Below are 49,306 nucleotides of genomic sequence, written 5' to 3'. Positions count from 1 at the left end.
AACGATTCATTGATTCGCGAGCATTATTTCTTATTTTTTCTTGAATTTCTGCAGTTTGTACTTCTTTAGTTAAATAATCAGATAATAATATAAGAAAGTCTTTCTGTGTTTCAGTTTCAAGAAGTTTTTGAGCATCACCAACATTTAAATTGAGGTGAGAAAGTATAAAATCACCGATTTTTCCTGCATCATTCATTTTTGACAAAATAATATGAAAATCAGGACTAAATGTGTAGCCTGATGTCGCCATTTGATCTGCAATTTTTTTAATTTTTTGTACACAAGCAATTAACTCTATATTATTGCTATCCTCGGCTTCAATTTTTTGTACTTTTGCTTGTAAAATATTTTCATTTGTCATGATATCAAGTACACGAGCCTTACATAATCCTTGAACAAGAATTTTAATACCACCTTCAGGTAGTTTAATAAGACGCATCACCGTTGCGATTGTTCCAACAGTATAGAGGTCATCGGTACTAATTGCTCCTTGTGGATCTACCCCATTTTTTGCTGCAAGTAGAAATACCATTTTTTTTTCTTCTATTGATTGATTAATTCCGTTAATAATTTTTTCATCAAGAACAAGTAATGGTACAATAATTTGCGGAAAGACAACAACATCCATTGTTGGTATAACTGGCAATATTTCTGAAGAAATATTGATTTTTTTTTGATTGACAACACTTCTCATTATCACTCCCCCTACTTTTTATTGGTGTCGCTCTTTACAATTATAGTTTATGCAATGCAACCAAAACAACTCAATAATTGTTACGCGGGAGACCAAAAAATTCTTAACAAATAGCCTTTATCTAAAATGCTATCATTCATATAAAGTTTTTTGCTATGAAAAGCCTATTTATAACTTATACTAAAAGAAAAATAATTAATTTTAATGATCAGGGCATCGCTATGGAGCAGGCAATACTTAGTGCGCACAATATTTGTAAAAAATTTAAGCAAGGCATTGAGGACATTATTGTTCTTAATAACATAACAAGTATTTTTAGGCAAGAAGAAACGTATGCAATTACCGGAATATCAGGATCAGGAAAATCAACGTTTATACATTTACTTGCGGGCCTTGATATTCCTACAAGTGGCACAATATTATTCAATAATATTTCATTACAAAAATTATCTGCTACCAAACGTGAACGCTTCTTAAATAAATCGATTGGTCTGGTATTTCAATCACCTTACTTGCTATATGAATTATCTATAATAGAAAACATTATGCTTCCTGGTCTTATTAATGGCCGTACAAAAGATAATTGTATAAAGAAGGCTCTAGAATTATTACAAAAAGTAGAGCTATCACACAAAGAGAATAGTTCGATTAGAGAGCTTTCTGGAGGCCAACAGCAACGTGTTGCTATTGCGCGTGCACTTTTTAATGAACCATCATTTTTAATTGCTGATGAGCCAACGGGAAACTTAGATGTGACCACCGGTAAAAAAATTGTGGATTTATTACTGGAATGTCGACAAGAATGGGGAATGGGTATTATTATCAGCAGTCATGATGATTACGTTACAAAAAAAATGCATGAAGTTTACCAATTATCCAAAGGTTCATTAACAAAAATGTAGAAGGCTTACATGCGATCTCAGAAAAAAATTCTCAATAAAACAATCAAGGTTGGTTTATCAACGCTATTAAGTAGGTTTTTTGGCATAGTCCGTGAAGTGCTTATGGTCAAATATTTAGGAGTAAGTGGATTATCTGATGCATTTTTAACTGCATATAAAATACCAAATTCTTTACGTAAAGTTTTTGCTGAAGGCGCACTTTCTGCTGCATTTATTCCAACGATTGTTACGACAGTGCATCATGACAACAAAAATAATATTGCAGGACTAATGTCACTCGCTTTTTTAGTCTTTGAGGGAATTGTAGTAATTATTTGTATTTTTATCATGAATTATGCAGCATATATAATTCACTTCATTGCTCCTGGTTTTTCTGATAATCAAGTAAATGCCACTATTCCAATGCTCTATATACTCATGCCGTTTATTTTATTCATATCAAGTAGTGCATTGTTGGCGGGAGCACTTAATGCAATTGATCATTTCTTAATTCCTGCTATAGCTCCAATTGTTATCAATTTTATTTTTATTATCGGTATATGTGTTTGTCTATTTTTTCACCTTCCTGTTACTACGCTGTGCTATTTTGTTGTTTTTGCTGGATTTATTCACTTTATCATGCATCTTATTATGTACATTAAATTTAAGTTTTTTTTTGGAAAAATAACGAAAGAAGATTTTTTTATATTTATACGTATTGTAGGAAAATTTTTGCTTTGTATTCCCAGTATAAGCTTAATGGAGATTGCTCTATTTATTGACACAAGTTTTGCATCATTTTTAGCTCCTGGATCAATATCATTACTTTTTTATGCTAATCGTTTTGTTGGTATACCTCTTGGTGTTTTTGCTGTTGCATTTTCTACTATTCTGCTTCCTCATTTCTCGCGCATACATACATATTCTCCTAAGCGACTTCATTTTTATTTGCTTGAATCAGCTAAATTTATTCTGTGGGTTACAGCGCCAGTAGCACTATTAATGGGATTTTTTTCACAAGAAATATTTTCAACTATATTTCTTTCAAAAAATTTCACTGTAATGCAAGTGCAGCAAGCAGGTAATATTTTGCTTGTTCTCTTGCTTGGTTTATTCTTTTTTTCACTTAATAAAATTCTACTTAATATATTTTATGCAATGCATGCAGCCTGGGTACCGGCAGTTATCGCTTTATGTGCAACAACCATTAATATTATTCTTAACATGCTTTTTATAGAAAAATTGCAAACGGTTGGCTTAGCTCTTGCAACAACATTATCAAGCAGCATACAAACGGTTTTATTTTTATTTATTTTATATAGAAAGTATAAATTTCGTATATATATATTATCATTTTTATCTTTTGCTATGCGTTATGTCATACAGCTTAGTATCGTGAGCAGCGTTTTTTTGTTCTGTTATTATAATTTTATGGCGGCGATTGTACAATGGCTACCATCTGCAATTGCATCTTTTTTTACCGTTGACATTGGCCTATGGTTATGGGTAGGTCCACTTTCTTTATTATTTATTATTATGTTATACTTTTCACGCACATTATTTAAAATTAATCTTCATTTTTTGAAATAAAATAATTATGAAAAATATAGAATCGGCTGGTATCATTACGTATGCAATAGACAATGACACAGTTTTTTATTTATTGCTTCAGTATTCTGCAGGTCATTGGGAATTTCCCAAAGGTAAAATAGAAGAAAATGAAACTAAACGGCAAGCCGCACTACGAGAATTGTTTGAAGAAACAGGATTGCATGTTGATCTTGAGGATAATTTTGAAGAAAAAATACACTATATTTTTTTAGATTATGATAAGCAATTAACAAAAAAAATGGTTTATTTTTTTATTGGTAAAGCAACAGATAAAAAAGTTACCCTTTCTTATGAACATACTGATTATGTGTGGTTACCATATAAAGAAGCATATGATCAATTAACGTACAAAAATGCAAAAATAGTTTTAAAAAAAGCTAACGAATATATTCAATCTATTGAGAATGAAGTGAAAAATTCATGATTTCATTCTCAATGCGATTTTTCCTCTGTAATAACACATTTTTGTACTCTTCATCAATCATTGCTGATACTAGACATACCCCTCCAACTGAAAAGATACCCCCGCTTGTCATTATTGCACCACTAAGACTTTTATATTGGTTATTAACAAGGTAACCAACAATTATACCAGTCGGTATTGCAGCAAAAAATGCTAAAAATTTATAATGAAACGAATCACTATTTATTTTTTCTATTTCTTTATTTACTTCTTGCAAGTTATCAGTAAAGAGTTTCAATTGAAATTCTTTTATTGTATCTTTATCAAAAGACGTTTTTTCAACTTTACTGCTAGTTTCGCACGAAATATTGCTGCAAACAATGATTAGAAAAAAGACTGTTTTTTTATACATAAAAGTTATTTTAAAATATTTTTTGTAGACAGGTTATTTTAATAGGTAATTTGGTTGCGGGGGCTGGATTCGAACCAGCGACCTTTGGGTTATGAGCCCAACGAGCTACCAGGCTGCTCTACCCCGCGGTATATTTGTATATCTATATTTTATCAGAAAAGAAATATTACTATAACTATACGAGCTGTTAGGGTATTTGTCAAACAAAATTATTTATCTTTTAAATCTTTTTAATCATTGATTTACTAAAGCATCGTAATAATTTTATAATAGTATTGATTTTTTAAACTGTTAGTCATTATATTTAAAATAAAAATAAAATAGTCTTGCAGGGAATAAATATGAAAAATAATATGAAAATAATATCGATAATTATAGTAGTTTTATCAGTTATGTCTTTAGCCGCTTATGAGAATAGTTTTTTTAATAATACAAATGAACCAATTGGTATTGCTATACAATATACGAGTAACGATGGCAATGAACCTCTTTATAAACAAATTATTAAGCCGAAAACAACTAATACTTTCACACCGGGTAAAGGTGATATTCCCGCTATAAAATGGGGTTTTTGTTTGGATAACCTTTATTATGCCAAAAATCCAACTTCAGAACAGAAAGCTAATAATTTTGAGAAAACATTATGGAAAAAAGTTCCTATTACCTGGACTGATATTAAAAGTACAACAAAATTACCGCAATCAAAGCAAATTAAAAAAGAATCTTTGCAGAAGCAGCCAGCAACGGCATTAGAACGTAAATCTCTATGTAGGGATCGACATTTTGATATTACTTATGATCAATATGGTGCGGTTAGTGTAACATCATCATTACAAGACTAGTTATTTAGGTCATGATGATATTTATCAATTAATTTCTTTTATATTACCATATCTATCAATAAACACTGATTGTTGATAAGAGACGTAAACAATGTCACGCTTCCATACAATGGCTTTATATCGTGCCAGTAGTAATAAGAGTTTACCGATATATAATGTCCAAAAATTATCTGTAAAGAGTATATCATTAATGATTGCAATGATAGGAATGGGTCCATAGGTATCGTCAGGAAATTCATTAAAGAAAAGCTCTGAACAAATATATGGAATAAAAGTAATGATTTCAGAAAGTATCAGTTTTGTGCGTACATCAGAAGATATGGTGACTAATGGACTTGAATTAAAGTAAGTTTGCCGCATAATATTATTATCCATCCAAGAAACCAATCTCTCTGAAATGAGCATCGCATGTCTTTTATCAAAACAGTTTTGTAAAACACCATTATAGACCCAATGTAATGAATTGTAATAATGAGTATTGTGCCATCGAGAGGCGCCAAAAATAAAATGTATTGATTTTCCTAAGCAATTTTTATTCCATAATTGTATCATTTCAGGAATATCTGCAAAATTACTTATATTAAAAGCTGATTCTGGCATAATTACTATTTCAGTTGCAGGAGATTTCGCAATAATATTTTTTAATTGATTAGCGACGGTACGTATCATAATTATTGGATTTTGTGCAGTAGTATGTACCATGTACGGTAAGGTTTTTATCTGTCGTTGCCAGTCATGTTCATATGTTGCTGTTTTATTAATTCCCCAAGGAAAGAACCAGGCAATAGTTACTATGCACACAAAAAATAATGCATTACAATTTTTGTACCACAATAACAAAACATAACTAATTGAAAATAACATAAAAAACAGCAAACATAAAAATTTACCGATTGCTGTTACTAAGTATAGTAAGTATGGTTTATGAGCTAATAAAATAAGTGGCTGCATGAGTGGATAGCCTTCAAGTCTACCAAAAAGGTACAAACTGTAGCAATCGGTCCACATGATAAACAAAAGTAAAGCGATTGCCCACATGCATAAGCGAACAACTGGAAGCTGAATTGAAAAAATACGTACGACATATGTCACACACCAGAATAATATAGCGGGAAATAATGCTTGATACATTATCATAGCAATGCCAATTAATATACCAATCATCCATGCTTCATGCGCCATACAAGTAATCACATATATTCCTCCACTCAAGTGTAATGAAAATGTGATGCAACCCCATATATAACCATGAACAAATGAAAGATTTATGGTGCGCGTCAGATATAATAAAGGAATAGGAAAGAAAAAAACTAGCCACCAAAGCTGCGTGCTAAACAAAAATGGAAGAGCATATAAAACTGAAGAAATAATGAGCAAAAACCAATACAATTTTATCATATAATTGGTTAGCTAGATATCCTTAACATTTTCATAGTTCTCATGTTTTTGACAATAATTTATGAGCTCTGTATTGCTTGTAATCTCTGATAAATTATTTTTAAAATTTGGAGTGTTGGCATAAAGTTTCTTCGCTGATTCTATCAACTGATATGTTGTTTTGTCACCTGGCAATGCTCTTATAAAATCTATATTGTGCCTTGTTTGTCTGTTGTTATAAACAGCATATCGTCCTGCATTATCAAATAAGCATTTAATATCCGCTGGAGTCATTTTATCTGTGATTTGTGCTAAGCTGTCAGTAACAACACAATCATTAGTCGGCTTTTGCGATTTAAATTTTTCGATTAGTTTTTTACGTCCATCAAAATCTATTGGGGGACTTGTTATTTTTATATCAAAACGACCGGACCTACAGATAGCTTTATCTATCCAGCTGGGGTTATTAGTTCCTCCTATAACAATAACATGATATTCTTTATTTTTATTAAACCCATCCATTTCAGTTAAAAAAGTATTTATTATGTTATTAGTTGCATCAATTTTTCCAGGGACGCTAGCGTCTACTCTTTTACCTATTCCATCAAACTCATCTATGAATATAATTGCTAGTTTATACTTTGATTTTTGTGCTGCTTCGCGTGCGGCAGCAAAAATAGCCTTAACAATGTTACCACTTTGTCCGATATATGGTTGTAAAAGATTTGCTGAAGTATATTGAAAAATAGGACATTTAAGTGTGCCTGACATTGCACGCACAAGATGTGTTTTTCCTACACCAGAATCTCCACATAAGAGAATTCCCGATGGAAAAGGAGCATTCATAGAGATATATTTTGCAGGTTTTTCTATCTGATTTACGAGCATTAATATGGACTCTGGAATATTTACATAATCATTCAATGTTTCTGTTATGCCTGTTACTGGTGACATGTTAACTATTGATGTGCTAACAGGGGGTTGAAACGTATTCTTAAAAATATAAACAGTAATATAAAGTGTTATAAGAAAAGTAGCGATATTTATTATAGTATTGGGTGCCTCATCCATGATGCGATTAAATAACTTATCAGTAAAATTAGTAAAAGAAGAACAATGTATTGATGGCTGAATTCCAATTAAACAGGCAAGTGATAATGCGATTATTTTTTTTCTAGCTATTTTTTTCATTGTGATCTTTTGTATTATTATTTTTTAATATTAAGTAAAAATTTTAACCATTTTAAAATTACATGATCTTGTTGAGCGTTGGCAGCTTGTTGTTGCGCATAGGCCATTTGTTGCTGTGCTATGGTTTGTTGTTCTTGTATAATATTTTCTCTGTGGATATTTAACTGAGAGAGATAATCTTTATGGTTTCTAATGCGTTTAATTGCATTAGATATATTGTGAAATAATGTAATAGCATGTGATAGTGAAATATCACATTTTTTTTGTAAAAATTCATCTTCATCGCTATCTGCTGATGCCTTATTAATCAAGTCAATTGCATAATGTACTATTGGAACCAAATCAACAAGGTCGTTATGTGCGCTGATGATCGGTAAATTAAAGGTAAGATACAGATCCTGGATCTTATCAAAAAAGATAATATCATCATCAAAATGAGTTGTAGCTAATGTATAATGAGTAATTTCTTTAAGTAAGTTATTAGCTCTTTTAATACGTCCCACTGGTGTTGCTTGATATAAAATATAATACATCAATGTTGTTACTAAACAACTCATACTACCAAAAATTGCTGGATGGACTTCTGTAGGTATTTTAGATTTTAGTATATAGCTACCACTAACACACAATGCAAAAGTTATCGCAGTGCTTATTTTAGCTGTTGAGGGTTGGATAGCGTGTAAGTGAAAGGAAGATAATAATAACGTAGACAGAAAAAAGAATAATGTTATGTTTTTGGTCATTAAAAAAGCTTTCATATTTATTTATATTTTATGTAACTGAATATATATTATTTAGTGTTTTTTTTATAAAACCTTCAAAAACTAATGTATCTATTATTTTTTTAACTCGATCAGCATCTTTATCAATAAAACATATGATGTTTTGATATGCCACTGTTTCTTTTTCTATAATCAACTTTAGTATTCGTGCACGTATTTGCCTATCAGAACCATTAAATACTGACTGTTTAGTATAATGAGCACTTTTACGACTAGGATTGACATGTTGAGCTTTACACCAAACACCGTAATCCATTAATGCATAATACCATTCTCGAGGATTATTATGATCGATAGTTGCCGTAATCAAAGGAATTAATTCTTTATCAGTAACGCTACTTTTACCTTTAAAAAAATAATCAATGAAAACTGTACGAATGTTTGTTTCAATAAATATGGTTGGCTTATTAAATGCGAAAGCACCGATTGATCCCGCTGTACCTGGGCCAATTCCTGGTAATGTTTGTAATATATTTTGTTCTTGAGGTAATATTCCATCATATTGATTTACAATGATATTTGCTAATTGGTGTAGATATCGTGCACGACGATAATAACCTAAGCCTTGCCATACACTTAAAACATCTCGTAATGTACTTTCGGCTAATATTTGAAACGTAGGAAACGTAACAATAAATTCCTCATATTTTGGTATAACTCGATGAGTTTGAGTTTGTTGTAACATCATTTCTGACACTACTACATAATAAGGATTGTCAACATGTCTCCATGCAAATTCTCGCTTATTGCATGTGTAAAAATGCCAAATAAAATCTTTAAATTCTTTTAATATATTCATGGTGATAATTTTATCATAAATAACAAAAATACATACATCAATATATTTAATTATAATAGTCTTGGATATATCCTAATTGTAGGACAGTTTATTTACAGCGCAACAAATAATTTTACATAAAAAAGTATAAATATATACTGTTCATCATATAACTTTTTTTTTTATTATTTACAGATTATAGGATTTTTTATGAATAAATTTTTTACCTTTTCTTTTTTTTTCATTACGATTAATTCAAATTTTATTTTAAGCAATGATCAACCAAAAACTTATTCACAAATTTTACAAGAGAAATATGGTATTTCAGCACAGGTAGCAGATGCAATTTTTAATACAATAAAACAAGAACGCAACGCATTGTCCTATGAACAACAAAAAGACCCGCAGTATACATATGAGAGATCTAAATCAATTATTTATGCTGCAGCCATAGCTAATATAGACAGAGAAATAGATAGGCTTAAAGGTCTTGGTTATGAAATCACTAAAAAAACCGAAATCTTTATGCATGAAAACTTACATGATTGTCTTTTAAATGCTATCACCAATGAAACTTCATTAAATCCATTTTTTGACAATATTAATAACACTATTCATCAGAGTTTGCAGCTATCGTCAAGCTTATCAATAGATCACCCAGTACCGCCAGCGCCATCTATTTCTAAAAATTTAGTACCTCATTATAGTAACAAAAGTGAAATAAAAAAAGATCTACACAAATTACTTAATAAGATTAAAAATCAACAGTTTGAACAAATCGAAAATAACGTTGATTTACTATTTCATGATATAATGGATAATATTCCTTCTAATCTTGAGCACCCCAATGCACAAAGGAGTGTTCAAAAGATGCTAAACGAACAAAATCTTCAACAAGAATTATATAAAAAACAACAGAAATAAAACCTTTTATTCCGTAAATAATCCTTTATGTTAAGTAAATGCCTCATGTTGTTGTAATATTATATTCAATTATAATAAAATATTATTAATGTATAGAGTATATAGCAGCATAAAGGATAGAAATGAGAAGTAAGTATATTATGCCATCTTTTATAGCAATTTCTTTATTAATATTACATGTTACATTTTTTTACCCACTTTCACTGAAAGATTTAAAAGAAAAAGCATCAACGCTTATCAATGATGACTCTGTGCAAAAATTTATGCCTGGAGTAGTGGTGGCACTTGGTCTTGCTGGTGGTTTGTATTATTATTTAATGAACAAAAAGAACGAAGAAAATATAGATATTAAGAATGAAGAAGAAAAAAATATAGATATTGATCAAATAATTAAACAATTTCAAGTATATTCTCAATTTAATACTGATGGTGGTGGCGCTGCTAGTTGTGGTTACCACACATTATTGCGATCTATGCAACTTGTTAGATCAAAGTATAATAAAGAAGATGAAGATGAATTAAAAAAAGATTTAATGAATTCTAGTCCTATTAAGGTATATTTTGGTGCAAATGGTGAATGGCGTAAGCAAATAATTCAACTCCGCAAAGATGAAAAATTAAAAGAATTGTTACATGAAAAATTTATGTCACTTTTCACAAAAAATTGCGATGAAAAAAGCAAAACATTATATTCATCAGCATTAAAAGCTTTGGAGAATGTTGTAGTGGGTATATTTAAAAAACCTGCATTGAATACAGAAGTATATGAATTCGATGATCAAGCAATACAGGTTTACTTGAAAAAACCTTTGAAGGCATTAACAACGCAAGAGAATAAAGATTTAATTGAAAAACTACAAAAAATAGAAACAATACAAAGTTGTTTTAATCTAGAAGAAATGAGAAAAAATATTTTATCAAAGGAAGCCCTGTTAGATTTGCCAACGTTAATTAAGCAAGTAGAAAATGATCCTAATTTACAACATGATTTTAAGGGAGAATGGCTAGATGATGACGAAATTAAATATTTATGGCAAGAAAATAAAGATGAAATTGTACCGATAAAAGCGTCATGCATTCTAACGACAATAGGAGATTTTGATTTAGTTGATCATCCAAAGAGTAATCCAAATATCCCGCAAGAAGAGGACTATTTTTCTAATGTTGATCCTGTAAAAAATTTTATAAAAGATAATCAAAATCAATTGTTAAACAAAAAAGAGCAATTTTTCGCAATTTTTGCTTTAGGAAACATGAAACAACTAGGCGACAAAGATCGCACATCAGGCCATTGGTATCCACTTGTTATGCATCAAAATAACGGTGAACGAAAATATTATATAATGGATTCTAATAAGAATCAGGACCGAACTCGTGATAGAAATGCGCATAAAGTCATTAAGTTAATTGAAAATAACAAAGAGCAAGACCTAAACTTAGATCAATGACAGGATCTGTATTTTTAATAGTATTTTTATAAATAATAACAATCGACTATAGAAATTTTATTTCTATAGTCGATTGTTATTATAATATTAATATATTATATATTAGTTGCTAAACTTATCTTACTGGCTCAAACTCGATTTGAATTCTTCTGCCTTTAAGCATTGTTTCTTTTAACGTTCTCACGATTGCTTGAGCTTTTTTATTATCATCAACGGTGAAAAATGAACGTGTATTTTGCATTGAAACACGACTAACACAGTTTCCATCAACTGATGATGTTGTTGTAATAAACTTAATCAAACTTTCTTTATTCATTTGATCAATTTTGCCCACATTGATAAAAAGCCGAGCTTCATCTCTATTGGAACCGTTATAACGACTTGTAGGTAATCCAGTATTATCAGAATTGCTTCTTCTTCCAGTACCACTTCTGCTGCTTCTCGTATCTCTTTCTCTATAAGAATCATAACCAGTAGATGTAGAATTTAAGTTTGGCGATTTTTGATAATGAGTTAACATTTCACTACAATTAAGTGAAAATATACGTTCAATGATTTCTTCTTTTGATAATAAATTTAATGATTCTTGAATGCCTTGCAAGTAAGGCTTGATGATGTCATTTACTGGAGTATCAATTAACTTTTGTGAAAAATGATGCAACTGTTTTTGGCATAATTGGTCACCAGTTGGAACCTGAATCGATTTAATCGTAATGCCTAACTGTTGCTCTATCATTTTAATTTTTCGGGACGATGTAGTAATAATAATAGAAACTCCCGATTTGCCGGCACGAGCTGTACGTCCACTTCGATGGGTATAATTTTCAATGTCATCTGGTAAGTTACAATGTAAAACATGGGTAACGCCATCAACATCAATACCACGAGCAGCCACGTCAGTTGCTATCAAAACTTGAATTTTTTTATCTCTAAACTTCTTCATGACCGCGTCACGTTGTGGTTGAGATAAATCACCATGTAATGCATCAGAACTATATCCAGCACTAATAAGTTGTGAACTCATTTCTTGTGTATCACGCTTTGTGCGACAAAATACAATTCCAAACATATCAGGATACAAATCTATAAATCGTCTGACTGCACTATAAACATCAGCACCTCTAACTATGCAATATTGATGTTCAATATTAGTTGCACCACTATTACGAGAGCCTACGGTAATTTGCAGTGGATTATGCATGTAAGTATGAGCTATTTTTTCAATTTTAGGCTGCATTGTTGCAGAAAATAACCAGACTTTTTTATCTTTTGGTGTAAATTTTAAAATTTCATCAATGTCTTCTTGGAATCCCATATCCAACATTTGATCAGCTTCATCAAGAACAACTCGTCCGATTTTTTCTAAAGGTATAGTTTTACGATTAATATGATCAATTAATCTACCCGGTGTTCCTACGATTATATGCGCACCACGCTTTAATGCAGAAACTTGAGTTCTGATATCTGCGCCGCCATAAACAGCAACAACATTCACACCGTTAAGATATTTTGCATAGGATGTTAGCTCTTTAGTAATTTGCAAACAAAGCTCACGCGTTGGGCAGATCACAAGTCCTTGAGTTTTACCATCCATAACAGCTGAAATTAATGGCAATCCAAACGCTGCCGTTTTACCGGTTCCTGTTTGTGCCAAACCTATAAGATCTCTATCCCCTTGCAAAAGAAGAGGTATAGCTTTTTCCTGAATTGCTGTTGGTTGGGTAAAACCTAATTCAGAAACTGCTTGTACTAAACGCGAATCAACACCCAATGCTTTTATACTCACATACGTCTCACAAAATAAAAAATGTATAAACTGATACAAAACTTCAGCATGTAAAAAAACTTTTCTCATGCCTCATTCTTCAACCTACTACTTTTTTTACAAACTGTCAAATAGAATTAATTGTTTAGTAACATGCTATCTACATTACTTTGCTGGACATTTTCTACATTACCTTGTGGCATATTTTCTAATAAATTCAAATTTGTTGGCTCAGAATTTTGCATTAAAGACATTTTCAGCTCTTGTAATTCTTCTAAAATTTCCTTATCCAATGCTAATGCTTCACGTAAAGATTCTCTTGTTTTCCATGCATTGTGTATATTCAAACTAACAAGAATTTCTCCTATAGACGCTAATCCATATACTCCACGTAAAAACAATAATGAAGCTATATTTTTTGTTAAACCTAAATAATTATAAGTGTAATCCACCATTACTTCGTTTGCCACAGCTCCGACAAATAAAGCTCCATTTTTCCATAAAGCTGTTTTAAATTTCTGGTTGGCAGATGCTAATTTCTGTTCAGTCATTTGAGTACTCATACCCATGATTCCAATAAACATATCAATATTTTCAGCAATCATTGGGACAGAAGCAAAGGGTTGTTTAAAGTTATGTAACGCATAAAGAATTTCTTTTTGTTCATTTCCCATAGAAAATGCACTATTTACGGTACTGAGAATCAATCCAGCCAAAGCTAACGCATTCAATTTATTCATAAGCGATCCTTATAAAATTTTAATAATTATTCTATGTACATTAATAAGTATATACTTTTGTTACAGTTTGTCGATAGGCGCCTAATTAATAATGAATGTATATATTTTTGCATAAAAAAGTCATTTTTTATACAATAGAACGTAATAATCGCAGATATTTCACGGTCTATATATCTATTTATTTTTTTTAACACTACATTCTGTTTGGATCCATTGTTCTTTTTCATTATATCTTTTTTATTTATTGCCTATACCTCTTTACTATAAACAAAAAAGGCCTTTTTTTGATACTTTTTGACCTGATCAAAAAAAAGAATTACTATTTACATTAGCCACAATTTAAGCTCGCAAAGGAAAGATTTTTATGAAAAAAACATCATTATTGATTATCGTTACACTCATTATAATAACAACAGTAACAATTTGGTATAAGGCCTCAAAAAACATTATTACTACAACAGCATTGGATACCGTTATTGTTGGAACAAATGCTGAATTTCAACCATTTTCATTCAGGGATAATGATAATACAATTACTGGTTTTGACATCGAGGTTATTACCGAAGTACTAAAACGACTTAATAAAGAAATGATTCTTAAAGATATGCCTTTTGACGCATTAATTCCAGAAATCCAACTTGGCAATATTCATGTTATTGCTGCAGGCATAACACCAACGGCAGAACGTGCAGAACGCGCACTATTTACTCATCCTCACTTGGCAACAGGAAATCCATTGGTTATTGTCAGCTTAAAAACCAAAAATTTTGCTGTTACTCTTGATGATTTACTTGGAAAAACCGTTGTTGTAAATGAAGGATATGTAGCAGATTCCTATATGTCTGAACAACCAAAAATTAATGTTCTACGATTATCATCTGCTGCAGTAAGTGATGGTATATTAGCATTAGAAAGCGGCAGAGCTGATGCATTTGTTACTGCATTATACCCAATGCAACCCTATTTTGATAAATATGGAATTAACAATTTTTTTGTGACGCCTATTCCAAATACCGAAGAAAGTAGTGCATTTGCAATTTCAAAACATTATCCAGAATTACGTGATTACATTCAAATTACCCTTGACCGTATGCAAGAAGATGGCACTCTTGCAGCTTTAAAAACAAAATGGAATCTTTCATGATTATTGATTTTAATCTTATCATTGAATATTTACCCTTATTACTTCAAGGTCTTATTGTTACTCTTCAAATAGCGGGAATTAGTTGTTGTATTGGCCTTATATTAGGGACTATACTAGCATTAATGCAAACAAGCAAAAATACTATTATGATTTTTATTACTACTTGTTATGTGATTATTATTCGTGGAACTCCTATGCTCATTCAAATATTATGTGCCTATTTTTTACTTCCCCATATTGGCATACATATTTCTGCATTATGGACAGCGATAATTGCTATAGGACTTAATAGCGCTGCATATATCAGCCAAATAATTAAATCTGGAATATTATCTATTGGAATAGGACAACTTGAAGCAGCAAAAGTTCTTGGTTTTTCTATGAGCGACACTATTTACTATATTATATTACCACAAGCACTACGCACAACGTTGCCTGCTCTTGGTAATGAATTCGTTACATTAATCAAAGACTCAGCGCTTGCATCGTTAATTGGTGTTGCAGAATTAACCAAACAGGCAAATTTTGTCAAAAGTAAAACATTTGATGCAGTTACTGTCTATTTTGCCGTTGCTATACTTTATCTTATTATAACATCAACAATCTCTTGTGGTGTTACATTTCTAGAAAAAAGGATGAATCATCATGCTAAAGATTGATAGAATCACTAAATTATTTGCTAAAAAAAAAATTCTTAATAATATTTCATTCACCGTACAAAAAGGCGAAGTCGCACTTTTTTTAGGATCATCGGGCGTTGGAAAATCAACGTTATTACGAATTTTAAATAATCTTGAAACGGTCAATAGCGGAACTATATCATTAAATGGTACAACTCTTAATGCTTCAACTATAAATACAGCTCATGTTATTGGTATGGTGTTTCAGCAATTCAATCTTTTTGACCATCTAACCGTTGAACGAAATATAACTTTACCGCTTGAACGAATACTTAAAAAAAACCCTTCTGATGCTCAAAAAATTGCACATAAATTATTAGAACATTATGGCTTACTTGATAAAAAAAATAAATATGCCGCACAACTTTCGGGTGGACAAAAACAACGACTTGCAATTGCACGTACATTAGCTTTAGAACCAGAAGTTATATGCTTAGATGAACCAACATCAGCGTTAGACCCTATACTGACGTCGTATGTTGCGAATAATATTCAACAGCTAGCTACAGATGGATATATAATTCTGGTCGCTACGCATGATATTGATTTATTAAAAAAATTAAATTGTACTATTTATTTAATGAGTGAGGGATCTATTATTGAAACAGCTCAGTCAGAAACGTTTCATAGTAATCCAAATTCTTTTCCTTACATTAAAAAATTTATTGCTGGACATGAGTAAAAATTAAAGCTTTGACTTTCTTGACAAAGCACCAGACGCTTGTTAGCATTAGGCAAATATTTAAAAAAGATATAAAAATGTCCCTAATTGAACAATACGTATAGGTATTGTTCACCCCCCTAACCCTTCAGCTATTCAAAGTTGAAGGGATTTTTATTTTTTAATCATGATCAATTCAGCATCAAGATTCATTTTAAATTGATTATCAGGCAGTCTGCTAATGTTGATTTGGGGAATTACAATCATTTTATGGGAATTTTTTATTGTTTCTAAAAAAATCATTAAATTCTGAAAAGAACCATTAGTTTCAAAATGTACTATATCTTTTGTATACCAATCCTTAACTATTTCTTGACAGGACCCATAACCATTGAGCATGATGTTAAGTTCATTGAGAAGGTTCAATATAAATAACATTTGTTTGTGACAATATTCTGTATACATTTCAGGTAAAATTATATGCTGATTAATATTTTTTTTTCCTAATTCTATAAGTTTATGTAATTCTAAATTGCCTTTATCTACATGAATTAATTCAGTATGTTTTTTTTGCAATACTATGTATTCCAATTTTAACAATGCAATATGGTTCGTTAATGAGTAATAGAGTATGTATATTCCAATAATAAAAAACATACTTATTGCTATTAATGTTACTCCATAACGACGTTGTGAACTTGTATGTGCAATATAACTATAGATTTTATTATTGCGAGGAATAAAATACATTATTTTTGCTTCCTTTTTTTATGATCTATAAAAACATTTTAGTCCATTGTAATGGGTCAACGGGAATATTGTTTATGCGCATTTCCCAGTGAAGGTGATAACCTGTAGCAAATCCAGTTTTACCGATAGTGCCAATTGGATTTCCTTGAGTAATTTTTTGTCCAACTTCAATGTCGGCAAAATCTTCTAAATGATAAAATAGTGACAAAATACCAAGACCATGATCAATAATAATAGTATTTCCACTTGGTGCAAATCTATCCTTCATTACGACAATACCATCTTGTGGAGCCCAGACGACACTGCGCGGCATATTAATTACATCAATTGCTTTATGTGCATAACGCCCTTTGTGTTGTGTCGTACGAATTGTTCCGTAATCGCAGGTAATGCGCTGAATATCAATTGGCGTACAAAATGTACCTCGCCATAACTTTACTTTTGGTGATTGTAGTGATAATTGATTGATTTCATCTTCTAAATTTTTGCCATCTTTTCCCAAAGATTTTTCTTCTCTGACTTTATTAGCAGTTACTGTGATAACTTCCTTTTTAAAAGGATAGACAACAACCTGAAATTTGCTATCAAGATGAAGCTTATTGCCAATTTTATCTTCTATAACAACAGAAAAGAGGTATTCATTAGGTTGTTCTTCGCATTCAATTGGGATAAAGCATTCATATATTTTTGAATGTTTAGCTTCAGGAAAGCATTCAAAAGTTCGCGAAAGAGTATTGATAAATACTTGTTTTACATCTTTATTAACTTGTAATTGAATATGTAATGTTCTTCCTTGAAATACCTTATAAGGAGAGCCTGTTTTAATTAACACTGCTTGTAATGGTGAATTATCAATATAAAAATTTCGTTGTAAAGTGACCTTATTTTGCTTGAAAGTTGTATCAGTAAACTCAGCATTTAAAATATGTTGACCATTATTTACTGTTTTTGAAGAAATAATAAAAGAATGTCCTTGTTGTCCCGCTTTAATTCTTGTATTAGAAACTAAAACATGATTGTTGAGTGATAATGAAAGATCACCAGTTTTATCAGATTGAACTATGCATCGAATATCGCCTGAGTAATAACAATCTTCATTAATGCCATTAATTATAACTGATGGATAGGTAGCATCTAAGAAATAGCCATATAACTGCCAACCAATCCATACGGTAATAATAAGTAAAAAAACTTTAGGGATATGTCGTAAAGAAATCATAAATACCTCAAATATCAAAATAAATTAATGTGATAGTTGTATGTTAGTATAATTATTTTTACGATTAAGGTAAAAACTAAAACGGTTTATAGGTAATTATTATAGAAAATCTTCTAAAAAAATAGTAATTTATAGTTTAAAATTTCTACTTGTCAATGTTGGAATGGTTTGGTATACTCATAATATGAATAAGAAAATAAAGCAATCCGAAATAATTATTCCAAAATTAACTGGTGTTTATCTATTTAAAGACACTCAGGGAAATATTATTTATATTGGTAAAGCAAAAAATTTACACAACAGAGTTAACTCTTACTTTCAAAAATATACTAGTAACTGGAAAATCAAACAGTTAATTGATGAGCATCATAATGTTGATTATATTCTTACTCCAACAGAAACTGAAAGTTTGTTGTTGGAGGCTGAGTTGGTACAGAAATATAAACCAAAATTCAATGTATTACTTAAAGAGGGACAACCATTTTTGTATATCTTATTTACTACAAATGCTATACCAACCATTGAATTAGTTCGCAATAAAAAGAAAAAAGGAATATATTTTGGTCCATTTGTACAAAAAGGTCCTGCGCGTAAAACATATCACTTTTTAATGCAGACTTTTAATTTGAATGTATGTAATAAAAATATTGAACTTGGTTGTCTTGATTATCATATTGGTAATTGTGCAGGTAGTTGTAAACCAGATTTTAATAGCGCTGATTATTGTTTTCGCATGACTCTTGCACAAGAAGCATTAAAAAATAATCAGCATAATTTTATACAAAATATTAAAAATAAAATGGCACAATACAATGCATTATTCGCTTTTGAGAAAGCACGTCATCTTAATCATTATTTACAAAATATTGATACTATATTTACTACACTAAATATGCATTTTACCGCAGATAAGTTCGCAACGGATATATTTGTTGCTAGTACACCGCATCCATATTCATTAGAAATAGATAATTCAATTAACAGTGAATTACAAAAATTTCTTGGAGTTTCTTTACCTATACGTACAATTGATTGTTTTGATATTTCGCATTTTCAAAGTAAGAGCATTGTCGGTTCATGTGTTCGTTTTACTGATGGAAAACCCGAAAAACATATGTTTCGTCATTTTAAAATTAAAACATTAATTGAGCAAAATGATTATGCTGCTCTCCAAGAAATTATACAACGTCGCTATAAAATTCCTGATAATATTCCTGATTTAATACTTATTGATGGCGGTAAAGGACAATTAAATGCAGCATATTATGTTTTGCCACATGCATTTATCATTAGTTTAGCAAAACGAGAAGAAACTCTTTATGGACGACAGTTTTCTGATGGCATACAACTTGATATACATACTAATGTTGGTAAATTACTTATTGCATTACGTGATTATGCGCATCATTTTGCAATCAATTACCATCGAAAAAAAAGAAGCAAAGGACTAATAACATAATAAAAATTGTATATAAATCATATGGTTATACAACTAGTAAAATATTATAAGTGTTGTTATGAGCCATGATATGCATTGAAAAGGCCAGAATAGAATTTTCATATAATAGATAGAGATATTTTGATATGGTTTCCATTGTTTATAATAATACATTAAAATTGTATGCATAATAAGTAAAATAATTGATATGTAAGTATAAAAAAACGCATATTCCATATAGAGTGTTTCTCCTGTCGGATGCTGTTCACGTAGCGATCGTTGCAAAACAATGAGAGCAAAGAATAGACCAGTGTAGCCACCAAAAATTGCAAGCGGCTCTGTAGTTTTTTTAGTAAGCAATAATGTGGAAAAAAGTGAAAAAAGGATAACAAGTAATGGGAGTAGATAAATGATAAATGGATTTAATAAGTTACGATTCATGATAGCGTTATACACTAATTGGTAGTTATCGGTTGTTTTTCCATAGTTTTTAAAACCAAAATTTGCAGTAGGATCAATTTGATGATATTCAAAAAAAGTTTGTTCTACGGTAAACCCAGCAAGAGAAAACTCTTTATCTAGTCCTGGTAATGATTCTGGGCTTATTTTTTTATAAGCGACTAAATCTGGTGTTAATATAATGGTTTTTTCAATATCTCGATGTTCTAATATTATCCGTATATGTTGTTGATCAAAGGGGTATCTTGTGTAATTATGATCTTGAAATAATAGTCCTTGTATATTCCATGTTATTGTTTCTGCCTGATTGTCTGACTGTGAACTGATTGGCTTACCAAAACTCATTCTTGTTGCTTGAGGTAATTCCATGCCATGACTAATATTTTTAGCAAATTTTTTGTTGTATTTATTCCAAATATAACCAGAAACAGTGATATGATCCGTATCAGTAATGCTGAGTGAATAAAGCAAGATTCCACAGGGGATATTAATTGGAGCTGGTTCATGTTTGCGATTAGCTTCATCTTCTAAATTATTTAAAAATTTATTAAGATTTGATTGATCGGTAATAATAGTTCTTGTTTCTCTGCGTATAGTAGATGTTTTTTTTATTATGTACCATGTAGTTATAAGTGCAAGAATAAGTAGAGCGTTAACGGTAAAAAGATAATATATCAATGAGATTTTGTTATTTTGCCATAAACAAACAGATAATAATAGTGATGCTAGCGTTACCCATATAAGTATCCAAAAATAGTAATGTCGAATTTTTTCTGTTGATAAACCAATTTCATCTTCTGAAAATAAAGAACCAATTATCCAGTTATTAATTTTTATTGGTTGTGTATAAATCCAACACCGTTCCCTTGTTAACTCTGATAAATATGATGCCATAAGAGGATTACCATTAATAACTTTTTGCGCAATAATTGCAAGTTCTTCGTTTCCTTTTTTTTGTGCATATTGTAATAACGTTGTTTTTGTTTGAACAAGAGATTGTGTAGGATGAAAAATAAATGAACCGTTATCGTCCATCAATACTGAATAACCGGTGTTACCAATATTGCTGTATTCTGCTATGTTTAATAGAGAGTCAAGCGAGTAAGTAATTGCAATAACACCTTGTGGTTCATTTTTTTTATTGAAAAATGAACAAGCATATGTTGCTGTTGAATGGGATTGTTGGCCACTGTGATTTTGGTTGATAATCCATGTTGTTCCCTTTGCAATAGCTTGAGTATACCATGTATTGGTAAATACATTTTTATCTTTTATCGTGTTAAGTGATGTTGATTCTAAATATAATTCTGTATTTGTATCGTAATGATAGGGTGAAAAAAGCACCGTTATATCAAGTATAATGTTATTTTCTGCTAAATCTCTTTCAATACGTTTTGTAATAGTATCTTTTGTTAAATATCCTGTTTTTAAATCATCAGCGATAAATTGAGCAGTAGAGCTTATTTTTGTAAGTATTGTTTCAATGATATCGGCATTTTTTGAGACGATTTTTATTGCTTGATTTTTTGCTTTTTCAATGGTGTATGATTGTTGCTGTATGCATTGGATAATATTTTTTATTGTAAATCCAAAAGCAATTATCATGATTATAAAAAGCGGATTTTTTATAAACGAAGGAATTTTATTATAGGGTGAAGAATCATTGATAGTTTTTAATTTTTTTCTTATAGTTGGGTAAAAAAAGTAAAGATTAAATAATAGTGACAGAAGAAAAATAATAAGACAATAAGTTAGAATTTTATATGCGATATTAATTGGTTCTGCTACTTCATCGAGATCGATTTTTACCAGTATGCCCCAATCAAGTTTAGGAACAAATTTCCATGCCCCTATCACTTTTTTATCTCGATAATCTAAGGCTGTGCCAGAACCTTCTTGTCCCAGGATGCTCGCTTGGATAGTAAGTGGTGGATCAGTGAACAGTATTCTTTTTTTGAATGCTAAATCTGGGTCATTGCGTGTTGGTGAAAGGAAAATTGCATAAGCGCCTTCTTTTTTTGCAATAGCAGCTTCACCGGTTTTGCCGAGGCCAATATATTGATTTGTTATTAGATATATTTTTTCCTGATTTAGTTGATAAATTAAGGCTCCAATAAATTTTTTTTCTTTGAGAATCGGAATAGTTATAAATAATGCAGATTCTTGAAGTAATTCATTAAAACTAAAATCAGAAAAATCATTAGTTAATGTCATTGTTGCGCGTTCATATGATTCTTCCAATGCTGAATTATCATGATTATTTTGATTAATTTTTATACCAATGAGATTTTTTTTTGCTACTGAGAAGATAATGGTTTTATCTTTATTAACAAGCAATATGTCTTTAAACCCCATATGCTCTTTATGTGATAATATTGCAGCATTAAGTGATTGAGATTCTGAAATAAAAGTATTGCTTAACGCGTCAATAACAATTGCATCTTGGGATAGATGTAATGCATTGTTTTCTTGTTCATTAAGATAAGCGGTTATTTCATCTGCGCGATTATTAACCATAGTTAGTAATTTTTTTTGATAGCTAGGTATAATGGAATAGTATAAATAGTTATAAAATAAAAAAGCGCCACAGGTAATAATACATACTACTAGTGAGGTCCCATTAACTATTTTTTTTGTCATTTTTTTTCTCTTCTTCAATTAATTTCGTACGTGCTATATCCCATTCTTCTTTCGTTCTTGTTGGAGGATAAGCCATAGGTTGTATTGCTTTTTTAGAGCTCCACAAAATAGTAAATTTTTTGTCAGATCGTATTTTTCCGACCCGTGTAAATTGCCACATCTGTAATGAATTTTCTGCAACATGAATTATTCCTTGTGGAGCATTAAATGCTTGGTTGTAGAGTGAAATTCGAACGAGATCAGTGTTTGTTGACTGTGCTTTTTCTACTGCTTGCTTCCATAAATAAACACCATAATACGCTGCTTCCATTGCATCATCAACGGGATGATCTTTGCCAAATGCTTCTTTAATTTTTTTTACAAAATTTTTATTTTCGATACTATCAATACTTTCAAAGTAATTCCATGTTGCATAATCTCCCGTCATTGAATCAATATTAAATTCACGTAATTCTGGTTCGGATACACTAAATGACATGGAGGGTATTTTTTCAGGAGTTATTTTTTGCTTACGTAATTCATTAAAAAAAATAAGGTTTGATTCACCCTCAATGTTGTTTAAAATAACATCAGGCTGTGTTGCAATAATTTTTTCTACAATATGATTAACATTTTTATTCTTAAGGGCAAGATATTCTTCTCCAACAATTTTTCCACCGTAAGCATATACAATATCTTTAATTATCGCATGCATGATTAAGTCGCTGCCTACAAGAAAAAATTTTGTTCCAAGATGTTGTAAACACCAAGTAACCCCTGGAATAACTTGCTGATTTGGATTTGAGCTGGTATAGACGACATTGTGTGAATTTTCAAGACCTTCAAATTGTACTGGATAGAATAAAAGAGAATTGTATTGCTCGACAATATTTTTTACCATAATTCTACTTGGTGAAGTCCAACATCCAAAAATTACAACGACCTTTTCTTGTGTTATAAGATAATGCGCTTGAGCAGCAAATACATTTTCATCAGATGCACCATCAATAAGTAAAGGTTCTATTTTTTTTCCAAGAATTCCTCCAGTAGCATTAATTTCTTTTATTGCAAGAAGTGTGGCTTCGGCAACGGGGCGTTCGCTGATAGCTAGATCACCTGTTAGTGAATGTAAAATACCTACTTTAATGGTTTTTTGTTGAGCAAATGAAATAATAAAATACCATATAAGGCATAGGGTACATATCGCGGATATTAATACTATAAAATACCATTTTTTTGTCATTGATCCCATATCTTTTTTTTTTTTGAATGTATAAAAATGGTATGCGTTGCCGATAGAAAAAGTCAAGAATATAGACAAAACCCATATTTTTTATATACGGGTTTTGTCTTAAAAATAATGGTATATGGACATGAGCTATAATTAAATTTTTTACGATTTTTTTATATATGTCTCGTAGTTGTCATGTTAATTCATTTCCTGGCATCTTACATAAAAAAATGGTCTAATAGAGGAATATTGGTAAATCTTGTTGTTGTGTTTTTAAATTTCAAAATAAAAAGACAAAGTTTGTACATTGTACAAACTTTGTCTTTTTATTAATCTAAATACGTTAGTGTGAAAATCGATTAATAGCGAGAATTTCTTCCGCCATCACGGCCACCATCACGATTATTATTATAACCACCTTCACGACGAGGAGCGCGGTTATCTCTACCAGTGGTTTCACGTGGGCGAGATTCATTAACAACTATTTTGCGACCTTCAAATTCTTTGCCATTCAGTTCAGCGATAGCTCTTTGAGCTTCATCATCATTTGGCATTTCAACAAAACCAAAACCACGTGATGAACCAGTGAATTTATCAGTAACAATTTTAGCTGTTGTTACTGCTCCGTAACCTTCAAAAAGATCTTTGATTGAATTCTCTGTTGCTGAATAGGACAAATTTCCAAGATAAATATTCATAAAAAAATCACTCTAGTAAAAATAAAACAATTACTTAAATTATTTATTGGCCAATAAATATCTATTACACTTATAGTTTAACATATAAAAAAAGCTACAACAAGATTTATTTTAAATAAAGGGGTTAATTGTTGTCGTAGCATTTGAATTATAAGAAAATAATTTTTTACAAAAGAAGGTCATATAGTACATATATGACCTTCTTTTGTGTTTTAATACAGCATAAAAAATCGATTAGTAGCGAGAGTTTCTTCCACCATCACGACCACCGTCACGGCCACCATTGTTATATCCGCCTTCACGACGAGGAGCGCGGTTATAACCACCAGTTGTTTCGCGTGGACGAGATTCATTTACAACTATTTTACGACCTTCAAACTCTTTTCCATTGAGTTCATCAATAGCTTTTTGAGCTTCGTCGTCATTTGGCATTTCAATAAAGCCAAAACCACGAGATGATCCAGTGAATTTATCAGTAACAATTTTTGAAGTTGTTACTGTTCCGTAACCTTCAAAAAGATCGCGCATTGAATTTTCTGTAGCAGAATAAGGAAGATTTCCAACATAAATGTTCATAAACATCACTTTAATAAAAAAATAAAACAAATAACTAATACCGTTTATTGGCCAAATAAACAATTAAACACTTATAATTTATCAAAATAAAAACATATTTGCAAGGGAATATTTAAAAAGCCAGCAGGTCCTTAGAAAATATATCCTTTTTTTTAGTAAATTTTTAAGATTTAAATGTGTATGCTTTTACCAAGATGGCGAGAATAGATAGTGACATAATGCTAATGCCGCCAATTAAAAAAGGATTATTTTTCACATAATAAAAAGCAGTAGTAAATGCACGTCCTGCTTCTTCTTTAGTTACTTTTTTGTTTAATATAGTTTTTTTTTTGATTGAGTTTCTTCTTGTGGTTGAGATTTTTTTGTACACGTTTTGTCATCGTTGCTTATTACTTCAGGGTTATATGCAGGAAAATCACCTTTTATGTAAAAATTAGGACTGTCTGAACCACCATCATATACTCCAAGAAATCCTGTGAAAGGTTTTTTCGTTCGGTCGTCAATTGATATCCTGATCTCATCATCACTTCCACTGTGCTCAATAATGCTATATGTTTCAAAATGCTTAATGTCAATCAAATCATATACAGGAATATTGTTTTTTATTATAGTATTACGATATATTCCTTTTTGATTCCTAACATTATTATTTGAAGATGTTGATTGTTGTGATAAAGGTTGTTTTTGAATATTTATTAGAGAAGTAGGGCAAAATATACAGTATGATATATCATTGCTTTGTATATCATTTTTTTTGTAGAGCAATAGATATTTATGGCATTGAGAATTATAATTATTTATATTCTCTACACTTATGGTTAAGCCTTTTTTTTGCATATTATAATTATAGATGTTACTGCCTTCTGTTTTATAATTATTATTCTGTTCGAAAGTAATAGCAGCTATATTTGGATTATCAGTAGATCTCTCAAAGGTTGATAATTTAAATATATTCGAAGGGGAAATATTGCTATTATTTGAAGAAAATGTTCCTATGTATGAAGTTTCTGTTCGATCGAATTTTGTTCTTGCTATTTTGGCAAGTGCTTTATTCTTCTCCATTTCCATTATTTCTTTATGTGTTTTACCTTCATGATCAGGATCTTTGGGGCCGACATACAAATTGCAACCAATATTTGTGCTACTGTTCCTGTCACTTGTAATATTTACTCCGCTTATAATTACATTTCCCACAACAGTGCCATGGCTACCAATGTTAATATTGTTTGTTTTTTCATCAGCTTTTACTGTTACATTACTAATTGTTAAATTATTTGGTGTTTTGAGGAATGAACCAACATTAATATCTTGTGCTAATAAGGATAATTGGAATGTCGATAGCAAGATAAACATTGTAGTAATTTTTTTTATTGTGTAACTCATGGCAACCTTTCTTGAAGACGTTTTTACTTATTAAGCTTTCTTAATGTAATTAATATAACATATAGCATATTGTAAGAAGCGTTAGATGTATAGAAAATATGGCAGTTTTTTGTTGTGCGAAATGAAAAATTTCTATTTATGAGTAAAAAAAGTAGAAATTTTCACTTTACTTTAGCATTGTTTATGTAGGATTGTGAGCTAAAAAAAATTGACTTGATGCATATATCCATGGTAAACAATACAAGATGTATCTAAGAGTAGTTTAAAAGACAAAAAAGGAAAAAGATGAAGCATAATAAATTATTAATCTTCTTATCAATTAGTGCTGCAGTTTCTGTATCAATTCATGCTGATTGTGATAATGATAGTTCTCGATTAGAAGCAACAAGTAAGACAACATTAGCAATTCATCCGTTATTTGTATCTCAGTCTCCTGAAATGGTCTCAGGTTTTCGTAATGATCGTAATCAGATGCGTGAAGATGGTTGGGGTGGCGCATTTCAAGCAGTTTTTTTTGGCAGCCGTACAACTAATGGCGATGATTTAGCGCGTTATTTTTTTCCTGATGCTCAAGAATCATTAATTGCTGCAGAAGACGGTCCTGCTGCAGATGCTCCGGGATTTGCGGTGAAGAAAAATCTATTAGCCCAAGATTTTAATGTTTTCACGGTTAATGGAAATTTTGAAAGTACCATTACTATCGAACCTCAACAAAGCGTTATAGGGTTTGGTATGCATTATCGACAAAGTTTTTGGAAAAATCATGATAGTGGAAGAGGTTTTTGGTTGAGTGTTTCTGCGCCTATACAACATGTTAAAAATGATATGAATTTTTTTGAAAAAGTGATTAATGATGGCGGTGGTGCAAATGAGGCAGCAAATGATGTGGTTGTTGCAAATATGACGGAAGCATTTACGCAAACTGCATGGGAATTCGGTAAAATATCGGCATGTTCAATGAAAAAAACCGGTCTTGGCGATATTGAATTTAAAGTTGGTTACGAATGGTTGCAGCATGAGCCTGCACACATGGAATCATATTTGGGTCTTGTTATACCGACAGGTAACAGAAATGAAGGTGAATTTGTTTTTGAACCAATTGTTGGTCGCGGTAAATATTTTGGTGTGATGTTTGGTAGCTGTTTAGGACTAGAAATCTGGAATAATGAAGCCGGTGATAAAAATATTCGTTACGAACTTGCAAATCATACTGAGCTATTATTTAGAAAAGAACAAGTGCGTTCTTTTGATTTAAAAAATAGACCATGGAGCCGTTATTTACCCGTCTATGCTACACAAGAAGAAGCAACTCAAGCAGACGCGCTTAAAGGAACTAATCCATTATTTGCTATGAATAATTCAACTCCTGGTATTAATGTATTTACACAAGAAGTAAAAGTAACACCAGGATTAACTCATGATATTAATACGGCATTCATTTTCTCGTGTGGAAAATTTCAAGGCGAAGTTGGGTATAATTTCCTTGCAAAACGAGCTGAAAAAGTGGAACTAGATTGTCCATGGCAGCCAGTTGCAGCATTAAAACATTTTAATGGTAATGGTACTACTAATCCAATTCGCACCATAAATGGTAGTCCATTTTATGAACAAGTTGTTAGCAGTTTGCAGGTAGGCGCAGCGCCGACAGTTACGTTAATTCCTGTACCTGTTGATAATTTTGAAACTGTTGTTATTCAAGCAACAGATATTGATCTTAATTCGGCAGCAACACCGGCAATACTAACTAATACGCTGTATGGTACACTTGGATTCCATTTGCAAGAAAGAGAATATCCATTATTTGGTAATTTCGGCGCATCTTACACATTCTCAAAAAATAATGATGCAGCTCCGCGTCGATGGATTTTATGGGTGAAATCAGGTGTATCTTTTTAACGCATTAAAGGTCTTTAAAAAAGAGGGATCATTGATATAATCTAATATCAATGATCCCTCTTTTTAGATTTTACTTATTAAATTCTTGTTTAATAATATTGTTAAGTTCAGACTTTTGTTGATCGTTGAGATTGGTCAATAGTACCGATAATTTAGTTGTAAATAATTGAGCTAACGTCTGTTTATCAAGATTAGCAAATTGTTTTTTCATTATGTCTATAAGATCTTTTAAAGTTTCTGTTGCGCCGCCTTGTTTATATTCATTCGGGTTATTTATATATATGCTTATCGGAGTCTTGTTCGTTGTTAATAATATATCTATATAGTTTTCAATATCTTTTTGTAGGACAGCTTCCAATTTTGGCTTAGCTGGATTAAAAAGTTCATCCATATTTATTGGTACTTCTTCTGGTTGCTTTCCTTGTTTTTGAATTTGACTGTCTATTTCCGAATCTAATTGTTTGATGAGTGGAAGTATTTCATTTCTGTTTTTATTCCACCATTCAGAACCCATTTCTACCTTTAAATCTTCTCGTAGTTGAGCTTTAACTTCAGCTATATTATAACCTTTTCCTGTCAGTTGCATCATGCGTTTTTTTATATTATCTGTATTAAATTTATTTTCCCATTGATCATATAATATTAATGCAGACTGGGTTGGTTTCGTAGGCTTAGGTTGTTTTGCTAATTCATCGGTTGCGATTTCTTCAATTTGTCGCATTTGCCTTAGCTGCAATGCCTGAGGATTTCCTGATTTGTTATCAAACCATATTTTAATAAGTTGAGGAGATAATTCTTCCATTAATAAAGTTGCTATTTTTTCTGCAGTTATTCCCCATTCTCCAGCTTCAGTTATCTTTTCATTTACACGTTTAGTCAAATAGTCCTGTTTTAAAAGCCCTAATTTTGGATCGTAAAATTCTTTAATAGATGATTGTTCTTCAGGCGATTTTTTACCGGTAAGTTCTTGACTTATTCTTGCTATCTCTAAGTTCAGTTTAGCTAATTGATTTCTACTATTTTGCTGATTGGTGTCCCATGTTGCATGGAAACTTATACCTGCTTGAAGCAAAGATTCTATTTCAATTGGTGAAAGCTTTGATGCGATTACATTATCTTTCATGAATTTAATAAATGGTTCAGCAAATGCTGTTGAATCACTGTTTAAGACTTTATTTTTAGTCATACTTTTTATTTCATTGCGTAATATAGGATATGATTTTTTTTGCAAGGTAGGAGGAACTTGCTCTGGTTTTTCTTTATTAATTGGTTTTTTCTCATCAATTGGCTTTTCTGGTGTACCTACAACATCTCTTGATCTTGCATCTATAGAACTAATACCAAATAATACTATAATTGCCAGCATTCCCTTAAAAAATTTCATAATTAATTTCCTTATTGTTATATAATAGTCAATAATTTTTACCTATTTTTCTCTATACCTATTTTAAACCAATTTTCTATATCACTTCTTTGTTGAGCCAATTTATTAAGAATATTAATATTTTCATTTTGATCATTGGTAAATGGTACATGATAATCTTTTGCAATAATTAATAATGCATCTAGCTGAGATATTGCCATTGGAACTGCAAGTGCAGCTTCACCTATTTTATCAGCAAATGTGTTTTTTATTATTTTTTTATTAGCATCCCATACATTTTCACTCTTTTCATTTTTAATTTCATTTACGAGTGCAGCATATGATTTTGCTTGCGGTTTTGGCATGTCTCTTTCTGGCGCTGATGGTGTTGGAGTATAAGGCGTTGTGTCAGATAATCTTGATCTTGCACTAACAGATTCTATAGCAAATAATGCGACAATGGCTAACATGCCCTTAAAAAATTTCATACACAGCTCCTTTTTTTATATACAATATTATTACTATTTTTATAATTGCATAAATAGTTTTATAATAGCAATACTTTTGCAACGTTTTTTGTGACAGAAATTAGAAATGTATGATATGGTTTAAAAACCAAATAATTGTTTGATAGAATCGACAATGTTGGTCGTAATATTTTTGATGGTATGTATTATTATATTTTCTTTAGATTTCGCTTTATCTAACGGCTTATTGGTGATTGAAGTAGCCTCAGTTGCGATTTCTTTTTGTGTTGTTTTTATTATTCGATCCTTTCGGCCTAAATATTGTACTATCCATTTTGGTAAAATTCTCTCCCACCAGGTTATATCCTGTGCTTGTATTGTTTTTGGAGCTTTTGTTGCTTCAATTGGTTTTTGTTCTTTGGATGGCGTAGGAGGTAGCTCAGGTTTTTTTCCTATTTCTGGTTGTTTATAGTTTGTCGCAAGAGTGCCTTTTGGTATTCCGGTGTTTATAGAAGTCGTGAAGGTCGAAGGAGCTGATACTGATGGTGTAAATGGTCGTGGCGATTGGGGAGCAGCTTTGGTTGCGGCTTTTTTTGCACCAACAGGAGCTGCTTGTTGTAAAGAAACTTCAGATAATATTTGAGGTTGTGTTTCTTGCGCTTGTGTTGGGCTAGTGGGTATTGTTTGATTGGGTTGTATTTGAGGTAGCGCGATGGTTTTAGGTGTAATTATTGGCAATGTAGCAGTTTTTATTGATTGCTGTGGCTTGATCAATGTATCAATTACTGACTTAGTTTCGTCTACAGGTAGAGGGTTAAGGCTAATTTCTTGTAATGAATTTGATGATCTAGGTGCATTGACAAGAAGCTCCGGTGTAATGAATGGTTTTTCCTGAGAAGATTCAATTGTTTTGGGTGTATTTTTTGGTTGTATTATTGGTTTATTTTTTTTAATAATATTACGATCATCTCCTCCTTCAGGTTCTTTTTCTTTTTTTTCCTTTTCCTTTTCTTGTTTTTCTCTGTCCTTTTTTTCTTTATCAGCTTTTAATCTCTCTAATTGAGCTTTCTCAGCAGCTTCTTTTTCGGCGAGTTCACGATCTTTTTGTTCAGCCAACTGTTTTTCTTGTTGTTCTTTATCAGCAAGTTCTTTGAGAGTTCTTGCTTCTTCAATATTTTCTCTTTTTAGTGAAGCTTGCTGCGCCTCTTCAAGAGCTTTTTTCCGCAAAGCTTCTATTGATTGTTCTTGCGCAAGAGCTTGTTGCTCAGTTAATTCAGCTTTTTGTTGAGAAGATTCTTGAGCCTGCTGGATTCGCTGTTCTTCCAATTGTTGTTGAGCAATGTCTTTGATTCTTTCAGGTTGCTCGGGCAATTGTAATTCTTGTTGCTCAGCTAATTCTTTTGCCTGTTGTTCTTTATCAGCAAGTTCTTTGATAGTTCTTTCTTCTTCAATATTCTGTCTTTTTAATGAAGCTTGCTGCGCCTCTTCAAGAGCTTTTTTCCGCAAAGCTTCTATTGATTGTTCTTGCGCAAGAGCTTGTTGCTCAGCTAATTCAGCTTTTTCAGTAGATATTTTTTCAGCTTCGATCTTTTCAGCAATAGCTCGTTCTTCTTTTAATTTAGTTGCATTGCGGGCTTTTTCCGCTGATTGTTCTGCTTGGGTTGCTTCTGCCGTAGCTTCTTCAGCTTCTGCTTTTATTTTGGCAACTTCTTGAGCTGTTTGTTCCTTTTTCTGTTGTATTTCAGTTAATTGCTGAGCTAACTTTGTTTCTTCTGCAGCCAGTTCTTGGTTTGCTTGTTGAAACTCAGCTTCTTGCGCAGCTTTCATTTCTGCATGTTGTTGTTCAATCAAATTTTTCTTTTCTTCAGCTTTTTGTAGTTCAGATTTCTCAAAGTTCTGCAGTTCTTTCTCTATTGTTTGTTGCTCTTCAGCGAATTTTTTTTGAGTGACATCTTTGCGTTGTGCTATTTCTTGTCTAATATTTTCAATATTAGCAATTTGCTTTTCAAGCTCTTGTATTATTTGTGCTTCTTGTTCTACTTGTAAGACTTCACGATTAGCTTGTGCTAATTCATTTCGTATCCTTTCTAATTCTTGATTGCGTGTAGCAGATTGTCGTTGTTGTTCTTGTTCCTGAACGATTCTTTCTTGTTCAAGTTGCTGCTCTGTGGAAGCAATTTCTGCGTCTATAGTTTTTTTTGCTTTTTCTATTATTTGACGTGATTGCTCTCGTTCAGCTTGAAGTTGTCGTAAGTTTTTTTCATCTTCGATTATTTGTGATTCTAATTCCTTTTTTTCTTTTTGAAGTTGCTCGAGATTTTGAGTTTCAATTAGATTCTTTTCAGTAAGATCTGTCTCAGCTATTTCTCTCTCTGTTTGTCGGAGTAAATTACTCATTTCATCTTCTATTTTTGTTTGTTCGGCTTGCTCTAACGCTAATTTTTCTTGTAATTTTTTTTCAGAAGCTTCTCTTTCAGCTAATTGTTTTTTTTGTTTTGCTTTTTCAGCTTCGGCAAGTTCACGAGCTTTTTGCTCAGCCAACTGTTTTTCTTGTTGTTCTTTTTCTGCGGTTATTCTTTCCGATTCAGCCTTTGCAGCGATTTCTTCTAATTCAGCTTTTTTAGCTTCTAGCAATGTTTGTGCTTGTTCCTGTTGCTTAATTTTCTCTGTTTCTTCCTTGATTCTTTTTAATTCAAGTTCTTCAGCAGCCTTGGTTTCAGCTGCTTTTACTGCCGCTTCTAATTTTTCACTAGCAGCTTGTTTTTCTTGTGCATCAGCTTCTTTTTGTTGTTCTAATTGGTGTACTGTTTCTTCTTCTTGCAAGAAGGCATCTTTAAATTCTTTTATTTCTTTTAATGAAAAGATTTCTGATTTCTTATTAATATTCTTAATTATATCCTGATATTTTTTTAAAGCGTCTGGCGATTGACCGAGGTTTTGAGCATTTTCAATAATTTTTTTGTAGTTTGTAACTTCAGATTGAAGTAATAAATTCGCTTCTATTTTTTTAAGACTTTTTTCTAAAGCGTCTATGTGATTTTGTTTGATAATGTTACCGCTCTCAAAAAAATTAATTACCTTGTTATATTCATTTAATAGCGTTATAGGCAATGTGTAATCAGTTTTAAGTTTTTTAACGAGGTCTTCGTAACGTGATATGTTTTTGTTTAATTCCGCTATATTTATAGGTTTGATATTACTAGGCTCCTGATCACCTGCGGGTATTTGGAAATAATCTGGTTGTCTACTAGGTTTGATATCACTAGATAGAGGTATCGTTGATTTTTGAAAAGATGATGAAGTTGGTTGATGAGTAGGCTTTAATGGAGGTGTTGTTTTTGTTTGTGGCAATACATATGTCTGTGATGAAGGTATTTTTGAAAGACTTTCTTTGCCTATTTCTTGTGTTATATTTCTACCAATTTTCCGTACAGATTTAGCTGGTCTTGTCATCATTCCATATGAAATAATCGTGAATAGAGTAATAAATAATAATGTAATCATGCGTATTTTATATTGCATCACATCATCACCTATTTTATATGTTGTATGCCTACCTTTCTTTAAAATATATACTTTTCATGGTGTCAAATTCAATAAACGCTAATTAATTGTCAAATTACCGTGATTGTCTTTGGCTAATTTGATAAAACTTAAATATAATTATTGCTATTTGGATTTTGATATATATATCTTAAAAATAAGGTAAAGGGTATATATAAAAAAGGGTAAGGCCATGATTGATCGATATAAAAAAAATATATTTATTAGTGCGTTATATATAGCAACTATTGTTATTAATGTGCAAGCCTGTATGACAACATTTATTAATGATAGTAATAGTAAAGTTGCTATTTATAATGAACACGATAAAGCATTTTTGATAATTCCTAAATCTGGAAAGCGTCGCTTTGGTAATCATGACAAACATGCTTATTTTGTTGTTTACGCACAACAACCAAAAACAAAAACAGAAGTATGGATCCCTGTATACACATGCACACAAAATGAATGTGGCAATAATGGTAATATTGTATTAAAGTTTTCGGATATAGAAGATGGTACGCAGGCAACTAGCTTATTTACTATAGTAAAGAATAAACCTCATTCTTCTATGGTTCGTGAATTACCAATGATACAGCGAAAAAATTGTTCTTCATGTAATTAAGAGAAAAATACTTACATACAATGGAACAATTAGTTTGTATTATTTTTCACCAGAAAAATTGAGCTGATCAAACTCTGCTTTGCGACGTTCTTCCAGTTCTTGAGCATTAAATTTGGTAAGATTAAGATGGAATATATGATGAATAATATCAAAACGAATATGTGTCATCATTTCACGGAACATATCAAAGGCTTCACGTTTATATTCGATGAGAGGGTTTTTTTGACCCCAGCCACGTAAACCAATACCTTCTTTTAAATGATCAAGATTAAGCATATGTTGTCGCCATGCTTGATCTATTGTTTCTAAAACAAGCCATTTCTCTGCTGCTTTTATAACACCTTCGGTTTGCTGTCTACGATAGAGATCATAACGTTCTAGTAAAAAATTAATGAGATCTTTTTGAAATAATTCACTTGTGCGAGTTGATATCTGCGATGATTCAAAATCTTTTTTAGTCAATCCTGTCATATATTCTAGGGCTTCATAGGTTTTAGCAATTTGACCTGGTTGAAGATCTCGTTTTGGTGCATTATATGCGATAAGTTCTTGAATAGTGGCGATGATAAAATCACCAATGAGTTCATAAATTCGACTTTCGCCTTCAAGAGCATCAAGACGATGATTGTAAATAACAATACGTTGTTGGTTAAGTACGTCATCATATTCAAGAAGATGTTTACGATTATCAAAATTATGTTTCTCAACTCGTTCTTGTGCCCGCTCAATAGTTTTAGAAACTAAACGTGATTCAATAATTTCGTCTTCCTGCATGCCAAAAAATACCATTTTTTGTTTTAATGAATCTCCTGCAAAGATGCGAACTAAATCATCTTCAAGCGAGATATAAAAGCGTGATTCACCCGGATCACCCTGACGTCCAGATCGACCACGTAATTGATTATCAATACGTCTGCTTTCATGGCGTTCAGTTCCTAAAATATATAGTCCGCCAGCAGCAATTGATTCTGGGGTGAGTTTAATATCAGTACCACGTCCAGCCATATTTGTTGCAATAGTGATATGTCCGAATTCTCCTGCATGAGCAACAATTTCTGCTTCTCGCGCATGTTGTTTGGCATTTAATACATCATGAGTAATACCGTGCGCTGTTAAAATTGCGCTTAATAATTCTGATGTTTCGATGGCAATAGTGCCAATCAAAATAGGTTGACCAGTTTTATGTCGCTCCTTAATATCCTCAACAATAGCTTTGTATTTTGCATTTTTTGTTAAAAAAATAAGATCAGGCATATCCTTTCTGATCATAGTACGGTTGGTAGGAACTGAAATAACATCAAGTTTATAAATATTGTGAAATTCTTCACTTTCTGTTGCCGCGGTACCCGTCATACCTGCAAGTTTTTTATAAAGTCTAAAGAAATTTTGTAAGGTAATACTTGCTAATGTTTGGCTTTCACGTTCAATTTCGACATTTTCTTTAGCTTCAAGAGCTTGATGAAGACCATCACTATACCGGCGACCTGGTAAAATACGTCCAGTAAATTCATCAACAATAAGTACTTGATTATTAGTAACAACGTAATCAACATCACGTTTAAAAAGAGAATGTGCGCGTAATGCCTGATTAATATGATGCAATAATTGCATATGTTCAATAAAATATAAATTAATAATATTAAAAGCAGCTTCTACTTTATTGATGCCTGATTCTGTTAATAAAACGGTACGTGCTTTTTCATCAATTTCATAATCAGTTGTCACTATTAAATGAGATACAACACGATCAGCATCTCTATATAATGTACCTACTTCTTCGGCCGAACCTGAAATAATGAGCGGTGTTCGTGCTTCATCAATTAAGATAGAGTCTACCTCATCAACAATGGCAAATGAGAGCTTGCGTTGTACTAAATCATCTTTACGGAATTTCATATTATCTCGCAAATAATCAAAACCCAGCTCATTATTAGTTGCATAGAGAATGTCGGCGTTATAAGCTTCTTGTCGTTCAGCATCGGACATTGAATTTTGTAAGCAGGTAACTTCAAGACCAAGAAATGTATAAATAGGACTCATCCATTCGGAGTCGCGACGAGCCAAATAATCGTTAACTGTCACTAAATGTGCACAATTTCCTGTTAATGCATTTAGGTAGAGTGGTAATGTTGCGGTAAGTGTTTTACCTTCACCCGTTTTCATTTCAGAGATTTTTCCCTGATGAAGTACTATACCACCTATTAATTGTACATCAAAATGACGTTGGCCTAGAGTTCGATATGATGCTTCACGTACAACCGCAAATGCTTCTGGTAAAATATCATCGAGTTTTTTTCCGGCAGCCAATTGAGATTTAAATTCAATAGTTTTATGGGCAAGTTGTTCATCAGTTAATGAACGGATGGATATTTCTAGTGAATTAATTTTATCAACGATAGGGATTATCCTTTTTAATTGACGTTCGTTATTAGTGCCGACGATTTTAGCAATTATCTGTGAGATCATTGTAATCCCTATAATATTATAAAGGTAAAGGTACATTATTATTTGCCAGAGTATCAAAAAAATAATCTTTGCTCAATATGTAGGTAAAGTAAATAATATTTTTTTTGCAATATACGTTATATTTATTGAAATATTTGTAATTTACTATACAATAACTGAATGTAATCGATATCATCGTTTGTTAAGTAAGTAATAATAATAATCAATTTTTAAATGGGTGGAATTACTAAATTATGAATATAACTATAAATTCTGTAGCAGTTTGTCTGCTTTTTCTGGTTGCGAACAATACTTTTGGAATGGATGTACGACATCTCTTTGCTCCTGAAGGTTATGAAAAGAATGTTGTTATTATAGTTCCTAGAAAAGAACTAAAAAAACTTACGAACTTTTATATTAACGCTATGAATAATTCTAATGCTTATAATAACGATGGTCAGTTACTTCAACAAATGAACTTTGAATTACAAAGTGTAAGAAATCTATGTTATATAACCCAGCATTCGGATTTAGGAGATTTCTTTTCTAAGCGTATATCTACTAAAAAAAAATACGTACCTTTACGTAAAAAACATATGGAACAAAAGCCTACAGCTTGCCGATCATTGTCATTTGACAATATAAATGAAGATGATCCTAGTGACTTCTAAATTAATTTCTACCGTATACTAACAATTAATTTTATTATTAATGTATACAAAAAAGCTCTTTGTAAAAAAAGAGCTTCTTTTAATTTTTGAGATCCCTTATTATTATCATTATAATGATAATTTTTTATTAATGAAAAAGGAATTTTTATGAAAAAGATGATAATAGTATTAATAATAACTTTGGTAAGCTCTCAAAATAAAGCGTCGGTTTATTATCCAGAATTACAGACAAAAAACAATAATTCTAAAAATTGCTTTCTTGATGCTAGTCAAATGGATGAGTATGGGCATAATAATGATGAAAGCTGTCTTGATGAATATGATCAGCATGTTTGTGATGATGTTCAGCCACCAAAAATATCTGCGGCAAAAGCATTATTAACGGAAATATTAGGTTCTGCGTTAGTACGTTATATTATTCTACGAGAATGGATTAATGGTTATTGTAGAAAAATAAAGGGTATTATTAGTGCATGGTTTATCTGCGAACCAAAAGCATAAAAATATAAAAGAAGAAAATGACTTGCATGAAGAATATACGAGAAATGAATAAGGAAAGACATGAATTTGCTTTTTTTATAGAATCATTATCTTTATTGGTACAGAAAAACTACCCTGATAATAATATTATAGTAGTGGATGAAAAACTGTGTAATCGAATGATGAATGTTTTGAGACTATGTAGTGGAGATCAATGTATTTTTTTTGATCGAACTATGTATATAATTGCGATTGTTAAAGCATTTGTTGGTAAAAAACAGATACACATACTGATTAAATCAGCACAATCGACTATAGTCTTGCGCCCTAAAATTACTTTTTTGTTACCACTATTAAAGCGAGATGATCTTGAATCAGCTTTGTATGCATTAGCAGAAATTGGTGTAAATGATATACAATTAATTTCTACACAAAAAACAGTATATCAATGGTCTGCGTATCGAGATAGTGAAAGAGCAGATAAAATATTAATTGCTGCAGCAGAACAGTCAAAAAATTTTGCGTACCCTACATTAAAAGCACCTATTCCTTTAGTTGAAGCATTACAAAAATATAGCGAAGAAGAGAATTCAATAAAAATTTTCTTTGACCCTGCAGGTAGAAAGTTTTTTGATGTAATGCACATGATGCATAGTAATAAGCCCAGTGTTAGTGTGTTGCTTATAGGGCCAGAGGGAGATTTAAGTTGGGAAGAAAAAAAAATAGTAGAAGCACATAAATTTATTTTTTGTGCTCTTACTCCTACTGTTGTGCGAGCTGTTCAAGCAACATCTCTTGCTGCTGGTTTTGTTCGTTCACTTCTTTAGTAAAATATTACAACAAATGTATTCAAATAGCACTTACAATTTTGTTGATTTTTTATATTTTTGATTATTACACTGTTGTTATATGGAGGCGAAGAGAGTTTTTTTGTGGTGAGATAAGGGAGAGTGCAATGGAAAATAGGCAGACGGGAGTGTTGCGATTATTTATTATTTTGGGATTTTTTAGTGTGAGTATATTTTTTTTGAATAATAATAAAAAGAATATACTCATCGCAACGCATATTGATCTCTCAAATTTTAAAATAGATAATATGGGGCATCTTTCTTTGGATCAAATGTACGAATCTATGAGCTCATTATTTCTTGCTCATGACACTGAACTTATTATTAAAGTTATAAGTCAATTTAAATATCGTTTTGCGTATGATTTTGTTGAAAAAATGATAACAGATAATGATATATGTTTATCATGCGAAGAAAAAATATATATTATTTATGGTCTTATTGCACGATGTGGTGAAAAAAAAGCTGAACAATATGATTTTTTCGATCTTGTCATTAAATATCCTATTCTTTATGCTAAAACTCCTCTTTTACTTTTATTAGCGAGAGGCAAATATGCGGATATGATAGCTTTATTTATTGCATGGGGAAAAGATCGTCAAAAAAATACACCACCTCATAATTTGTTATCGCATTGTATTGATGAAGCATTAACTGCTGCGATTAAGGATAATGACTCTATGTCTGTGGAAATGTTATTCAGTAAAAAAATTCGTCTTTCTCCAATTAAGGCTTGTTCGTTATTGTGGTATGTTATTGAACATGAAAAAAATAGTGATTTGATTTCATTGTTAGTTCATCATGCACAAGCAGATGTTAATTATGTAAGTAATGGAAAAACACCATTAATTGCAGCTGTTGAAAAAAATAATATACAGATTGTGCGAACATTATTGGATGAAGGGGCAGTGGTTGATCGCTTTCTTGATGGTGAATATGAAACGGCATTACATATTGCGATAAAATATAAATATTCTTCTGTTGAACTACTACTACGTGAATATGGCGCGGCATAACCGTAACTATTGACATGAAGGAAAAATAATAATCGAACATTAATAAAGATGTTAAAAAAGTATATATCATGCCACTATAATATGAAAGTTTGAGTTATTTAAAATGAAAATGAATAGTGTATATAGTTTTTGGCAGCATTTGAAAACTTCTAAATTTCTGCTATACAGGCGAACCTTATAGTGAATTTATTTATACCTATCTATTTATAAAGTTATTTTTTTATAGTTCTCAAATAGATTTATACTGCTAATTCTTGAGAAGCGTATAACAATCTGTTCATATTAAAAATAGATAGAAATAGAGGAATGGGTAATTTTTGAAAAAAGCAATAGCGCTATTAGCCATTTTTATTGGATTAGAATTTATGAATTTAATGACAAAAAAAAAGAGTACTAACCCCATTTTTGTGATACAAAAACATAGCGCTACTCATCTTCACTATGATTTTAGATTAGAAATTGACGGCGTACTTAAATCATGGGCTATTCCTAAAGGCCCATCAACCGATCCTCACGATAAACGTCTTGCTATTGAAACAACAGATCATCCGATGTGGTATGCAACTTTTGAAGGAGTTATACCTGAAGGTACATATGGTGCAGGCCCGGTGATAGTTTGGGATAGAGGAACTTTTGAACATATCAATAACGTAATAGATGGTACATCTATTTCTCTTGCTGATAGTTATAAAAATGGACATATAGATATCAATCTTAAGGGTAAAAAATTACACGGAGGTTATACGCTTATTCGCATAAGTAAGATAAAAAAATGGTTATGTATAAAAAAAGATGATGAATACGCTGATGCGCGTCGTAATCCTGTTAATTCACAACCAGAATCAGTTATTTCAGGTAAAACAATAGAAGAGATAGAAAAGATTGGATCTAAAAAATAATTCAAAAAAAATGAAGTTAAAGAGTGGTCGCTACATTATTGAGATTAGTAATAGCGACAAAATATTGTTTGGTATATCAGCCATAACAAAAAATGATTTAATACGTTATTATGATTTTATAGCTCCTATTATGTTGCCTCATGTTAAAAATCGTCCGATATCAATGCAGCGATTTCCAAGCGGTATAGATCATGAAGGTTTTTTTCAAAAAGATGCAGGTGATTATTTTCCTTCATGGATTACTCGCGTAGCTATACCAAAACAGGAAGGTGGAATAGTTAACTATGTTGTGATTGATAAACCTGCAACGTTGATATATTTGGCAAATCAAGGCTGTATTACTCCTCATGTATGGTTAAATCGTATTGATAATCTTGAAAAACCTGATCGAATGATTTTTGATTTGGATCCTGCAGATGCTTTATCTTTTAAATATGTCCAACGTGCCGCAAAAAAATTAAAAAAAATACTTGATGATTGTAGTTTGCCTTCCTTTTGTATGCTAACAGGATCACGTGGAGCTCATATAGTTGTGCCCCTCAAGCGAGTGCATACCTTTGATGATACGCGTGATTTTGCGTATAATGTTGCATTTTTACTTGCTCAATATTATCCAGATTTGGTAACAATAGATATTCATAAATCTGATCGTGGCAATCGAGTATTTATTGATTGGTTGCGTAATGGATTTGGTTCTACTGTTGTTGCGCCTTATGCAGTACGTGCGCGTGAAAAGGCTCCTGTTGCTATGCCTGTTACCTGGCAAGAATTATTATCTTCAGGGATGAGTTCGCAAAAATATACGATTGCTAATGTTAAAAATCGAATAAGTACAATTGGTGATGTGTGGCATGATATACAACAACATATTGTAATATTAAAAAAGGCACGTGATAAAATTAATACCATGCTAGAGTAATTGAAATAATAAATTTTATAGTACATTTTGTTGCAAAAAGTCATTCACTCTGATGTATAGTACAATCTAATATATAATCATTATTATTACTTAAAATAGGATTGATTTTTATGATAATAATTATTGGAATAATTGGGCTTGTCATTTCTGTATATGGTATATTCGTTGAGCGTAAACTTAAACAAGATATCAACTACAAAGCTGCATGCGATATTTCTGATAAAATATCGTGTACTCGTCCATTGTTGAGTTCATATGCTGCCATGTTAGGTATTTCAAATATTTGGGCTTCAGCATTATATTATTGCGCAATTATTATAATGGCTATATTACAATTAAAAACTATGCTATTTATAACATCATGTGCAGGAGTGATAGTTTCAGTTATCTTTGCTTATATTTTATATTTTAAAATTAGATCATTTTGTTTGATCTGTACGTCACTTTATATTGTTAATATAGCACTTCTGACAGTATCTTATTTTTCTTGATACTTTTATTACGGAAGGATATTCTTGGTTGTATGAAAATATTTTTGGATACTGCTAATACTGAGTTCATACAGCAATGGGCTCAAACTGGATTAATCGATGGTGTTACCACTAATCCTACGCATTTAAGCAAGGAAGGTAATGATCCTACTAAAGTAGTTCTTGCCATTTGTGAATTTCTGCCATTAGGTGTAATTAGCGTTGAAGTGGTTGAAACAGAACCAGAAGATGTATATATGCAGGCACATAAAATTGCCGCATTATCAGAAAATATAGTTGTAAAAATTCCTTGTCATGCACGTTATTATCATATTATTAAGAAACTTGTTGCAGAAGGAATTTCTCTTAATATTACGTTGCTTTTTTCTCTTGCACAGGGACTCATGATGGCAAAATTAGGAGTAGATTATATTTCTCCATTTATTGGTAGATTAGATGATCATGGTGAAAATGGTTTAGGATTGGTTAAACAATTGCGTCATATGCTTGATTGGTACGGATTTGAAACACAACTACTCGCTGCATCAATTAGAGATGTTACCCATTTTGAACAGGTTATTGTGGCGGGTGCTGATATAGCAACAGTGCCAATTGCTGTATTTGAACAATCAGTTAAGCATGAGTTAACTGATAAAGGGATGGTACAATTTTTAGCTGATTGGAATAAATTAAATATCACACACTTTCCATAAATATATATCATGCGCATATTTTTTGTAACTAACAGTTATACTCCTTATTCCGGTGGTGTTATTAGTTCAATTATTGCAACTACTGATGCATTGCGATCGCAAGGACATGAAGTTTTTATTATTACGCTCGATTTTTTAGATACTCATCAACATAATGATCCAGATTATGTTATTCGTGTTACATGCCCCATTAAATTTATGTATAAAAAAAATCATATGGCAATTCCATGGCGACCAATGCGAGCTATCATAGAATTATGTAAGAAATATTGTCCCGATATTATACATGTGCATCATCCTTTTTTATTAGGTGTTAGTGCCTTACATGCTGCACGAAGTTATGGAATTCCCTGTATTTTTACCTATCATACTCTTTATGAGCAATATGCACATTATATACCGCTACCAAAAGTATGTATAAAACCACTGATACAATTAACAGTTGTGCGATTTTGCAAATTAGTTGATGGTATTATTGCACCAAGTAGTGCTGTTAAAAAATTTCTTAGTGAGCAACGCATAACTACTCCTATTATAGTTATTCCGAGTGCATTACGTTCCGTTTTTTTTACACAGGATAAAGTAAATGATTCTTTATATACAAAAAAACCATATGAACTTTTAGTTGTTAGTAGATTTGTTCCAGAAAAAAATATACCTTTTGTTTTTGATGTTTTTAAACTGCTTCCAGAGGAATTTAATCTTACTCTTGTTGGCTATGGCATTGATTATAAAAAAATAAAACAGTATGCATTTGATATAGTATGTTTATCTCCAGATCGTGTACGCTTTATCCACAAACCACCTATTGATGATTTATTACTTCTGTATCGCAACGCGGATTTTTTTATTTTCCCCTCACAAACAGATACGCAAGGAATTGTTTTGGCTGAGGCAATGTCACAAGGATTACCAGTAATAGCCCTCGATGGTCCTGGGCAACAAGATATTATTATTAATGGAGTAAATGGTTTTATTGTTACTGATGAACAACATGCAGCTATAACAATCATAAACACTTTGTCTAATCCGACATTGTATCACCAGCTGAGAGAGGGTGCATGCACTACTGCGCAAAAATATCATTCTCATAATATCATTAAAAAAATTATTAATTTTTATCAGGATATATTATATTAATATAATAATATAATAATAAAGTGACATTTGAAGTTAAGTTTTACAGTTACAAAATGATATGAAAAAACAAATTTTTATAAAATTATTTATATATGCATTTCTTGTTATAACCTATGAATTTAGTGGAATGGACTTTCCCGAGGCAAGGCGTCGAATTGTTTCTCGTGAACGAATCAAGTTGTATAAAAATTATCACGAACAATTTAACAGTTTTAATGAGTATTGTGCTTCTGGTGATAAAAAGTCAATTATGAAAGAAAACAATATAAGTAATACAAATAATTTTGTAAAATCAGATTATTATACTCCTAATAACTCTGAAAGCGATAGTGAAGAAGGGCCTTTAGGTTTTACTTTTTCTGGTGAATCCATAGGTTTGAATTTTTTTGTTTTAGATAATAATTCTTTTTATGAGCAATTAAATAATAGTAGATATAAAGGTAAGCTAAAAATAATATCTATGCACGATAATAGCAGTAGAGAAATATTTTCTTATAGTTATGATACAGTAAATGATGGATTACAATTAAAAGGAAGTTTTCGAATAAATCATGAATATGAATGTACAATAGTAGTCTGCAATGATAAATATTATTTACAAAAAAATAATGATACGGCATTAATGCAAATAAATTATAGTAAAGAATTAACCAATCTTCAAAATTTTTTAAAAAATATGGAACAGCCAAAAATAATTGCGCTTGGTCAGGATGGTTCTAGAATTTTATATACTATTAAAAAGCTACAAAACGTAGATGAGGTTCTTTGTCTGAATGCTATAGACTCTATAAATTCAGTAAAAACAAATAAATATGCACCAGTAATACATACACCATCTACAATCCCAAAGTCACCTATAAATGTAGACGAAATTGAGAAGTGCACTAAAAAAGGTTCAAAACAACCAGAACAAAAAATGTCCATTTTGCATACTCTTTTTGGTGCAGTTAGCATTGTTGCTCTATGCATTGAAGTGGCGCATCGTTACAATAAAATACCATTTGGGGTGATGGATATTGTGAATAAAATAATTTTTAAGTTAACTTCTGTGTGTCCTGTGATAAATAAAGTTTTTTAATAAACCTTACAAAAAGAAAATTGATAATTTTAAATAGCATTGTGTGCGTAGTGTTTAATGTGTCACTGATGATTTTGGAAGACCTTTGATTTAGATAAAAAGTAAATATAGAACTTAAAAAACTAGTAAAATGAAGAGCGAGTTCTTTTTTTTGAAAATCGTGGTAGAATTTTGGTTTTATTAAATCAGATGCTGACTTAAGAGATGTAGATAGTGCTTTTGATGAAAAATAGAGATATTCTAAAGTGTATTTTTTCTAATGTGAGTCTGAAGAATGACGAAAAGCTACAGCTTTGAACTGCGTGATCCTTCTTCGAACTTCTAAAAATAAAGGATCATTTTTAAATGGTGGAGGCGATGGGAATCGAACCCATGTCCGCATTACAAATAACTCCAAGAACTACATGCTTATTTTTTGATTATACTTTATATAATGCCTCAAAAACACAGCCTGTTATATAAGACTGCTTGTGATACTATTACGAGCTACTAAACCGTTCAACCTTACTCGATAGTCCTATCTTTTTATTATACGTATTGATTTAACTGATAGACACGTTAACTCAATAAGATGACTACGCTACTGCGTAAGCAGAAGGAGCAGCCATAGCGAATTCATTAGAATTGCCATTTATTGTTTTTTGATTAATTGTTTTACGAGCACTTAATCAACGCTCGGCATGCCCTCAAAGCGATCAACAACACGTCGAAGCCAGTACGCCCCCAAACTTTTCAAAGATCATAAATCTATTATTCAAATAGTAACCAATAGAGCGTATATTGTCAATACTTAGTATTATCTATTCGCTTTTAAGGCTCGATCAGTTTCTCGCTTAATATCACGTTCTTTAAGTTCTTTTTTCTTACTAGGTGCTTTCTTATGTTTTGCAATACCTAATTCTAATTTAATTTTACTTTTATCAGTAAAATAGATAGATAATGGTACTACGGTAACACCTTTTTGAGCAATTTCGCCCAAAAGACGTAAAATTTGACGTTTATGAAGTAAAAGAATACGACTGCGTATCGCAGCTTCTTCGTCCTTAATATAAGCTTTTGCATAGGGTGCAATACGACAATTGACTAATGTCATTTCACCATTACGAATTGCAGCAAAGGAGCCAATAAGTGAAACTTGCCCAGCGCGTAGTGATTTCACTTCATCGCCAGTTAATACGATGCCAGCTTCAATTTTTTCTGATATATCGTAATCATGATATGCTTTTTTATTTTGAGCTATTAATTTCATTCAAGTACTATCGTGTAGGTAATAATTTTTGTGATAAATAAATGGTAAACATGCGTTTCATGCATGGGTATAATATGCAGCTGACAGCTAAAGCGAGTACATTGCCTCCGATCAAAAATGCTGATAATGATAATCCTGTAACGCCAGTATGCTCTTTTAAAAAAAGATTGCATGATTCTATCCATGTAGGATCCAAATTTACATAATCTATATTTAGTGTTGAGAATAACCATCTACCAAAGAAGTGATCAATAGAATAAACAGGTACCATAGTCCAAGGATTATTAATGAGCACTGAAATGGCAAAAATAGTGGGGATATTTAATGCAAAAATCCAGCCAAATAATAATGTCATGATGGTATGTAAGCCAATTAGCGGCGAAATACCAACAAATACCCCTAGTGCACATGTTAACGCAAGTTTATGGGGAGATTGTTCCTGAGCCACTAATCGCTCCGCTAATAATTTAAGTTTTGTAAATATCATAAAAAAACCCTTTAAATTACGAGAGAAAAGGTGCATATTATTTGAAATTAAGCAATCTTTTAGTTATTCTTAATGATGATTATAAGGACATATTTTTAATAAATAATAAATCAATAGGTATAGTATGAAGAAAATAAAAACAACATCCTATCACATAGTATCTCTCATTTTTTCTATTATTTCAACCGGATCCTCTGTTTTTGCTGCCCCATCATTACTTATGGGTACCATTCAATTTAGTAAAGATTCAACACTAAGGCCAATTAATATTAATTGCGCAGGAACTGAAATAAAAACTACTCTTCATGAGACCTATGCATCAAAAATAACGTTTGAAATTCCTAAGGCCAATGATCAATTTCATTTTGACGTACTCATTATGTATGCTAAAATTGATTCTCAACCAAAAAAATTTCCAAATGGCCTTGAGATTCCAAATACTCCGGATTATTTAAAAATAGATATAGATATTCCTTATGTATATTATAGTATTGATTTTATTAATAATATTTGGGTTATAGCAGAAAAAAAACTCCCTGAAAATAGACAAATACCTGATAGGGCGATCATTATTGAATGTTATCCTGAATGGATAACTGATTTTAAAGGTGGTTCTGCTGTGGAGATACCAACATTATTTATTAATAATGCAATCATTGGAGGAGAAGAGGCAAAAGAAATAATTGAAGAAGCTCTGATTAAATTAGAGCTTACTGCATTAGATTCAAGAATATTTCATAAACCTATGCATCGCCAGACGCAAGTTGCTCCTGATAAAAAACGAATTCTTATTATGGATCAAGTAGTTTAATGGCCATGAAATTGCCTATAGTAACACTCGGTATTGAAACATCTTGTGATGAAACTGCGGCAGCCATTTATCATAGTGAACGAGGGTTGATTTCTAGTACGCTTTATTCACAAATAGATTTACATAAAAATTTTGGTGGTGTTGTGCCAGAACTTGCTTCACGATCACAATTAGAAAAAATAAGTCCTATTGTATATGAAGCAATTCAGAGGGCGCAGATAACATTAGATGATATAGATGTTGTTGCAGTTACTAATAAACCAGGTCTTCCTGGTTCACTTCTTGTAGGTATTTGCTTTGCAAAAGCATTAGCGTGGTCAAAAAATAAAAAATTAATTGGTATAAATCATTTGGAAGGGCATGCATTTTCAGCATGTATAGAATATGACATTCCGTTCCCTTATTTGTGCTTAACCGCGTCGGGAGGCCATACATCATTATATCTTATAAAAAATTTTGGTGATTACCAGGTGCTTGGAGAAACGCAGGATGATGCTGCTGGTGAAGCTTTTGATAAAATTGCAAAATTAATGAACTTGCCGTATCCGGGCGGACCTGTTATTGAAAGACTGGCACGGGAAGTTGATTTTAAAGATTTCTATTATTATCCGCGTAGTAGGCATAAAACATTAGATTTTAGTTTTTCTGGATTGAAAACTGCTGTTTTATATGATTTAGTTAAAAAAAACGCTTATAGTTTATCAACTAAAACATTTTTACAAGGAGAGAATGAACAATTTAAAAAAGAAGTTGCGAGCTCTCTACTTGTTTGTATTGCGGATATTTTTGAACAAAAGCTTGGACTTGCTTTGCAGGCCTATCCCTATGTGAAAGCAATTACTTTTGTTGGTGGTGTTGCATGTAACAAATACATTGTTGAACGACTACGTGTATTTTCTGTAGCGCATGCCATTCCTTTTTTCCATCCATCGCGTGATTATTGCACAGATAATGCAGCAATGATAGCTTTTGTTGGTAATTATAAAGCGCAACAAGGCTTATTTGCAGATTTTACACTTGATATTAATGAATAATGCATAGGTTTTTTACTGTTTTTGTGGTACAAGGATTTGCAGGGCGATGTTTAAACCAATTTTAGCAAATTCTCCCATCATGGTACTTGCGGTATAAATCAGTGCAGTTGAAGCAGCTGTGCTAAATATAAATGACACTGATGGTTTTTGTAATTCTTGGTGTTTAAGTTTTGTTTCTTCTTGTTCGATAGCTTTATGTATTCCGGGATATTTTGAAGCTTGTCGTTGGCCTTCTTCTGTTAGTAAAAATTCTTTGCTATGTTCTAGTTCTTGTTTCGATGTTTCAATGAAAGTTTCTAGTTGTTTTTTTTGCATAAATTGCTTAATTATTGTTTTGGTAGCAGCACCAATTCCCATTTCTGATCCAGTAGAAAAACTTTTTATAAATATTTGTGGTAATAAATTATACATAACTGTCCATAAGCTAGGGGTTGGTTGAGATTCCG

The 49,306-nt window shown here is 31.5% G+C and carries 46 protein-coding genes, 1 tRNA gene and 1 other RNA gene; 24 read left to right on the top strand and 24 right to left on the bottom strand.

Annotated elements, in window-relative coordinates:
• Positions 1-694: LON peptidase substrate-binding domain-containing protein (locus tag VLB80_00330; protein ID HSC24649.1), on the bottom strand; the 694-nt coding region annotated here is incomplete at its 3' end.
• Between the two features lie 155 nt (positions 695-849).
• On the opposite strand from VLB80_00330, the gene VLB80_00325 reads away from it, so the two are divergent.
• The 3 genes from VLB80_00325 to VLB80_00315 are packed head-to-tail and all read left to right on the top strand — an operon-like array spanning position 850 to position 3,610.
• Positions 850-1,596 carry an ABC transporter ATP-binding protein gene (locus VLB80_00325; GenBank protein ID HSC24648.1) on the top strand — a complete coding sequence of 249 codons (747 nt, stop codon included), beginning with the start codon at positions 850-852 and terminating at the stop codon, positions 1,594-1,596.
• A 9-nt stretch (positions 1,597-1,605) separates the two neighbouring features.
• Positions 1,606-3,165 (top strand): murein biosynthesis integral membrane protein MurJ, encoded by a 1,560-nt coding sequence (gene murJ, locus VLB80_00320; protein ID HSC24647.1) that lies wholly within the window; start codon positions 1,606-1,608, stop codon positions 3,163-3,165.
• A 7-nt stretch (positions 3,166-3,172) separates the two neighbouring features.
• Positions 3,173-3,610: an NUDIX domain-containing protein gene (locus VLB80_00315; GenBank protein ID HSC24646.1), complete on the top strand. Its 438-nt coding sequence runs from the start codon at positions 3,173-3,175 to the stop codon at positions 3,608-3,610.
• On the opposite strand, the gene VLB80_00310 is transcribed toward VLB80_00315, so the two are convergent.
• On the bottom strand, positions 3,582-4,001 hold the full coding sequence (locus VLB80_00310; protein ID HSC24645.1) for a hypothetical protein: 420 nt from the start codon (positions 3,999-4,001) through the stop codon (positions 3,582-3,584). The two genes, VLB80_00315 and VLB80_00310, sit on opposite strands and share 29 nt — an antisense overlap.
• Before the next feature lie 51 nt (positions 4,002-4,052).
• Positions 4,053-4,129 (bottom strand) — tRNA-Met (locus VLB80_00305).
• A gap of 213 nt (positions 4,130-4,342) precedes the next feature.
• Here VLB80_00305 and VLB80_00300 point away from each other — a divergent pair.
• Complete coding sequence (locus VLB80_00300) at positions 4,343-4,843, top strand: hypothetical protein (protein ID HSC24644.1); 501 nt, start codon at positions 4,343-4,345, stop codon at positions 4,841-4,843.
• Positions 4,844-4,867: 24 nt separating this feature from the next.
• Here the strand turns inward: VLB80_00300 and VLB80_00295 are convergent, their stop codons facing one another.
• The 4 genes from VLB80_00295 to VLB80_00280 form a co-directional block, all read right to left on the bottom strand.
• On the bottom strand, positions 4,868-6,037 hold the full coding sequence (locus VLB80_00295; GenBank protein ID HSC24643.1) for a hypothetical protein: 1,170 nt from the start codon (positions 6,035-6,037) through the stop codon (positions 4,868-4,870).
• Between the two features lie 216 nt (positions 6,038-6,253).
• On the bottom strand, positions 6,254-7,411 hold the full coding sequence (locus tag VLB80_00290) for an ATP-binding protein (protein HSC24642.1): 1,158 nt from the start codon (positions 7,409-7,411) through the stop codon (positions 6,254-6,256).
• A gap of 17 nt (positions 7,412-7,428) precedes the next feature.
• Entirely contained in the window at positions 7,429-8,154 is a 726-nt protein-coding gene (locus tag VLB80_00285) for a hypothetical protein (GenBank protein HSC24641.1), read from the bottom strand.
• A gap of 28 nt (positions 8,155-8,182) precedes the next feature.
• Positions 8,183-8,992: a hypothetical protein gene (locus VLB80_00280; GenBank protein HSC24640.1), complete on the bottom strand. Its 810-nt coding sequence runs from the start codon at positions 8,990-8,992 to the stop codon at positions 8,183-8,185.
• A 189-nt stretch (positions 8,993-9,181) separates the two neighbouring features.
• On the opposite strand from VLB80_00280, the gene VLB80_00275 reads away from it, so the two are divergent.
• Together VLB80_00275 and VLB80_00270 are read left to right on the top strand one after the other, a co-directional pair.
• Positions 9,182-9,895, top strand: coding sequence for a hypothetical protein (locus VLB80_00275; GenBank protein ID HSC24639.1), 714 nt, complete (start codon positions 9,182-9,184; stop codon positions 9,893-9,895).
• Between the two features lie 122 nt (positions 9,896-10,017).
• On the top strand, positions 10,018-11,343 hold the full coding sequence (locus tag VLB80_00270) for a hypothetical protein (protein HSC24638.1): 1,326 nt from the start codon (positions 10,018-10,020) through the stop codon (positions 11,341-11,343).
• A 115-nt stretch (positions 11,344-11,458) separates the two neighbouring features.
• On the opposite strand, the gene VLB80_00265 is transcribed toward VLB80_00270, so the two are convergent.
• Together VLB80_00265 and VLB80_00260 are read right to left on the bottom strand one after the other, a co-directional pair.
• Positions 11,459-13,198 carry a DEAD/DEAH box helicase gene (locus VLB80_00265; GenBank protein ID HSC24637.1) on the bottom strand — a complete coding sequence of 580 codons (1,740 nt, stop codon included), beginning with the start codon at positions 13,196-13,198 and terminating at the stop codon, positions 11,459-11,461.
• 47 nt (positions 13,199-13,245) lie between these two features.
• On the bottom strand, positions 13,246-13,848 hold the full coding sequence (locus tag VLB80_00260) for a hypothetical protein (protein ID HSC24636.1): 603 nt from the start codon (positions 13,846-13,848) through the stop codon (positions 13,246-13,248).
• A 364-nt stretch (positions 13,849-14,212) separates the two neighbouring features.
• Here VLB80_00260 and VLB80_00255 point away from each other — a divergent pair, with 364 nt between their 5' ends.
• From VLB80_00255 to VLB80_00245, 3 genes are read left to right on the top strand one after another with little or no spacing between them, the layout of a single operon-like run.
• The gene (locus tag VLB80_00255; GenBank protein ID HSC24635.1) at positions 14,213-14,992 is read left to right on the top strand and encodes a transporter substrate-binding domain-containing protein; all 780 of its coding nucleotides are present in this window, start codon (positions 14,213-14,215) and stop codon (positions 14,990-14,992) included.
• Positions 14,989-15,651 carry an amino acid ABC transporter permease gene (locus VLB80_00250; GenBank protein HSC24634.1) on the top strand — a complete coding sequence of 221 codons (663 nt, stop codon included), beginning with the start codon at positions 14,989-14,991 and terminating at the stop codon, positions 15,649-15,651. The genes VLB80_00255 and VLB80_00250 overlap by 4 nt, the downstream gene beginning before the upstream one ends.
• The gene (locus VLB80_00245; GenBank protein ID HSC24633.1) at positions 15,638-16,354 is read left to right on the top strand and encodes an ATP-binding cassette domain-containing protein; all 717 of its coding nucleotides are present in this window, start codon (positions 15,638-15,640) and stop codon (positions 16,352-16,354) included. Before VLB80_00250 ends, VLB80_00245 begins: the two co-directional genes overlap by 14 nt.
• A gap of 153 nt (positions 16,355-16,507) precedes the next feature.
• Here the strand turns inward: VLB80_00245 and VLB80_00240 are convergent, their stop codons facing one another.
• Together VLB80_00240 and VLB80_00235 are read right to left on the bottom strand one after the other, a co-directional pair.
• Positions 16,508-17,083 (bottom strand): hypothetical protein, encoded by a 576-nt coding sequence (locus VLB80_00240; protein ID HSC24632.1) that lies wholly within the window; start codon positions 17,081-17,083, stop codon positions 16,508-16,510.
• A gap of 25 nt (positions 17,084-17,108) precedes the next feature.
• On the bottom strand, positions 17,109-18,302 hold the full coding sequence (locus VLB80_00235) for a M23 family metallopeptidase (GenBank protein HSC24631.1): 1,194 nt from the start codon (positions 18,300-18,302) through the stop codon (positions 17,109-17,111).
• A gap of 184 nt (positions 18,303-18,486) precedes the next feature.
• On the opposite strand from VLB80_00235, the gene VLB80_00230 reads away from it, so the two are divergent.
• Entirely contained in the window at positions 18,487-19,761 is a 1,275-nt protein-coding gene (locus VLB80_00230; protein ID HSC24630.1) for a GIY-YIG nuclease family protein, read from the top strand.
• 33 nt (positions 19,762-19,794) lie between these two features.
• On the opposite strand, the gene VLB80_00225 is transcribed toward VLB80_00230, so the two are convergent.
• The 5 genes from VLB80_00225 to VLB80_00205 form a co-directional block, all read right to left on the bottom strand.
• Positions 19,795-22,839: a cache domain-containing protein gene (locus VLB80_00225; GenBank protein HSC24629.1), complete on the bottom strand. Its 3,045-nt coding sequence runs from the start codon at positions 22,837-22,839 to the stop codon at positions 19,795-19,797.
• A complete protein-coding gene (locus tag VLB80_00220) occupies positions 22,820-24,061 on the bottom strand; it encodes an urea ABC transporter substrate-binding protein (protein ID HSC24628.1) in 1,242 nt (413 codons plus the stop codon). Before VLB80_00220 ends, VLB80_00225 begins: the two co-directional genes overlap by 20 nt.
• A gap of 347 nt (positions 24,062-24,408) precedes the next feature.
• Entirely contained in the window at positions 24,409-24,747 is a 339-nt protein-coding gene (locus VLB80_00215) for an RNA-binding protein (protein ID HSC24627.1), read from the bottom strand.
• Between the two features lie 234 nt (positions 24,748-24,981).
• A complete protein-coding gene (locus VLB80_00210; protein ID HSC24626.1) occupies positions 24,982-25,323 on the bottom strand; it encodes an RNA-binding protein in 342 nt (113 codons plus the stop codon).
• A gap of 312 nt (positions 25,324-25,635) precedes the next feature.
• The gene (locus VLB80_00205) at positions 25,636-26,706 is read right to left on the bottom strand and encodes a hypothetical protein (GenBank protein ID HSC24625.1); all 1,071 of its coding nucleotides are present in this window, start codon (positions 26,704-26,706) and stop codon (positions 25,636-25,638) included.
• A 285-nt stretch (positions 26,707-26,991) separates the two neighbouring features.
• Between VLB80_00205 and VLB80_00200 the strand changes: the two genes are divergently transcribed.
• The gene (locus VLB80_00200) at positions 26,992-28,602 is read left to right on the top strand and encodes a hypothetical protein (protein HSC24624.1); all 1,611 of its coding nucleotides are present in this window, start codon (positions 26,992-26,994) and stop codon (positions 28,600-28,602) included.
• 70 nt (positions 28,603-28,672) lie between these two features.
• On the opposite strand, the gene VLB80_00195 is transcribed toward VLB80_00200, so the two are convergent.
• The 3 genes from VLB80_00195 to VLB80_00185 all read right to left on the bottom strand — a co-directional run bounded on the left by VLB80_00195 (position 28,673) and on the right by VLB80_00185 (position 33,954).
• The gene (locus VLB80_00195) at positions 28,673-29,986 is read right to left on the bottom strand and encodes a hypothetical protein (protein HSC24623.1); all 1,314 of its coding nucleotides are present in this window, start codon (positions 29,984-29,986) and stop codon (positions 28,673-28,675) included.
• Positions 29,987-30,024: 38 nt separating this feature from the next.
• Complete coding sequence (locus tag VLB80_00190) at positions 30,025-30,453, bottom strand: hypothetical protein (GenBank protein ID HSC24622.1); 429 nt, start codon at positions 30,451-30,453, stop codon at positions 30,025-30,027.
• Positions 30,454-30,573: 120 nt separating this feature from the next.
• Positions 30,574-33,954, bottom strand: coding sequence for a hypothetical protein (locus VLB80_00185; protein ID HSC24621.1), 3,381 nt, complete (start codon positions 33,952-33,954; stop codon positions 30,574-30,576).
• A 214-nt stretch (positions 33,955-34,168) separates the two neighbouring features.
• Here VLB80_00185 and VLB80_00180 point away from each other — a divergent pair, with 214 nt between their 5' ends.
• Complete coding sequence (locus VLB80_00180) at positions 34,169-34,600, top strand: hypothetical protein (protein HSC24620.1); 432 nt, start codon at positions 34,169-34,171, stop codon at positions 34,598-34,600.
• Between the two features lie 39 nt (positions 34,601-34,639).
• On the opposite strand, the gene secA is transcribed toward VLB80_00180, so the two are convergent.
• The gene (gene secA / locus VLB80_00175; GenBank protein ID HSC24619.1) at positions 34,640-37,066 is read right to left on the bottom strand and encodes a preprotein translocase subunit SecA; all 2,427 of its coding nucleotides are present in this window, start codon (positions 37,064-37,066) and stop codon (positions 34,640-34,642) included.
• A gap of 233 nt (positions 37,067-37,299) precedes the next feature.
• Here secA and VLB80_00170 point away from each other — a divergent pair, with 233 nt between their 5' ends.
• From VLB80_00170 to VLB80_00125, 10 genes are all read left to right on the top strand, one after another.
• Positions 37,300-37,716, top strand: coding sequence for a hypothetical protein (locus VLB80_00170; protein HSC24618.1), 417 nt, complete (start codon positions 37,300-37,302; stop codon positions 37,714-37,716).
• A gap of 147 nt (positions 37,717-37,863) precedes the next feature.
• On the top strand, positions 37,864-38,217 hold the full coding sequence (locus VLB80_00165; GenBank protein ID HSC24617.1) for a hypothetical protein: 354 nt from the start codon (positions 37,864-37,866) through the stop codon (positions 38,215-38,217).
• Positions 38,218-38,243: 26 nt separating this feature from the next.
• Complete coding sequence (locus VLB80_00160) at positions 38,244-39,023, top strand: RsmE family RNA methyltransferase (GenBank protein HSC24616.1); 780 nt, start codon at positions 38,244-38,246, stop codon at positions 39,021-39,023.
• Positions 39,024-39,151: 128 nt separating this feature from the next.
• Positions 39,152-40,060: an ankyrin repeat domain-containing protein gene (locus tag VLB80_00155; GenBank protein ID HSC24615.1), complete on the top strand. Its 909-nt coding sequence runs from the start codon at positions 39,152-39,154 to the stop codon at positions 40,058-40,060.
• Positions 40,061-40,377: 317 nt separating this feature from the next.
• Positions 40,378-40,959, top strand: coding sequence for a DNA polymerase ligase N-terminal domain-containing protein (locus VLB80_00150; protein ID HSC24614.1), 582 nt, complete (start codon positions 40,378-40,380; stop codon positions 40,957-40,959).
• Positions 40,960-40,969: 10 nt separating this feature from the next.
• Entirely contained in the window at positions 40,970-41,878 is a 909-nt protein-coding gene (gene ligD / locus VLB80_00145; GenBank protein HSC24613.1) for a non-homologous end-joining DNA ligase, read from the top strand.
• 110 nt (positions 41,879-41,988) lie between these two features.
• Positions 41,989-42,369, top strand: coding sequence for a vitamin K epoxide reductase family protein (locus tag VLB80_00140; protein HSC24612.1), 381 nt, complete (start codon positions 41,989-41,991; stop codon positions 42,367-42,369).
• A 32-nt stretch (positions 42,370-42,401) separates the two neighbouring features.
• Positions 42,402-43,061 (top strand): transaldolase family protein, encoded by a 660-nt coding sequence (locus VLB80_00135; GenBank protein ID HSC24611.1) that lies wholly within the window; start codon positions 42,402-42,404, stop codon positions 43,059-43,061.
• Positions 43,062-43,070: 9 nt separating this feature from the next.
• Entirely contained in the window at positions 43,071-44,201 is a 1,131-nt protein-coding gene (locus VLB80_00130; GenBank protein ID HSC24610.1) for a glycosyltransferase, read from the top strand.
• A 58-nt stretch (positions 44,202-44,259) separates the two neighbouring features.
• Positions 44,260-45,279: a hypothetical protein gene (locus tag VLB80_00125; GenBank protein ID HSC24609.1), complete on the top strand. Its 1,020-nt coding sequence runs from the start codon at positions 44,260-44,262 to the stop codon at positions 45,277-45,279.
• Between the two features lie 346 nt (positions 45,280-45,625).
• On the opposite strand, the gene ssrA is transcribed toward VLB80_00125, so the two are convergent.
• From ssrA to VLB80_00110, 3 genes are all read right to left on the bottom strand, one after another.
• Positions 45,626-46,004, bottom strand: a transfer-messenger RNA (tmRNA) gene (gene ssrA / locus VLB80_00120).
• Between the two features lie 71 nt (positions 46,005-46,075).
• Positions 46,076-46,528, bottom strand: a complete 453-nt coding sequence (smpB, locus tag VLB80_00115; protein ID HSC24608.1) for an SsrA-binding protein SmpB — start codon at positions 46,526-46,528, stop codon at positions 46,076-46,078.
• Between the two features lie 7 nt (positions 46,529-46,535).
• Positions 46,536-47,015: a DUF2062 domain-containing protein gene (locus VLB80_00110; protein HSC24607.1), complete on the bottom strand. Its 480-nt coding sequence runs from the start codon at positions 47,013-47,015 to the stop codon at positions 46,536-46,538.
• A 124-nt stretch (positions 47,016-47,139) separates the two neighbouring features.
• On the opposite strand from VLB80_00110, the gene VLB80_00105 reads away from it, so the two are divergent.
• A complete protein-coding gene (locus VLB80_00105; protein HSC24606.1) occupies positions 47,140-47,826 on the top strand; it encodes a hypothetical protein in 687 nt (228 codons plus the stop codon).
• Complete coding sequence (tsaD, locus tag VLB80_00100; GenBank protein HSC24605.1) at positions 47,826-48,860, top strand: tRNA (adenosine(37)-N6)-threonylcarbamoyltransferase complex transferase subunit TsaD; 1,035 nt, start codon at positions 47,826-47,828, stop codon at positions 48,858-48,860. The genes VLB80_00105 and tsaD overlap by 1 nt, the downstream gene beginning before the upstream one ends.
• Positions 48,861-48,872: 12 nt before the next feature.
• Here tsaD and VLB80_00095 read toward each other — a convergent pair.
• The coding region (locus tag VLB80_00095; protein ID HSC24604.1) for a hypothetical protein at positions 48,873-49,306 on the bottom strand (434 nt) is incomplete at its 5' end.

This window comes from Candidatus Babeliales bacterium (assembly GCA_035455925.1).
Classification (GTDB): domain Bacteria; phylum Babelota; class Babeliae; order Babelales; family Vermiphilaceae; genus SOIL31.
The sequence above is the reverse complement of the archived record's forward strand: the minus strand, read 5'-3'. Positions and strand labels throughout refer to the sequence as shown.

Excerpts from the sequence above, each read along its gene's own strand:
- VLB80_00280 (HSC24640.1), bottom strand. The coding sequence starts at position 8,992 with ATGAATATATTAAAAGAATTTAAAGATTTTATTTGGCATTTTTACACA.
- VLB80_00130 (HSC24610.1), top strand. The coding sequence starts at position 43,071 with ATGCGCATATTTTTTGTAACTAACAGTTATACTCCTTATTCCGGTGGT.
- VLB80_00125 (HSC24609.1), top strand. The coding sequence starts at position 44,260 with ATGAAAAAACAAATTTTTATAAAATTATTTATATATGCATTTCTTGTT.
- VLB80_00230 (HSC24630.1), top strand. The coding sequence starts at position 18,487 with ATGAATAAGAAAATAAAGCAATCCGAAATAATTATTCCAAAATTAACT.
- VLB80_00325 (HSC24648.1), top strand. The coding sequence starts at position 850 with ATGAAAAGCCTATTTATAACTTATACTAAAAGAAAAATAATTAATTTT.
- VLB80_00250 (HSC24634.1), top strand. The coding sequence starts at position 14,989 with ATGATTATTGATTTTAATCTTATCATTGAATATTTACCCTTATTACTT.
- VLB80_00165 (HSC24617.1), top strand. The coding sequence starts at position 37,864 with ATGAAAAAGATGATAATAGTATTAATAATAACTTTGGTAAGCTCTCAA.
- ligD (HSC24613.1), top strand. The coding sequence starts at position 40,970 with ATGAAGTTAAAGAGTGGTCGCTACATTATTGAGATTAGTAATAGCGAC.
- VLB80_00160 (HSC24616.1), top strand. The coding sequence starts at position 38,244 with ATGAAGAATATACGAGAAATGAATAAGGAAAGACATGAATTTGCTTTT.
- VLB80_00190 (HSC24622.1), bottom strand. The coding sequence starts at position 30,453 with ATGAAATTTTTTAAGGGCATGTTAGCCATTGTCGCATTATTTGCTATA.
- VLB80_00275 (HSC24639.1), top strand. The coding sequence starts at position 9,182 with ATGAATAAATTTTTTACCTTTTCTTTTTTTTTCATTACGATTAATTCA.
- VLB80_00225 (HSC24629.1), bottom strand. The coding sequence starts at position 22,839 with ATGACAAAAAAAATAGTTAATGGGACCTCACTAGTAGTATGTATTATT.
- VLB80_00110 (HSC24607.1), bottom strand. The coding sequence starts at position 47,015 with ATGATATTTACAAAACTTAAATTATTAGCGGAGCGATTAGTGGCTCAG.
- secA (HSC24619.1), bottom strand. The coding sequence starts at position 37,066 with ATGATCTCACAGATAATTGCTAAAATCGTCGGCACTAATAACGAACGT.
- VLB80_00260 (HSC24636.1), bottom strand. The coding sequence starts at position 13,848 with ATGAATAAATTGAATGCGTTAGCTTTGGCTGGATTGATTCTCAGTACC.
- VLB80_00315 (HSC24646.1), top strand. The coding sequence starts at position 3,173 with ATGAAAAATATAGAATCGGCTGGTATCATTACGTATGCAATAGACAAT.
- VLB80_00220 (HSC24628.1), bottom strand. The coding sequence starts at position 24,061 with ATGACAAAAAAATGGTATTTTATAGTATTAATATCCGCGATATGTACC.
- VLB80_00155 (HSC24615.1), top strand. The coding sequence starts at position 39,152 with ATGGAAAATAGGCAGACGGGAGTGTTGCGATTATTTATTATTTTGGGA.
- smpB (HSC24608.1), bottom strand. The coding sequence starts at position 46,528 with ATGAAATTAATAGCTCAAAATAAAAAAGCATATCATGATTACGATATA.
- VLB80_00185 (HSC24621.1), bottom strand. The coding sequence starts at position 33,954 with ATGCAATATAAAATACGCATGATTACATTATTATTTATTACTCTATTC.
- VLB80_00180 (HSC24620.1), top strand. The coding sequence starts at position 34,169 with ATGATTGATCGATATAAAAAAAATATATTTATTAGTGCGTTATATATA.
- VLB80_00270 (HSC24638.1), top strand. The coding sequence starts at position 10,018 with ATGAGAAGTAAGTATATTATGCCATCTTTTATAGCAATTTCTTTATTA.
- VLB80_00310 (HSC24645.1), bottom strand. The coding sequence starts at position 4,001 with ATGTATAAAAAAACAGTCTTTTTTCTAATCATTGTTTGCAGCAATATT.
- VLB80_00135 (HSC24611.1), top strand. The coding sequence starts at position 42,402 with ATGAAAATATTTTTGGATACTGCTAATACTGAGTTCATACAGCAATGG.
- VLB80_00290 (HSC24642.1), bottom strand. The coding sequence starts at position 7,411 with ATGAAAAAAATAGCTAGAAAAAAAATAATCGCATTATCACTTGCCTGT.
- VLB80_00240 (HSC24632.1), bottom strand. The coding sequence starts at position 17,083 with ATGTATTTTATTCCTCGCAATAATAAAATCTATAGTTATATTGCACAT.
- VLB80_00140 (HSC24612.1), top strand. The coding sequence starts at position 41,989 with ATGATAATAATTATTGGAATAATTGGGCTTGTCATTTCTGTATATGGT.
- tsaD (HSC24605.1), top strand. The coding sequence starts at position 47,826 with ATGGCCATGAAATTGCCTATAGTAACACTCGGTATTGAAACATCTTGT.
- VLB80_00170 (HSC24618.1), top strand. The coding sequence starts at position 37,300 with ATGAATATAACTATAAATTCTGTAGCAGTTTGTCTGCTTTTTCTGGTT.
- VLB80_00105 (HSC24606.1), top strand. The coding sequence starts at position 47,140 with ATGAAGAAAATAAAAACAACATCCTATCACATAGTATCTCTCATTTTT.
- VLB80_00200 (HSC24624.1), top strand. The coding sequence starts at position 26,992 with ATGAAGCATAATAAATTATTAATCTTCTTATCAATTAGTGCTGCAGTT.
- VLB80_00300 (HSC24644.1), top strand. The coding sequence starts at position 4,343 with ATGAAAAATAATATGAAAATAATATCGATAATTATAGTAGTTTTATCA.
- VLB80_00245 (HSC24633.1), top strand. The coding sequence starts at position 15,638 with ATGCTAAAGATTGATAGAATCACTAAATTATTTGCTAAAAAAAAAATT.
- VLB80_00205 (HSC24625.1), bottom strand. The coding sequence starts at position 26,706 with ATGAGTTACACAATAAAAAAAATTACTACAATGTTTATCTTGCTATCG.
- VLB80_00255 (HSC24635.1), top strand. The coding sequence starts at position 14,213 with ATGAAAAAAACATCATTATTGATTATCGTTACACTCATTATAATAACA.
- VLB80_00210 (HSC24626.1), bottom strand. The coding sequence starts at position 25,323 with ATGAACATTTATGTTGGAAATCTTCCTTATTCTGCTACAGAAAATTCA.
- VLB80_00195 (HSC24623.1), bottom strand. The coding sequence starts at position 29,986 with ATGAAATTTTTTAAGGGAATGCTGGCAATTATAGTATTATTTGGTATT.
- VLB80_00285 (HSC24641.1), bottom strand. The coding sequence starts at position 8,154 with ATGACCAAAAACATAACATTATTCTTTTTTCTGTCTACGTTATTATTA.
- murJ (HSC24647.1), top strand. The coding sequence starts at position 1,606 with ATGCGATCTCAGAAAAAAATTCTCAATAAAACAATCAAGGTTGGTTTA.
- VLB80_00215 (HSC24627.1), bottom strand. The coding sequence starts at position 24,747 with ATGAATATTTATCTTGGAAATTTGTCCTATTCAGCAACAGAGAATTCA.
- VLB80_00265 (HSC24637.1), bottom strand. The coding sequence starts at position 13,198 with ATGAGAAAAGTTTTTTTACATGCTGAAGTTTTGTATCAGTTTATACAT.
- VLB80_00235 (HSC24631.1), bottom strand. The coding sequence starts at position 18,302 with ATGATTTCTTTACGACATATCCCTAAAGTTTTTTTACTTATTATTACC.